Source organism: Rhizobium sp. CCGE 510 (assembly GCF_000292525.1).
Classification (GTDB): Bacteria; Pseudomonadota; Alphaproteobacteria; order Rhizobiales; family Rhizobiaceae; genus Rhizobium.
In genome coordinates, this window is record NZ_AEYF01000004.1 from 1 (window position 1) to 55,327 (window position 55,327).

The 55,327-nt window shown below is 61.2% G+C and carries 55 protein-coding genes and 2 pseudogenes (1 of these 57 cut by a window edge); 34 read left to right on the forward strand and 23 right to left on the reverse strand.

Translation table 11 applies throughout. The features are described from left to right. Positions 1–431: 431 nt before the first annotated feature. Complete coding sequence (locus RCCGE510_RS03480; protein ID WP_007627193.1) at positions 432–1,340, reverse strand: DUF1499 domain-containing protein; 909 nt, start codon at positions 1,338–1,340, stop codon at positions 432–434. A gap of 344 nt (positions 1,341–1,684) precedes the next feature. On the opposite strand from RCCGE510_RS03480, the gene RCCGE510_RS03485 reads away from it, so the two are divergent. Next, complete coding sequence (locus RCCGE510_RS03485; RefSeq protein ID WP_007627196.1) at positions 1,685–2,074, forward strand: hypothetical protein; 390 nt, start codon at positions 1,685–1,687, stop codon at positions 2,072–2,074. Positions 2,075–2,102: 28 nt separating this feature from the next. Here RCCGE510_RS03485 and RCCGE510_RS03490 read toward each other — a convergent pair whose 3' ends face one another. Then, positions 2,103–2,348, reverse strand: coding sequence for a hypothetical protein (locus tag RCCGE510_RS03490; RefSeq protein WP_007627202.1), 246 nt, complete (start codon positions 2,346–2,348; stop codon positions 2,103–2,105). Between the two features lie 104 nt (positions 2,349–2,452). Here RCCGE510_RS03490 and RCCGE510_RS03495 point away from each other — a divergent pair, with 104 nt between their 5' ends. Together RCCGE510_RS03495 and RCCGE510_RS03500 are read left to right on the forward strand one after the other, a co-directional pair. Beyond that, positions 2,453–2,650 (forward strand): hypothetical protein, encoded by a 198-nt coding sequence (locus RCCGE510_RS03495; RefSeq protein WP_037077688.1) that lies wholly within the window; start codon positions 2,453–2,455, stop codon positions 2,648–2,650. Positions 2,651–2,889: 239 nt separating this feature from the next. Next, positions 2,890–3,165: a hypothetical protein gene (locus tag RCCGE510_RS03500; RefSeq protein ID WP_007627207.1), complete on the forward strand. Its 276-nt coding sequence runs from the start codon at positions 2,890–2,892 to the stop codon at positions 3,163–3,165. Positions 3,166–3,176: 11 nt separating this feature from the next. On the opposite strand, the gene ppdK is transcribed toward RCCGE510_RS03500, so the two are convergent. The 4 genes from ppdK to RCCGE510_RS03520 form a co-directional block, all read right to left on the reverse strand. Then, positions 3,177–5,840, reverse strand: coding sequence for a pyruvate, phosphate dikinase (gene ppdK, locus RCCGE510_RS03505; protein WP_007627209.1), 2,664 nt, complete (start codon positions 5,838–5,840; stop codon positions 3,177–3,179). Positions 5,841–6,444: 604 nt separating this feature from the next. Continuing rightward, on the reverse strand, positions 6,445–9,906 hold the full coding sequence (locus RCCGE510_RS03510; protein ID WP_007627210.1) for a chromosome segregation SMC family protein: 3,462 nt from the start codon (positions 9,904–9,906) through the stop codon (positions 6,445–6,447). Between the two features lie 309 nt (positions 9,907–10,215). Further along, positions 10,216–10,992 carry a DsbA family protein gene (locus tag RCCGE510_RS03515; RefSeq protein ID WP_007627211.1) on the reverse strand — a complete coding sequence of 259 codons (777 nt, stop codon included), beginning with the start codon at positions 10,990–10,992 and terminating at the stop codon, positions 10,216–10,218. A 229-nt stretch (positions 10,993–11,221) separates the two neighbouring features. Then, positions 11,222–11,446: a DUF6290 family protein gene (locus tag RCCGE510_RS03520; protein WP_007627212.1), complete on the reverse strand. Its 225-nt coding sequence runs from the start codon at positions 11,444–11,446 to the stop codon at positions 11,222–11,224. A gap of 487 nt (positions 11,447–11,933) precedes the next feature. On the opposite strand from RCCGE510_RS03520, the gene RCCGE510_RS03525 reads away from it, so the two are divergent. Beyond that, positions 11,934–12,293 carry a hypothetical protein gene (locus RCCGE510_RS03525; protein ID WP_007627213.1) on the forward strand — a complete coding sequence of 120 codons (360 nt, stop codon included), beginning with the start codon at positions 11,934–11,936 and terminating at the stop codon, positions 12,291–12,293. Between the two features lie 38 nt (positions 12,294–12,331). On the opposite strand, the gene RCCGE510_RS03530 is transcribed toward RCCGE510_RS03525, so the two are convergent. Beyond that, positions 12,332–12,847 (reverse strand): DUF721 domain-containing protein, encoded by a 516-nt coding sequence (locus RCCGE510_RS03530; protein ID WP_007627214.1) that lies wholly within the window; start codon positions 12,845–12,847, stop codon positions 12,332–12,334. Positions 12,848–12,955: 108 nt separating this feature from the next. Here RCCGE510_RS03530 and mutY point away from each other — a divergent pair, with 108 nt between their 5' ends. The 3 genes from mutY to RCCGE510_RS03545 are packed head-to-tail and all read left to right on the forward strand — an operon-like array spanning position 12,956 to position 15,047. After that, the gene (mutY, locus tag RCCGE510_RS03535) at positions 12,956–14,065 is read left to right on the forward strand and encodes an A/G-specific adenine glycosylase (protein WP_007627215.1); all 1,110 of its coding nucleotides are present in this window, start codon (positions 12,956–12,958) and stop codon (positions 14,063–14,065) included. After that, entirely contained in the window at positions 14,062–14,676 is a 615-nt protein-coding gene (locus RCCGE510_RS03540; protein WP_007627216.1) for an HAD family phosphatase, read from the forward strand. Before mutY ends, RCCGE510_RS03540 begins: the two co-directional genes overlap by 4 nt. Positions 14,677–14,681: 5 nt before the next feature. Beyond that, on the forward strand, positions 14,682–15,047 hold the full coding sequence (locus RCCGE510_RS03545; RefSeq protein ID WP_007627218.1) for a nuclear transport factor 2 family protein: 366 nt from the start codon (positions 14,682–14,684) through the stop codon (positions 15,045–15,047). Between the two features lie 114 nt (positions 15,048–15,161). On the opposite strand, the gene RCCGE510_RS03550 is transcribed toward RCCGE510_RS03545, so the two are convergent. The 6 genes and pseudogenes from RCCGE510_RS03550 to RCCGE510_RS03575 all read right to left on the reverse strand — a co-directional run bounded on the left by RCCGE510_RS03550 (position 15,162) and on the right by RCCGE510_RS03575 (position 19,103). Continuing rightward, a complete protein-coding gene (locus tag RCCGE510_RS03550) occupies positions 15,162–16,316 on the reverse strand; it encodes a site-specific DNA-methyltransferase (protein ID WP_007627220.1) in 1,155 nt (384 codons plus the stop codon). Between the two features lie 179 nt (positions 16,317–16,495). After that, positions 16,496–16,753, reverse strand: a complete 258-nt coding sequence (locus RCCGE510_RS03555; RefSeq protein ID WP_240539620.1) for a hypothetical protein — start codon at positions 16,751–16,753, stop codon at positions 16,496–16,498. Positions 16,754–16,977: 224 nt separating this feature from the next. Beyond that, the gene (locus RCCGE510_RS03560; RefSeq protein ID WP_157179865.1) at positions 16,978–17,601 is read right to left on the reverse strand and encodes a hypothetical protein; all 624 of its coding nucleotides are present in this window, start codon (positions 17,599–17,601) and stop codon (positions 16,978–16,980) included. A gap of 60 nt (positions 17,602–17,661) precedes the next feature. After that, positions 17,662–18,303, reverse strand: a complete 642-nt coding sequence (locus RCCGE510_RS03565; RefSeq protein WP_037077653.1) for a hypothetical protein — start codon at positions 18,301–18,303, stop codon at positions 17,662–17,664. Between the two features lie 121 nt (positions 18,304–18,424). After that, a complete protein-coding gene (locus RCCGE510_RS03570; RefSeq protein WP_007627228.1) occupies positions 18,425–18,778 on the reverse strand; it encodes an antibiotic biosynthesis monooxygenase in 354 nt (117 codons plus the stop codon). Continuing rightward, positions 18,775–19,103 (reverse strand): annotated as a pseudogene (locus tag RCCGE510_RS03575) (NIPSNAP family protein). Before RCCGE510_RS03575 ends, RCCGE510_RS03570 begins: the two are co-directional and overlap by 4 nt. Before the next feature lie 70 nt (positions 19,104–19,173). On the opposite strand from RCCGE510_RS03575, the gene RCCGE510_RS03580 reads away from it, so the two are divergent. Continuing rightward, complete coding sequence (locus tag RCCGE510_RS03580; RefSeq protein ID WP_007627233.1) at positions 19,174–19,860, forward strand: metalloregulator ArsR/SmtB family transcription factor; 687 nt, start codon at positions 19,174–19,176, stop codon at positions 19,858–19,860. Positions 19,861–19,912: 52 nt separating this feature from the next. On the opposite strand, the pseudogene RCCGE510_RS03585 reads toward RCCGE510_RS03580, so the two are convergent. Together RCCGE510_RS03585 and RCCGE510_RS03590 are read right to left on the reverse strand one after the other, a co-directional pair. Further along, a pseudogene (locus RCCGE510_RS03585) lies at positions 19,913–20,342 on the reverse strand (hypothetical protein). 266 nt (positions 20,343–20,608) lie between these two features. Further along, complete coding sequence (locus RCCGE510_RS03590) at positions 20,609–20,827, reverse strand: hypothetical protein (protein WP_007627236.1); 219 nt, start codon at positions 20,825–20,827, stop codon at positions 20,609–20,611. A gap of 361 nt (positions 20,828–21,188) precedes the next feature. Here RCCGE510_RS03590 and RCCGE510_RS03595 point away from each other — a divergent pair, with 361 nt between their 5' ends. The 4 genes from RCCGE510_RS03595 (at position 21,189) to RCCGE510_RS03610 (ending at position 24,837) form a co-directional block, all read left to right on the forward strand. Further along, positions 21,189–23,015, forward strand: a complete 1,827-nt coding sequence (locus RCCGE510_RS03595) for a methyl-accepting chemotaxis protein (RefSeq protein ID WP_007627238.1) — start codon at positions 21,189–21,191, stop codon at positions 23,013–23,015. Between the two features lie 243 nt (positions 23,016–23,258). Then, on the forward strand, positions 23,259–23,642 hold the full coding sequence (locus RCCGE510_RS03600) for a type II toxin-antitoxin system RelE/ParE family toxin (protein ID WP_240539622.1): 384 nt from the start codon (positions 23,259–23,261) through the stop codon (positions 23,640–23,642). Then, on the forward strand, positions 23,626–23,928 hold the full coding sequence (locus RCCGE510_RS03605) for a DNA-binding transcriptional regulator (RefSeq protein ID WP_007627242.1): 303 nt from the start codon (positions 23,626–23,628) through the stop codon (positions 23,926–23,928). Before RCCGE510_RS03600 ends, RCCGE510_RS03605 begins: the two co-directional genes overlap by 17 nt. 219 nt (positions 23,929–24,147) lie before the next feature. Continuing rightward, a complete protein-coding gene (locus RCCGE510_RS03610; RefSeq protein ID WP_007627244.1) occupies positions 24,148–24,837 on the forward strand; it encodes an HAD family hydrolase in 690 nt (229 codons plus the stop codon). Between the two features lie 322 nt (positions 24,838–25,159). Here RCCGE510_RS03610 and RCCGE510_RS03615 read toward each other — a convergent pair whose 3' ends face one another. Then, positions 25,160–25,807, reverse strand: coding sequence for a hypothetical protein (locus RCCGE510_RS03615; protein ID WP_192815273.1), 648 nt, complete (start codon positions 25,805–25,807; stop codon positions 25,160–25,162). A gap of 275 nt (positions 25,808–26,082) precedes the next feature. On the opposite strand from RCCGE510_RS03615, the gene thrC reads away from it, so the two are divergent. The 5 genes from thrC to RCCGE510_RS03640 all read left to right on the forward strand — a co-directional run bounded on the left by thrC (position 26,083) and on the right by RCCGE510_RS03640 (position 34,447). Beyond that, positions 26,083–27,507, forward strand: a complete 1,425-nt coding sequence (gene thrC / locus RCCGE510_RS03620) for a threonine synthase (protein WP_007627248.1) — start codon at positions 26,083–26,085, stop codon at positions 27,505–27,507. Positions 27,508–27,510: 3 nt separating this feature from the next. Beyond that, positions 27,511–28,809, forward strand: a complete 1,299-nt coding sequence (locus RCCGE510_RS03625) for a pitrilysin family protein (RefSeq protein WP_007627249.1) — start codon at positions 27,511–27,513, stop codon at positions 28,807–28,809. 29 nt (positions 28,810–28,838) lie between these two features. Beyond that, a complete protein-coding gene (locus RCCGE510_RS03630) occupies positions 28,839–29,453 on the forward strand; it encodes a GNAT family protein (RefSeq protein ID WP_007627250.1) in 615 nt (204 codons plus the stop codon). Continuing rightward, the gene (locus RCCGE510_RS03635; protein ID WP_007627251.1) at positions 29,450–32,362 is read left to right on the forward strand and encodes a sensor domain-containing phosphodiesterase; all 2,913 of its coding nucleotides are present in this window, start codon (positions 29,450–29,452) and stop codon (positions 32,360–32,362) included. Before RCCGE510_RS03630 ends, RCCGE510_RS03635 begins: the two co-directional genes overlap by 4 nt. Positions 32,363–32,797: 435 nt before the next feature. Continuing rightward, on the forward strand, positions 32,798–34,447 hold the full coding sequence (locus tag RCCGE510_RS03640) for a DUF262 domain-containing protein (RefSeq protein WP_240539623.1): 1,650 nt from the start codon (positions 32,798–32,800) through the stop codon (positions 34,445–34,447). Between the two features lie 364 nt (positions 34,448–34,811). Here RCCGE510_RS03640 and RCCGE510_RS03645 read toward each other — a convergent pair whose 3' ends face one another. Continuing rightward, positions 34,812–35,294 carry an Lrp/AsnC family transcriptional regulator gene (locus RCCGE510_RS03645; protein WP_037077657.1) on the reverse strand — a complete coding sequence of 161 codons (483 nt, stop codon included), beginning with the start codon at positions 35,292–35,294 and terminating at the stop codon, positions 34,812–34,814. Between the two features lie 105 nt (positions 35,295–35,399). Between RCCGE510_RS03645 and RCCGE510_RS03650 the strand changes: the two genes are divergently transcribed. The 5 genes from RCCGE510_RS03650 (at position 35,400) to RCCGE510_RS03670 (ending at position 40,228) form a co-directional block, all read left to right on the forward strand. After that, positions 35,400–36,608: a diaminopropionate ammonia-lyase gene (locus RCCGE510_RS03650; RefSeq protein ID WP_007627255.1), complete on the forward strand. Its 1,209-nt coding sequence runs from the start codon at positions 35,400–35,402 to the stop codon at positions 36,606–36,608. Further along, complete coding sequence (locus RCCGE510_RS03655; protein WP_007627256.1) at positions 36,605–37,849, forward strand: Zn-dependent hydrolase; 1,245 nt, start codon at positions 36,605–36,607, stop codon at positions 37,847–37,849. The genes RCCGE510_RS03650 and RCCGE510_RS03655 overlap by 4 nt, the downstream gene beginning before the upstream one ends. Continuing rightward, a complete protein-coding gene (locus RCCGE510_RS03660; protein ID WP_007627257.1) occupies positions 37,846–39,006 on the forward strand; it encodes a M20 aminoacylase family protein in 1,161 nt (386 codons plus the stop codon). Before RCCGE510_RS03655 ends, RCCGE510_RS03660 begins: the two co-directional genes overlap by 4 nt. Before the next feature lie 151 nt (positions 39,007–39,157). Next, positions 39,158–39,583 (forward strand): hypothetical protein, encoded by a 426-nt coding sequence (locus tag RCCGE510_RS03665; RefSeq protein WP_007627258.1) that lies wholly within the window; start codon positions 39,158–39,160, stop codon positions 39,581–39,583. Between the two features lie 336 nt (positions 39,584–39,919). Beyond that, positions 39,920–40,228 (forward strand): Dabb family protein, encoded by a 309-nt coding sequence (locus RCCGE510_RS03670; protein WP_007627260.1) that lies wholly within the window; start codon positions 39,920–39,922, stop codon positions 40,226–40,228. Here RCCGE510_RS03670 and RCCGE510_RS03675 read toward each other — a convergent pair. The 5 genes from RCCGE510_RS03675 to RCCGE510_RS35945 all read right to left on the reverse strand — a co-directional run bounded on the left by RCCGE510_RS03675 (position 40,218) and on the right by RCCGE510_RS35945 (position 43,544). After that, positions 40,218–40,718: a hypothetical protein gene (locus RCCGE510_RS03675; protein WP_007627262.1), complete on the reverse strand. Its 501-nt coding sequence runs from the start codon at positions 40,716–40,718 to the stop codon at positions 40,218–40,220. The genes RCCGE510_RS03670 and RCCGE510_RS03675 overlap by 11 nt on opposite strands. A 166-nt stretch (positions 40,719–40,884) precedes the next feature. After that, complete coding sequence (locus RCCGE510_RS03680) at positions 40,885–41,784, reverse strand: metal ABC transporter substrate-binding protein (RefSeq protein ID WP_007627263.1); 900 nt, start codon at positions 41,782–41,784, stop codon at positions 40,885–40,887. 16 nt (positions 41,785–41,800) lie between these two features. Further along, positions 41,801–42,673, reverse strand: coding sequence for a metal ABC transporter permease (locus RCCGE510_RS03685; protein ID WP_007627265.1), 873 nt, complete (start codon positions 42,671–42,673; stop codon positions 41,801–41,803). After that, on the reverse strand, positions 42,670–43,419 hold the full coding sequence (locus RCCGE510_RS03690; protein ID WP_007627266.1) for a metal ABC transporter ATP-binding protein: 750 nt from the start codon (positions 43,417–43,419) through the stop codon (positions 42,670–42,672). The genes RCCGE510_RS03685 and RCCGE510_RS03690 overlap by 4 nt, the downstream gene beginning before the upstream one ends. Next, on the reverse strand, positions 43,416–43,544 hold the full coding sequence (locus RCCGE510_RS35945; protein ID WP_007627267.1) for a hypothetical protein: 129 nt from the start codon (positions 43,542–43,544) through the stop codon (positions 43,416–43,418). Before RCCGE510_RS35945 ends, RCCGE510_RS03690 begins: the two co-directional genes overlap by 4 nt. Positions 43,545–44,381: 837 nt before the next feature. Between RCCGE510_RS35945 and RCCGE510_RS03695 the strand changes: the two genes are divergently transcribed. The 3 genes from RCCGE510_RS03695 (at position 44,382) to RCCGE510_RS03705 (ending at position 46,525) form a co-directional block, all read left to right on the forward strand. Next, the gene (locus RCCGE510_RS03695) at positions 44,382–45,719 is read left to right on the forward strand and encodes a nucleotide sugar dehydrogenase (protein WP_007627269.1); all 1,338 of its coding nucleotides are present in this window, start codon (positions 44,382–44,384) and stop codon (positions 45,717–45,719) included. A 123-nt stretch (positions 45,720–45,842) separates the two neighbouring features. Next, positions 45,843–45,959 (forward strand): hypothetical protein, encoded by a 117-nt coding sequence (locus RCCGE510_RS35460; RefSeq protein ID WP_240539621.1) that lies wholly within the window; start codon positions 45,843–45,845, stop codon positions 45,957–45,959. 191 nt (positions 45,960–46,150) lie between these two features. Next, on the forward strand, positions 46,151–46,525 hold the full coding sequence (locus RCCGE510_RS03705) for a tudor domain-containing protein (RefSeq protein WP_007627274.1): 375 nt from the start codon (positions 46,151–46,153) through the stop codon (positions 46,523–46,525). Positions 46,526–46,598: 73 nt separating this feature from the next. Here the strand turns inward: RCCGE510_RS03705 and RCCGE510_RS03710 are convergent, their stop codons facing one another. Next, positions 46,599–47,774: a DUF3095 domain-containing protein gene (locus RCCGE510_RS03710; RefSeq protein WP_007627276.1), complete on the reverse strand. Its 1,176-nt coding sequence runs from the start codon at positions 47,772–47,774 to the stop codon at positions 46,599–46,601. Between the two features lie 124 nt (positions 47,775–47,898). Between RCCGE510_RS03710 and RCCGE510_RS03715 the strand changes: the two genes are divergently transcribed. The 9 genes from RCCGE510_RS03715 to RCCGE510_RS03755 form a co-directional block, all read left to right on the forward strand. Then, complete coding sequence (locus RCCGE510_RS03715) at positions 47,899–48,378, forward strand: class I SAM-dependent methyltransferase (RefSeq protein ID WP_007627278.1); 480 nt, start codon at positions 47,899–47,901, stop codon at positions 48,376–48,378. Between the two features lie 274 nt (positions 48,379–48,652). After that, positions 48,653–49,099 carry a DUF805 domain-containing protein gene (locus RCCGE510_RS03720; RefSeq protein WP_007627280.1) on the forward strand — a complete coding sequence of 149 codons (447 nt, stop codon included), beginning with the start codon at positions 48,653–48,655 and terminating at the stop codon, positions 49,097–49,099. Positions 49,100–49,257: 158 nt separating this feature from the next. Continuing rightward, the gene (locus RCCGE510_RS03725) at positions 49,258–49,704 is read left to right on the forward strand and encodes a DUF805 domain-containing protein (RefSeq protein WP_007627282.1); all 447 of its coding nucleotides are present in this window, start codon (positions 49,258–49,260) and stop codon (positions 49,702–49,704) included. Positions 49,705–49,907: 203 nt separating this feature from the next. Continuing rightward, entirely contained in the window at positions 49,908–50,354 is a 447-nt protein-coding gene (locus tag RCCGE510_RS03730; RefSeq protein ID WP_007627283.1) for a DUF805 domain-containing protein, read from the forward strand. 3 nt (positions 50,355–50,357) lie between these two features. Continuing rightward, complete coding sequence (locus tag RCCGE510_RS03735) at positions 50,358–51,113, forward strand: hypothetical protein (RefSeq protein WP_037077661.1); 756 nt, start codon at positions 50,358–50,360, stop codon at positions 51,111–51,113. Then, positions 51,106–52,401, forward strand: coding sequence for a hypothetical protein (locus tag RCCGE510_RS03740; protein ID WP_007627285.1), 1,296 nt, complete (start codon positions 51,106–51,108; stop codon positions 52,399–52,401). The genes RCCGE510_RS03735 and RCCGE510_RS03740 overlap by 8 nt, the downstream gene beginning before the upstream one ends. Further along, on the forward strand, positions 52,388–53,344 hold the full coding sequence (locus RCCGE510_RS03745; protein ID WP_007627286.1) for a MoxR family ATPase: 957 nt from the start codon (positions 52,388–52,390) through the stop codon (positions 53,342–53,344). The genes RCCGE510_RS03740 and RCCGE510_RS03745 overlap by 14 nt, the downstream gene beginning before the upstream one ends. Then, a complete protein-coding gene (locus tag RCCGE510_RS03750) occupies positions 53,345–54,664 on the forward strand; it encodes a DUF58 domain-containing protein (RefSeq protein WP_007627287.1) in 1,320 nt (439 codons plus the stop codon). Then, a protein-coding gene (locus RCCGE510_RS03755; RefSeq protein WP_007627289.1) for a stage II sporulation protein M crosses the window boundary here: on the forward strand, positions 54,664–55,327 show its 5' portion. It continues 413 nt past the right edge of the window; the window shows 664 of its 1,077 coding nt (coding positions 1–664); it begins with the start codon at positions 54,664–54,666; the stop codon falls past the right edge of the window. Before RCCGE510_RS03750 ends, RCCGE510_RS03755 begins: the two co-directional genes overlap by 1 nt.

A 55,327-nucleotide genomic window follows, 5' to 3' on the forward strand; every position in this document is an offset into this window, starting at 1 on the left:
AACAACACGGTTGCTGAGGTGCGTAGCCCATAGGGCGAAGCCTCGAAGGACGGGGCTGGCCACCGCAGCCACCCGCCCTCGCCCTTCGAGGCCCCTTGCGGGGCGCCTCAGGATGAGGGCTGATCGTTGAGCAGGCCGCCCTCTCCTCCCTCATTCCTGTGCTCGTCACAGGAATCCAGCCACCGCGCGTCTGCGCGGTGAATGGCAAGGAAGTCTCCCGCGCCCAAGGACTTGGGCGCACTGGATTCCTGTGACGAGCACAGGAATGAGGGAAGTTGAGGTGGCGCTTGCACTAAAATTTTCGCTTGTGCGCGTTGATAACAGGCCCTGAGCCTGGCGCACCCTATCCCGGCCCTTCGCTTTGGGCTCAGGGCGTTCGCCGCTGCAATCGATTCACTGGATCGATTGCTGGCGCCTTGCGCCACCGTTGCTCACCCACCCGCAATTCCCAGCAATTCGGCATCCAGCGCCTTCAGATAATCGCCGGCGATGTCGGCGCTGAAGCCGAGGTCGTGTTGGCCGTAGCGGGAGGCGACGCGGATGTCGACGAAGGTGGTTTCGGCCTCCTCGCGCAGCCGGATGAGGATATCGAAGCGCAGGCCGAGGATCAGCGTGCGGTTGGTTGCCTGCAGCGTCACGCCATTGGCGCCGCGGATCATCCTGGCGACATCGTCGTCATAGGGGCGCGGCGTCGGCACCGGCACGATATCGGGCGCATCGGCGACGGCCGCGTCGTCGCCAGGCTCGGGCTTTGCCGGCTTGTCCTCCGGGTCGCGGTCGGGTTCGGTATCGCCGGTGCTCTTGACGATGGTATAGCCGCTGTGCTTGGCGACCTTGCGCACCGCCTCCAGCACGCGGTCGAGCGCGCCCTCATAACGCCGGCCGGTCAGCTCGGGATAGGCGGTCAGCTGCTTTTCACGATCCTCCGGCGTCACCGGATTGCGCTTCAGCCAGATCTGGTCGGATTTCGGCGGTGACAGCCAGTCCGGCACCGAGACCGGATCGGTGGAGACGTCGTAGATATCAGGCAGGGTCAGATAATGTTCGGTGGCAAAGGCGCCGAGCGCCAGGGGAAAGGCGGCGTAGATCAGCGCCGCGAGTGCCGCCAGCCCGCCTTCGGCGCCGGTCAGCCAGAGGCTGCGCAGCCCGATGGCGGCGAGCATCGCGGCCAGCAGCGCGCAGCCGGCGGCGCCGATCAACAGCAGCACCAGATAGGGGGTGGCGAGGCCGCCGAAGCGATGGGCGATCATCACCGCCAGCGCCAGCACCAGCGAAAACGCCCCAAGCAGCCGCGAAAAGCGGGCGGCGCTGGAAACGGGACGGTCGAAACGGATGGCCATCAAACTTACCGGTTGCTCGTCAGCGCCGCGCCTTCAACCACGCAAATCGCCATATCCCTGTTTAGAGCATGATGCCGAAAAGTGTGAAGCGGTTTTCGGTCGACATCATGCTCTATTTCTTTGATCCAGATCCGGATTCAGATTTTAGGCCAGCCCGACCTAAAATCATCCGGATCTGGTCAAGATTCGGCTGAATTGAAACTGTTGTGTTGGAATATCAGCTGGAATTCGCGAGCAGAGACCATGGCAAAAACGGGGCGATTCCATAAGCCCTTGCTGATATGGCAAAAAAGGGCCATTCTGCCGCGGTTTCATCTCCGAATTCAAAGGCAAGGAGAGACGGGATGATTTCAACCGAGATGGCCGCAAGGCCGCAGGCGTCTACGCTTGGCGGGATCGACCACACCGAGCCGATGCTGCCGATGGAGCTGCTCGAGCTCGAGCTTTCGCTCGAAGGTTATGCCGGCGGCGATGCCGGCTTCTGCGAGGCGGTGCGCCAGGCAGCGCAACGGTCGGGCGGCGAATTGCTGTTCGACCTGCCGGCCGCCGGCCTCGTCGAGGATTGCCGGCGCATCGCCGTGCTGCGCATTCCCGATGACGGCAGCGAGATGCGCGTCGTGCTGGCGCTGCTCGATTATGCCGGCACCGAAATCCGCATGCAGGCGCCGGATGAGGAAACCGCGCATCTGGTGCGCTTTGCCGAAGCTTTTATCGAGCTGCTGGAGCGGATCTAGAGCTTCAGAGGATGATCCCGGGTATGGGCTAGCGCCGCTCGGCCGCTGCTTCCGCAACACTGCGGAACGGGAACTTGCGGCCGCATTCGCACTTGATGACGAAATTCTCCTGGTGGTTGGACGGCCGTTGCACGCCGAAGCCGCGCGGCAGCCGATCGACCATGAAATCCGGGTGCTTGCGCTTCGGATCGTCGATCTCCGAAGCTTCGGCAAAGCCCTCATTGCCGCATTGCGGGCAGTTCAGTTTTTTCGAGAATCGATCGCGGATGGCCATGCTCGTTCCAGTGTTTGTCAGCTCCTCATACAGAGGAATCTGCGGCGACGAAAGTGGAACCATATGCCGGGGATGCCGTTCCTTTTTTTGAAAAGGAGGCGATCATGCCCAACAGAGACCCGATGCCGATCCCGAATGCCGACACCCCGCGCGGCCCGACGCCAACCCCCGGCATTCCCGACCCCACCCAGCAAAAGCCGCCGCTGACGCCGGTACAGGACCCGTCCGACACGAAGAACCCGCAGGACCCGCCGCTCAATCCGGCGCTGCTGCCGATCGGGGATCCAGCTGGGGCGGCGTGAGGATGTCGGTTGTGCCGTATGGCTGCCCCTCACCCTAGCCCTCTCCCCGTAAAGAACGGGGAGAGGGGACGTGGCCTGCGCGAGGTATGCGAGAGACGGAGAGGTCGCGACGTGTCTCCTTCGCCCCGCGCGCGGGGAGAAGGTGCCGGCAGGCGGATGAGGGGCTGGCCTCGCCAATCTCCTCGCTTGACGCCTGCACCCGATTGCCGCTTCCTCAGGGAAAAGCAAGGAATACACCGATGCGCATCCGCCTTCTCCTCACCATTGCCACCCTCGCCGCCGGGCTGTCCGCTTGTCAGACGATGACGCCGGAGGAGCGGCGGGCGGCGGATGAAGGGCGGTGTCAGAGCTATGGCTTCCGGCGCGGCACGGATGGCTTTGCCACCTGCCTGCAGCGCATCGATCTCGACCGGCGGGCCCAATCGCGGGCGCAAAGTGCCGAGATGATGCAGAGCATGGCCTGGGATCTCAACGGGCCGTATATCTACCGCGATCGCTGGCGGCACCATCATTGAGGCCGAGCTGACTACTTCCCTGATATGACCGCCTGCGCCGCCGCCAGTCTGGCGATCGGCACGCGGAACGGCGAACAGGAGACATAGTCCAGCCCGATGGTTTCGCAGAAGCGGATCGAGGCCGGGTCGCCGCCATGTTCGCCGCAGATGCCGAGCTTCATGTCGTTGCGGGTGCGCCGGCCGCGTTCGGCGGCGATGCTGATCAATTCGCCGACACCGTCGAAATCGAGCGAGATAAACGGATCGTGCTCGATGATGCCCTTGCGCTGATAGGTGGGGATGAAGGCCGAGGCGTCGTCGCGCGAGATGCCGAAGGTGGTCTGGGTCAGGTCGTTGGTGCCGAAGGAGAAGAATTCGGCGGCTTCGGCAATCACATGGGCGCGAAGGGCGGCGCGCGGCAGCTCGATCATCGTGCCGACGAGATAATCGATCTTCATGCCGGCCTCGGCCGTGACATCGCCCGCGACCTCGTCGATGCGCGCCTTGACGTAATCGAGCTCGGAACGCAGGCCGACGAGCGGCACCATGATTTCCGGCACCACGGCGGCCCCGGTCTCCTTGGCTGCGGCAACCGCCGCCTCGAAGATGGCGCGGGCCTGCATCTCGACGATTTCGGGATAGGAGATCGCCAGCCGGCAGCCGCGATGGCCGAGCATCGGATTGAACTCGTGCAGTGCATCGACACGCTGGCGCAGAGCCTGCGCCTCCATGCCCATGGCGAAGGCGACTTCGGCGACCTCATCGTCGGTCTTCGGCAGGAATTCGTGCAGCGGCGGGTCGAGCAGGCGGATCGTCACCGGCAGGCCATGCATGACGGTGAAGAGGCCGGTGAAATCCAGCCGCTGCATCGGCAACAGCTTGTCGAGCGCCAGCCGCCGGCCCTTCTCGTCGACGGCGAGGATCATCTCGCGCATGACATGGATGCGCTCGCCCTCGAAGAACATGTGCTCGGTGCGGCAAAGGCCGATGCCTTCGGCGCCGAAGGAGCGGGCGGCCATCGCATCGGCCGGCGTATCGGCATTGGTGCGCACCGTCATCCGCCGGGCGCGGTCGGCCCAGCCCATGATGCGGCCGAAATCGCCCGAAAGCTCCGGCTGGATCATCGGCACCTCGCCCTTCAGCACCTGGCCGGCCGAACCGTCGATGGTGATGATGTCGCCCTTCTTCAGGGTGACGCCGATGCCGAGCAGCCGCTCGTTGCGCTGATCGATGCGCATGGTGCCGGCGCCGACGACGCAAGGGATGCCCATGCCGCGGGCAACGACCGCCGCATGGCTGGTCATGCCGCCGCGCGTGGTCAGGATGCCTTCGGCGGCATGCATGCCGTGAATATCCTCGGGGCTGGTCTCGACCCTGAGCAGAATGACCTTGCGGCCCTCCGACTCGGCCTCGACGGCCTCTTCGGCGGTAAAGACGATAGCGCCGGTGGCCGCCCCCGGCGAAGCCGGAAGCCCGGTGCCGATCACCTGGCGGGTGACACGCGGATCGATCGTCGGATGCAGCAGCTGGTCGAGGCTCGACGGTTCGATGCGCAGCACCGCCTGCTCTTCGGTAATCACCTTCTCGTCGACCATGTCGACGGCGATCTTCATTGCCGCCCGGGTCGAGCGCTTGCCGGCGCGGGTCTGCAGCATCCACAGCTTGCCGCGCTCGATGGTGAACTCGATATCCTGCATGTCGCGGTAATGGATCTCGAGCTCGGTGCAGATGCGGCACAGTTCGCGGAACGCCTCCGGCATCAGCTTTTCCATCGAGGGTTTTTCCGAACCGGAGGAAATCCGGCCCTCCTCGGTGATGCTTTGCGGCGTGCGGATGCCGGCAACGACATCCTCGCCTTGCGCATTGACCAGGAATTCGCCGTAGAGCGCCTTTTCGCCGGTCGAGGGGTTGCGGGTAAAGGCAACGCCGGTGGCCGAGGCATTGCCGAGATTGCCGAAGACCATCGCCTGGATGTTGATCGCCGTGCCCCAGCCTTCCGGAATATTGTGGAGCTGGCGATAGGTGACGGCGCGCGCATTCATCCAGCTGGAAAACACCGCGCCGACCGCGCCCCAGAGCTGCACCTCCGGATCCTGCGGGAATTCCTGCTCCAGCTCCTCCTCGATCAGCCGCTTGTAGAGGAAGACGATATGCTGCCACTCGGAGGCGCTGAGTTCGGTATCGGTTTCATGGCCGAGCTTGGCCTTTTCGTCTTCGAGGATCTCCTCGAAGGCGTCGTTGCCGAGACCCATGACGACATCGGCATACATCTGGATGAAGCGGCGGTAGCTGTCCCAGGCAAAACGGGCGTCGCCGGCATCATGGCCAAGCGCCTGCACGGTCTCGTCGTTGAGGCCGAGATTGAGCACGGTGTCCATCATTCCCGGCATCGAGACACGGGCGCCGGAGCGCACCGAGAGCAGCAGCGGCTGGCTGCCGGCGCCGAAGCGGCGGCCGGTGATTGCCTCAATGCCAGCTATGCCGGCGCGCACCTCGGCCTTCACAGCGTTCTCAATCTGGCGGCCGTTCTTGTAATAGGTGTTGCAGGCATCGCTGACGATCGTCAGCCCCGGCGGAACGGGAAGTCCCAGGGCGCACATTTCCGCCAGATTGGCACCCTTGCCGCCCAGAATCTCGTGATCGCGCGCCCGGCCCTCAGCCTGCCCGTCGCCGAACGTATAGACCCACTTGGTCATCTTCCCCCCAACACCAAACCGGGATTAGCTTAATCCGTTGGTGTTGAAATGAAAATCGACAAATGCGGCGAAATGTTGCGTTGCACAATAAATCTGGAGTGCGCGCCACAGTCGAAACGATTAAAACCGTGAACGCCGGAAAAAAGGCACAAAAAAAGCTTTGCGGGACTGCAACAATGTCCCGCAAAGCCTTGTTTCCGTCCGGCCAGGAAAACCGGACGGGGGGTCCCACAACCCAGGAACGGTTCAGCTTTTTTGAAAAAGGAACCGCTCTGACCGTCATCTTACGCAACTCCGGGAAAAACGGATCTCTCCTCCCCTGAAATTGCTCTAACGGCTTCCGGTTCTTGCCCTTGCCCGGAAAACCGCACGCAAATTCGACAATACGCAACGCTTGATTGCCCGCTTTTCAGCTCAGTAATTAGGTTGCGTTGAAACAACTTCTAATGCAAGTCAGCGAAAAGAGCATCACCCAAATGGGGTACAGGCGGCAAGAGAGCCGACCTTTTTTGGTGTTTATTCCCAGTTTTCTGATTTCACGCAATTTCTGGGCGCAAAACCGCGTCGCAGCTTTGCTGAAATTGCGCTGGTCTGCTGGAGCCGGTCAGGCGATCTCGCGCAGGCGTTCGGCTGTCTGCAGGTCGACGGAGACGAGGGTGGAGACGCCCTGCTCGGCCATGGTGACGCCGAAGAGGCGGTTCATGCGGGCCATGGTGATCGGATTGTGGGTGATGATGACGAAGCGGGTTTCGGTGGAAGCCGCCATTTCGTCCATCAGGTTGCAATAGCGCTCGACATTATGGTCGTCGAGCGGCGCGTCGACTTCGTCGAGCACGCAGATCGGCGCCGGATTGGTGAGGAAGACGGCAAAAATCAGCGCCATCGCCGTCAGCGCCTGCTCGCCGCCGGACAGCAGCGTCATCGTCTGCGGCTTCTTGCCCGGCGGCCGCGCCAGGATTTCGAGGCCGGCCTCCAGCGGATCGTCGGATTCGATCAGCTGCAGCTCGGCGGTGCCGCCGCCAAACAGATGGGTGAACAGCCGCTGGAACTGGGCGTTGACGATGTCGAAGGCGGCGATCAGCCGTTCGCGGCCCTCGCGGTTGAGGCTCTGGATGGCGCCGCGCAGCTTGCGGATCGCATCGATGACGTCGTCGCGTTCCCGGATCAGCGCTTCGAGCTTGTCGCTCAGCTCCTTCTGTTCCTCGTCGGCGCGCAGGTTGACGGCGCCGAGCCGTTCGCGCTCGATCCTGAGACGCTCCAGCTCGCGCTCAACCTCGCGCGGATCGGGTAGAGCCTGCATGGCCGGGCGCCCGGTCAGCTGCAGCGCTTCGTGCGGGGCAACGTTCAGCACTTCACGGATGCGGCTTTCGTTTTCCCCGCGCTTCTCTCGGGCCGAGACCAGGCGCTCCTCGGCGCGGCCGCGGCGTTCACGGCATTCGGCAAGTTCCGACAGTGCGGTCGTCGCCTTGTGGTCGGCCTCGCGCTGGATGCGTTCGGCCTCGGCCAGCAGATCGCCGGCATTGCGGCGCGCTTCTTCGGCCTTCTGCAATTCGCTCATCAAAGCCCGGCGTTTGTCGTCGAATTCATCCGGCGCCAATTCGAGCTCGGCTGCCTCTTCGCGCGCCTCTTCCTCGCGCTCGCGCAGCGTGGCGACATGATCTTCACCGCTTGCCGCCCGCTGGCGCCAGGTCTCACGCTCCTGGCCGATTGCCAGGATGCGGCGCTGGCGGGCCTCGTTTTCCCGCGCCAGACTTTCATGGCGGGCGCGGCTTTCGGCCAGTGCGCCACGATCGGTCGCCACCTCCGCCTGCTGGAAGCGCAGCCGCTCGTCGATCGCAGTCAGATCAGGCGCGTCCTCCAGCTCGATGCGGGCATTCTCTTCCTGGATGGCGATCTCCTCCAGCTGCGAACCCAGCTGGCTGACGGCTTCGCTGACAACATCGCGGCGGCGGATCAGATCGCCGGAGGCGCGTTCGGCGGCGACCAATGCGTCGCGCGCCTCGGCGAGGTGGCGGGCCGACAGCCGGCTCATGTCGCGGGCATCAGTAAGCCGGCGCTCCTCGCCGCGGATCGCATCAGCGGCGGCGGCCTGCCGCTCCTCAGCTTCGGCAAGCACGTCGCGGGCAAGGGCCGCCTCGCCTTCGAGCTCAGTCAGACGGTTCTTCTGGGCAAGACGCAGGGCTGCAGCGCTCGGGGCGTCGGCGCCCGTCACGTGGCCGTCCCAGCGATAGACGGCGCCGTCTTTCGTCACCAGCCGCTGGCCGGGCTGCAGCGCTGCCATCAGCCGCTCGGCATCCCCCGCCCCGACCAGGCCGATCTGGCGCAGGCGGCGGGTGAGTGCGGCGGGCGCGCTGATATGGGCAAGCAGCGGCGTGACGCCTGTGGGAAGTGCGGGATCGCCGGCGCCATCGCCATTGTCAGACCAATGGGCCGGGGCCTCGGCAGCAAGCGGCGATTCCAGATCGTCGCCGAGGGCAGCACCCAGTGCTGTTTCGAAGCCGCGATCGACCTTCAGCTCATCGGCAACCGGCGGGAATTTGCCGGCGGCGGCACCCGCGGCGAGCATGCGGGAAATGGTGCGGGCCTCGGTTTCCAGCGCATTCAGGCTCGAGCGGGCCTGATCGACCGGCGCGCGCGCCAGCGCCTCGGTCTGGCGGGCGGCGGCAAGCGCCTGCTCGACGAGCTGAACGGCGGCTTCGGCGTCGGCGAGCGCGATTTCGCCGGCCTCGACGATGGCGCGTTTTTCATCCGGGTCGGGCAGGCCGGCGATCTTTTCGCCGATCACTGAGAATTCGCCGTTGGCCTCATCCATCTGGCGCTCGAGGCGCATGCGGCGATCGGTGAGATCGCGGATGGCGCGCTCCAGCTGGTTGCGGCCGGCGGCAGCCTCGGCGCGCTCGGCGGTCAGCTGGGTGAAAATGCGCTCGCTGTCTCCAAGTTTTGCCGCCGCTTCCTCGAAGGCCTCGCGGGTCTCCTCGGCGTAACGACCGGAATCGGCCAGCACCTCGGAAATCTCGGCCTCTTCGGCATCGAGCCTTGCCAGGATGACGGCATTGTCGGCGACCAGCCGCTCCTCGCGGCGGATATCCTCGCCAAGCTGGGCGAGACGGCGGGTCAGCTCATCGCGGCGGCGCAGGATGCGGCCGACATCCTCCTCCAGCTGGCTGCGGGCGATCTGCAACCGCTGCAGGGCGGCGGCGGCGCGGGCCTCGCCCTCGCGCAGTTCCGGCAGCTTCAGGCTGGCGATACCCTGGTTCTTCGCCGCCTCCATCTGGGCCTGCGCCTTTTCGGCAACGACTGATGTCGCCTGGTTCAGCGCGCTGTCGGCCTCGGCCTCGGCTTCCTTGGCCTGCACCCAGCGGATATGCAGCAGCATCGCCTCGCGGGCGCGGATATCGGCCGACAGCGTCTTGAAGCGGTTTGCCTGGCGGGCCTGCCGCTTCAGGCTCTCGATCTGGCTTTCGAGCTGCGAGGTGACATCGTCGAGACGCTCGAGATTGCCCTCGGCGGCGCGCAGCCGCAGCTCGGCCTCGTGGCGGCGGGAATGCAGACCTGAAATGCCGGCCGCCTCTTCCAAGAGCTGGCGGCGGGCCTGCGGCTTTGCCTGGATCAGCTCGCCGATTCGCCCCTGCCCGACCATCGACGGCGAACGGGCGCCGGTGGAGGCATCGGCAAACAGAAGCTGCACGTCCTTGGCGCGGCTTTCCTTGCCGTTGATGCGATAGAGCGAACCCTGTTCACGCTCGATGCGGCGGGTGACCTGGATCTCGTCGCTGTCGTTGAAAGCGGCAGGCGCGGTGCGCGTGGCATTGTCGAGATAGAGCGCCACTTCGGCAGTGTTGCGGGCCGGGCGGTTTCCCGAGCCGGAGAAGATCACGTCGTCCATGCCGGAGGCGCGCATGTTCTTGTAGGAATTCTCGCCCATCACCCAGCGCAGCGCCTCGACAAGGTTCGACTTGCCGCAGCCGTTCGGGCCGACAACGCCGGTCAGCCCGCGCTCGATGATGAATTCCGTCGGCTCGACGAAGGATTTGAAGCCGACCAGGCGCAGCTTGTTGAACTTCATGCAGAAGCTCCGCAGCGCCGGGTGGGCTTGGAACCCCCCTCTGCCCTGCCGGGCATCTCTCCCACAAGGGGGGAGATCGGCAAGTGGCTAGGCCTTCCCCAAACAACGAAGCGCCTGCGCGGAGCAGTCATGAAAGCCGAGACAGAGCGCCCAGCCGATCTCCCCACCTGTGGGGGTCCGAAGGACGGGTCGAGACCCGTGGCTCGACCCTGGGTCCGGCAGGACAGAGGGGGGTGCCCCTTGCCGCTACCCCACAAAAAAACGGGCGCACGGCTTTCACCGTCGCCCGTCGTCGTCAAACGGTTCGGTTCAGAGCAGACTGTCGATGAGCCCCGACAAGGTTTCAACCGGCATGTCTCCAGAGTAGCGCTTGCCATTGATGAGGAAAGTCGGCGTGGCGTTGACGCCGAAATCTTTGGAACCTCTTTCCCGCACGGCGTTCACTTCATCCAGAAGCTTCTGGTTCGTCAAGCATTTCGTGAAGCTATCCTCAGTAAATCCGGCGAGCTTCGACATCTGCAGCAGTGCGGAGCGGCCGTCATCGGCGGCGGCCCAGACCTGCTGCTGCTTGAACAGCATGGAGACCATCGGGAAATACTGCTCCGGCGTGCTCAACTGCTCCGGATTGGCGGGGCTGCAGCGGGCGAGCATGAAGGCGGCGGCGGCACGCGGGTCGAAGGGGAATTCGCGGATGATGAACTGCACCTTGCCGGCGTCGACATATTTCTGCTTGATCGCATCGAAGGTGGTGTTGTGGAAATGGGCGCAATGCGGGCAGGTCATCGACATGTATTCGACGATCTTGACCGGGGCGTCAGCCTTGCCCAGCGCCATCTCAGGCAACGGGCCGGGCTTCAGCACCGCGGCCATGTCGACATCGCCATCGGATTGCGGGGTTTCGGCCGCCGACGTGGCCGCCGTCTGGATGGTGTCGACATCGGTGCCGTCGGCCATGGTCTTGCCGGAAGACGAAGCATCGGCAGCGTCTTTGCTGTCGTTGCAGGCGACAAGCGCTGCGGCAGCTGCGGCGATGGCGATCCCACCCAGGAGGCGGCGTTTCGTCAGTTGCATTTCAGACATCTGCATGGGTTCCCCATAAGCAATGAGAGTGACGGCATGACTGTGCGATATAACGGCTGGCGGCCGCTCACAAGCCACGCTTCACCAACTTCCTTCAAAGAATTGTGACCGTGATGGGACCGCCAGACAAAATTGCGATCGGTCGGCTTGCGGATTCATCGATAGACATCGCGGCGGTTGCCAATCCGCACATGCCCAATCTTCCAAAGCTCATTGCTCGGCGGCTCGGTGAAACTCAATTCTCCACGCCATGACGCGTCACCAGTTCGGCCAGCGGCACGCTATCGCTCTCTTCCCGACGAAGCTCTTCGAGGCGTTTTTCGGCGAGATAGATATCCTCGAGATCGTCAAGGTGTTCGATGATGGCTTGACGTGCATAGAAGCTTTTGCTGCGGCCCGTGCGCTTAGCGAGTTCCTCAAGCCGCGCTTCGATATCAGGCGGCAACCGCAAGGCCAGCATGATCTTTCTCCTGTCTGCTATACAAGTATGGCATCCAAAGAGCCCGATCACCAGTAGCCTCTCGGATATGCATGCGTATTTCAGCGACGCGTTGAGTAACCATACCAGCAGGTGCTTGTGCATGGATGCTCGGGTCAAGCCCGAGCACGACGGAGGGCTGGGTCGGCTTCTCGAAATACAGCGACAGGTGAAGACATGGGCGGCACTGGCACCTCCAGCCTGTTGCGCTCCTCAATCTCCGTCATCCCAGGCCTTAAGCCTGGGAACCATCGCCCCGCTGGTGCATACCGCAGGATCGGAATTAGGAAGCTCTCTAGCGCCAATCCCCCGCTTTGCCCATCACCGCCGTGCCTTGTCGAAACTGGACGCCTGGTGCAGGTCGCAGTCAAAAGCGGAGGATGACTTTCAATGTCTAATAACAGGCGTTGACGGTATACAGCAGATCGAGTGTTGATTTTTCCGACGGCTTTTCAGCAGGATAATTTGAATGCATTCCTTAACCAAGTCTTTTCTCTATAACCTGCTCATTGCTGTTGCTTTAGCCATAAGCGTCACCAGCGCGCGCGCCGCCGAAGACAGCGGGAATATTATTTTTAATCAGATGCTTAAATGTTTGAAGCTACCTGCGGAAGCACCCAGCGTTTATAACTTCGCGGTTGTCGCGGTCATCAAGGATGGATCTGCTGATTTTTTGTCCATCAATTTTCTCTCCCCGCCATCAGAATGGGAGAAAACCGCGGCCCCATTGGTCGCTGACGCGATCACGCAATGCGAGCCCTATACGATCTCGGGCAGAGTCGAATTCCCCGTCACCCGCGAGCGTGTTGAAGCAGGATCAAAAAACTAAACGTCCGGAAGACGGTTTTGACTCGCCTGGTTTACTCATCAACGCCCACTCCCCCGCTTGCCCATCACCGCGGTCCCTAAGCGCTGGATCGCCTGGCGCAGTTTGTCGCCCTCGATGCCCTCCATCATGCCTTCGAGCTTGCGGGCGGCTTCGCCTTTCAGCGGTGGCGGGGTGCGGGAGCGGCGGGCGGGGTTCGAGACCGGCTTTTGGACGATGCGGATCTGGTGGACGGCGGCGAAGCCGAAGAAGCTGTTGATGCGCTGGATGAGCTCGCCCTGCGCATGGGTGAGGAAAAGCGCGCGCGCGCCTTCGCAGGCGATCGTCAGCACGCCGGGGCGGAAGCCGCCGGTCTCGTTGCCGCCGCGGGCCTCACTGCCGCCGCGGGCCCAGGCGATCTTTTCCGGCCGGGTGCAATCGGCGAAATCCTCGCCGGCGATCTCGCTCCACGAGCCGAGCAGGGCGGTGTTGATGCCGGCGCGGCGGGCAAGGACGGGATCGATCAGCCCGTTCGCCAGCTCGGAAATCTGCTTTGCACCTTTGCGTGGATAACTCATCGAAACCCTTGGACGCCCCTGCCAAACGCACAGGCAATTCGCATCACCGGCTTGATCGCGCGGCGTTGCTTCGCCAAGTATAGGCACTTCCCCCGATCCCGGCAAATCATGACGCTCACGACAATCGACACCCCCTCCGCAAAGCCCCTGCTCGACTGGTACGACCGTCACCACCGCGATCTGCCCTGGCGTATCTCGCCTGGCATGGCGGCGCGCGGCGTCAAGCCCGACCCCTATCGCGTCTGGCTTTCCGAGGTGATGCTGCAGCAGACGACGGTGCAGGCGGTCAAACCCTATTTCTCCAAGTTTCTGCAGCGCTGGCCTGCGGTCACCGATCTTGCCGCGGCCGAAAACGACGCGGTGATGGCCGCCTGGGCGGGGCTCGGCTATTACGCGCGGGCCCGCAACCTGAAGAAATGCGCCGAAGCGGTGGCAAACGACCATGGCGGCATCTTTCCCGATACCGAAGAGGGGCTCAAATCGCTGCCTGGGATCGGCGACTATACGGCAGCTGCTGTGGCGGCCATCGCCTTCAACCGGCAGGCGGCCGTGATGGACGGCAATGTCGAGCGGGTGATCTCCCGGCTCTATGCGATCGACACGCCGCTTCCGGCGGGAAAGCCGCTGATGAGGCAGAAGGTGGCGCTGCTGACGCCGGCGGGCCGGCCCGGCGATTTTGCCCAGGCGATGATGGATCTCGGCGCAACGATCTGCACGCCGAAGCGGCCGGCCTGCTCACTCTGTCCGTTCCGCGGCGCCTGCGAGGCGCTAAAACTTTCCGATCCCGAACTTTTTCCGGTCAAGGCGGCAAAGAAGGAAAAGCCGGTGCGCCAGGGTGCGGCCTTTGTCGCAGTCACCGGCGACGGCGAGATCCTGCTCAGGCGGCGCATCGACAGCGGCCTGCTCGGCGGGATGACCGAGGTGCCGACAACGGCCTGGACGGCGCGGCTCGACGGCGAAACCTCAGCCTCAGCCGCGCCCTTCGAGGCGGCTTGGCAAGCCTGCGGCACCGTCATCCATGTCTTCACCCATTTCGAGCTCCGGCTGTCGATCTGGCGGGCGGCGCTCGCTGGCAAGCCAAAAACGAAAGGCGGCTGGGATGACGAATGGTGGGAGCCGGTTACAAATCTTGAGGCGCAGGCCTTGCCGACCGTCATGAAAAAAGCGATCGCAGCGGCTATTCCTCTCGCGTTCAAAACATCCAAGGGACCACCATGACCACCGAGATAAAGCATATTGTTTTCGATATCGGCAAAGTCCTTATTCATTACGATCCGCATCTTGCCTTCAGCCGGCTCATTCCCGATGAGACCGAGCGCAACTGGTTCTTCGCCAATATCTGCACCCATGACTGGAACATCGAGCAGGACCGCGGCCGCACCTGGGCGGAGGCCGAAGCGCTGCTGATTAAAGAGCACCCTGCCCGCGAGGAACATATCCGGGCCTTCCGCAAATATTGGCACGAGATGGTGCCGCACGCCTATGAGGACAGCGTCGCGATCATGGAAGGGCTGATTGCCGAAGGGCGCGACGTGACGATGCTGACCAACTTCGCCTCGGACACTTTTCGCGAAGCACAGGCGCGTTTCCCCTTCCTCACCCTGCCGCGCGGCGTCACCGTTTCCGGCGATGTCGGCCTGATCAAGCCGGATCTCGCCATCTACGAGACCCATACGAACAGCTTCGGCCTCGATCCGGCGGCGACGATCTTCATCGACGACGCGCCGGTCAATGTCGAAGGCGCCAAGGCCTATGGCTGGAATGCGGTGCTGTTTTCGGGCGCCGACAAGCTGCGCAGCGATCTCGCCGCTCACGGATTGAAGGTCTGAGACCCATGGCTTTCGACCCAGCAGAGGAAATCGACCGTTTTCACGCCGCCATCAACGCGCTGGATTTCCCGGCGATCGAGGCCTATTTCGCCGAGGACGCCACCTATGTCTCGAACGGCGTCGGCAGTCTGGCCGGCTGCGGCGAGATCATGGCCGCCTTCCGGAAGTATTTCGACGACTATCCCGATCAGACCGCGGAAAATTCGCTGGTGGAGACACTGACGCCGCTGTCCGGCCGGGCCGTCTGGTCGCTGCGCGCCACCCACAGCCAGACCGGCAAGCCGCTGGTCCGCGAAGGCGAGGAGACGATCACCTTCAACGAAGAAGGCCGCATCACCCGCGTCGACGTCACCGATTATCAGGCGTTCTGACGATTGGATCGCCAAAAATAGAAGACGCCCGAGGTTCGAGCCCCGGGCGCCTTGGCCTTCTTCCGCAACTGGAGGAAACCGGAAGAAGGTATTTCGATCCGCCGAAGGTGCTGCTCACTCCACCTTTGCCAGATCACTGCGGATTACGGACCTGAGATCGTCGATCGGGCGCAGGGACTGCCCGTCTTCGAAATGCCAGAAGGTCCATCCATTGCATGCATCAAGACCCTGCACCTTGGCGCCGAGACGATGAATGGAGCCGGCATCGCCGCCTGAAGCCACGGTGCCGTCGGCGCGCACGATGGCGCTGTAGCGGCGCTTGGCATCGGTCAGCACCTGGCCGGGTTTGATCAGGCCGCTTTCCACAAGCACGTTGAAGGCGACGCGAACCTCGGCCTTCTTGCCGGTCATGACGGTCAGTTCCGCCTTCCCCAGCGGCTCGACGGCGGCGATGCGGGCCGATGCGGCATCGATATAATCCTGCTCGCGCTCGATGCCGACGAAGTGGCGGCCGAGGCGCTTGGCGACGGCGCCCGTCGTGCCCGAGCCGAAGAAGGGATCGAGGACGATATCGCCTGGTTTGGTCGAGGCCATGATGACGCGGGCAAGCAGCGCTTCCGGCTTCTGGGTCGGATGCACCTTCTTGCCGTCCTCGCCCTTCAACCGCTCGCCGCCGTTGCAGATCGGGAACAGCCAGTCCGAGCGCATCTGCACATCGTCATTGGCGGCCTTCATCGCATCGTAATTGAAGGTGTAGCCCTTGGCCTTGGCACTGGGGCTTGCCCAGATCATCGTCTCATGGGCGTTCTGGAAACGGCGGCCCTTGAAATTCGGCATCGGGTTGGTCTTGCGCCAGATGATGTCGTTGAGGATCCAGAAGTTCAGATCCTGCAGCGTGGCGCCGACGCGGAAAATATTGTGGTAGGAGCCGATCACCCAGATCGAGCCAGTCGGCTTCAGCACGCGCCGGCAGGCCAGCAGCCAGGCACGGGTGAAGGCGTCATAGGCCTCGAACGAAGCGAACTGATCCCATTCGTCATCGACGGCATCGACCAGCGACTGGTCGGGACGATGCAGCGTTCCGCCGAGCTGGAGGTTATACGGCGGGTCGGCAAAGATGATATCGACGGAGTGGGTGGGCAAAGCCTCGAGGGCACTGACGCAATCACCCTTGATGATCGTGTCGACCCAGGAATCCGACCTAGAATCCGGCCGGGAACCCGACCTGACGGAAGCCTTGAGGTCGGCAAGCGGAAAAACTGATGCCATTCTGATACTCACTCATACGCTTGACGCTTAACTCTCCGTTATGGTTACGCAACTTAGTTACCAAAGCCTGAAGCGGTGGCCGATTTCGGGAATTTATTCGGCGGCGGCGAGGCGAGCCGGCGGGGATGGTCGAAACCCATCGAGGGCTGAACTGCGGTTAAACGACGTCAACCATCTCTCTATTCAAGATTTTCGCGGGTATCGGCAATACTCGTTATCGAGTCAAACATCAGCGTATACTCCAACAGCACAGTGTCTGTTATTTTATTACCCTGCATTCTTCTCATTTCACAGCTAACTTGCTTCTCAAAATAGCTGCCTTTTATACTGCATTCTCCATCGATTTCATTTTTACTGCGGCCGGTTAAGCGCGCGGCATCCGAGACCGCTCGTTCCGGAAATGTCACCCCGATAAAATCAGGATTCTGAACGTACATGATAACGGTCGAAAGTGTGAGGAATGCTAAGACAATGAAGATAAAGGAAAATATAGCCGTCCAAGTAAATTTTATGATCCTTGAAGCCCACACGATTTGGCTTCCCCGTCTGGTTTGAGATTTAGGCTGTCGATAGCATTTCTTCCGCTTTTATATCAAATAATCCGTTGTCACGCGCATAGTTCAAATCGGTTGCGCCCGCTGCGGGAGACGGTCTGCGCCCATCAGGGACGCGGAGAAATGTGGTCTCTTTTCGGGCCGGGCAAAGGCAGACAGAAAGCATCGCGGGGCGCATGATCCATCATGGCAACATAAGACTCGAAAGTGGGAATAACCTTGAGCTGAATGGCGAGGCTGACGCAGGTTTCTTTATCATTGTGTGTTTTCAGACAGCTATCGACGCGTTGATAATTACCTTGAGTCTCAGCGTTCGCGAATATCTCTTGCGGATTTGAATCAAGGCTGAGACCATATTTGTCAAACTCCGCGCTCACCTCAGGGTCTTTCCAGTTGTAGAGCTTGAGCGCGATCATATGACTAATCAGATGGCTCTGGAGCGCGTTTTCGGTCAATGGGAAATAAGAAGGCGGAACAAGTGCCCTATAGGGAATGACGGCGAAAACGATATCGCTGAGTGTCTTCTGGTCTCTCTGTCTGGCAAGGCGCCACAGCTCTTTCCAAGCCTGAGCGCAATCGCCGCTATCCAGCAGCTTCACGATCTTTACCTCAAACGCCGTTGCCTTGGTATCTTTGGCGTTGACGACCGTCGGCAGCAAATGCGCAGTTAAGATTAGTGCTGCAATGAGCCAAGCCGGCTTCCGTGCTAATAGACTAATCTGGGTGAACACGTGCGACTCCAATCGAAACGCTCCCTCCGACTTCTAATTCCTAGCATTTCCGGTATCTCTCTATTGCGAACTCAAAGGCTTCATCTCGGACGCCTTCGTCGTCGGCCCCTCTGGCGGTGCCATGCAAAATGCCTCGCGGGGAGCGATATCCATCATTGAAACATAAACGTCGAAAGGCGGAATGATTTTCAATTTGATTGCAAGCTCGACACATTTCCCGGTGTTCTTATTGCTCTTTAAGCAAGCATCCACACGCCTGTAATCTTCAACTAATTTCTTATCCCCAAAATGCCTCGGAAACCTGTCTTTCAGCGTAATCCCATGAACTTTGAGACCCTCTGCGATTTCGGGGTTTCTCCAGGCATATAGGCTGAGTGCGGTAATCTGGTCTTCGAAATGCTGCACGAAATTTTCTGCAATCGGAAAATAGGATGGCGGCACAAGAATTCCAAAAGGCAGTAGCCGATCCGCAAGTGAGGCCAAAGCTTGTGAATTTCCCTGGCGCGCCTCATGCCAAACGATTTTCCATGCTTCTGCGCAATTGCCCTTGCGGATCAGATTAAACGCTTGCTTCTTAAGGGCCGGCTGCTCATCGCCCGTCTGTGCAAAAACTGGGATTGGAGCAAGAACAGCAGCCAAAGCAAATGCCATGAAGACCGCTTGAGAAAGAAAATAGCGGGAATAATTTTTTCTATCAGCCATTCCGGATGCAAGCCTAAAAATGCAATTTAAGGCTTACTTTTCGAAGATATTCGAAACCATTGCAAGTCATGGCGAGAAAAACGGAATTCAACCGAAAGCAGCCCGCGCCTCTACGGCCCCATCATCGCGCCGCATCATGCACGCTACGGCTATCGGCCGGCGCCTCGTCGCGTTCGAACATGCCGTAATCGCGCAGGACGCTGGCAATCCGCAGGCGGTAATCGGCGAAGATACCGCCGCGGCCGGCTTGCTGGGCGGCCCGGTGGGCTTCGAGGTTGCGCCATTCCTTGACCGCCGCCTCGTCACGGAAGAAGGAGAGCGACAGCAGCTTGCCGCGGTTTGTCAGGCTCTCGAACCGTTCGATCGAGAGGAAGCCGTCGATCTTTTCGAGTTCCTCTCGCAGCTCGCCGGCCAGATCCAGATATTTATGGCGTTCACCCATATAGGGCACCACTTCGAAGATGACGGCGATCATGGCAGCACCAGCTTGGCGTGAGGGGCGGAGACATTTTTGAGGAAGATGCGGTCTTCCTTCAGAATGAAGCGTTCGCGCCTGAAAATTCGTAATTCTCGCGGCCGCGCGGATCGGCGGCCAGCCTGGCGCGGTAGGCCTCGTAGGCGGCGAGGCTTTCGATGTTGTAGACGCCGTAAGCCGTCGTCGCCGAACCTTCGTGCGGGCCGAAATAGCCGATCAGGTCGGCGCCATTTTTCGGGATCGTCTGGCCCCAGTTGCGGGCATATTCGGCGAAGGCCTCTTTCTTGAAGGGGTCGATTTCGTAGCGGATGAAGCAGGTAATCATCGGTTTCTCCTTTTGCTCTCCACCCTTTTCGCACATTGCCTGACGGCAATGCTTCGGTTACGATCGAAGTATGAAGGAAGGTCCTGACATTGCGCAGATCGGCGCGCTCATCGGCGATCCCGCCCGCGCCAACATGCTCGCCGCACTCACCGGCGGCCGGGCGCTGACAGCGACCGAGCTTGCCGGCGTCGGCGGCATCACCGTGCAGACGGCGAGCACGCATCTTGCCAAGCTCGAGGCCGGCGGGCTGCTTGCCCAGCGCAAGCAGGGGCGCCATCGTTATTTCACATTGGCCGACGAGGCCGTCGCCCGGCTGATCGAAAGCATGATGGGTTTTGCCGCCGGGCGCGGCCATCTGCGCCACCAGCCGGGACCGAAAGAGCCGGCGTTGCGCAAGGCGCGCATCTGCTACGATCATCTGGCCGGCGATTACGGCGTGCGCATGCTCGACAGCCTGATTGCCTCAGGCTCGATCGACGCGGTCGGAGATGGGTTGGCGCTGACCGAAAAGGGCGAAAACGATCTGCAACGTATCGGCATCGATGTCGGCGACCTCCGATCGTCGCGCCGGCCGCTCTGCCGCTCCTGCCTCGACTGGAGCGAAAGACGCGCCCATCTCGCCGGCAGCCTCGGCAAGGCGTTGCTGTCAAACTTCCTCGACAAGGGCTGGGCGCGGCGCACGGCCGAAAGCCGCTCGATCCTCTTCACCCCGGAAGGCGACCGGCAGTTTCTGATGCTTTTCCCGATCGATGCATAGGTTTGCTGCGGATCTGCAAAAACTTGCCGGCGCCTTTCCGGTTGGTGCTGCCTTATGCGCCGGCCTTCTTCTCATCCTGCTGCCACATGCGCCCGCAGTGCCGCGAGAGTGAGCGCCAGTGCGGCGTGATTGCTTTCGGCTTCGCCCAGCACGTTTTCGCCGTCCTCGATCTCGCGCAGCTGCGCGCCGTAAAGCCAATCGTCCGACGTCTGGCGGCCGCGGGCCAGGTGCCAGACCGCATCCGGCCGGACTTCCCGGCAGAGATCGATGGCATGATTGACGTCGTGGGTGAACGGCCGCGCCATCAGGAAGCCGTGCTGCGACCTGATGCTGCTCGGCATGTAGTCGTGGGGACCGTCGAAATCGGTCGGCTCGGCGGGCCGGAGCTGCTTCAACAAAAACGCACAGGTGATGAAGGCGTCGATCCGGCCGTCGGGCATATCGGTCTTTTCCAGGGTTTCGATGATATCCTCGATCGTCATGCAGTCTTCCTTTTGGTCCGTTCTTTGGCATGCCGCCTCTCCTCTTCCCCATAGCGGCGGTGGCGTCCTCTTCCCCGAGCGCCATCTAGTGCATGAGAATGCCAAGGGTAGCCCCGGAGATGCAGCTGGCCGGCGTTCAAGCGGATTTCATCGATCTCGCACCCGCCTCGCTTGAGGCAACAGCCTGTCGCGCCCGTCCTGGTCGAATTGTCTGGGCGTCGTGGTTTTCGGATTGAGAGCGGCAGTCAGTTCTGAGCCGACAAGGCCTAAATGCAGCCCTTCTTCCTCATCTTCCTTTGGACCTTGGCCCTCTTTTCGGGCCCATCCCCGGCATGTTTTCCGCCGGTCAACCCATGATCCATCATCGCCTGCAGCTCTGCACAGCTTCTGTGGTGCTTGCCGCCCTTGGCGGTGACGTCGGTGGATGTGAAGGCAAAGAGCAGCGCTACGGCTGCCGTCGATCGAACAAGAACTGACAGCCTCATGGTCCCTCTCCTGTTGCCCTGCATGCTACGCCCATGCCCGTGAGCCCGCAACGAAGATGGTGTCGCATGTGCCCGGCGAGAAGCCGGTCGAGAATACCACCAATCAGAGATCATCCTGGCGCAACAGTGGGTTAGATGGGCTCGCCTCACCCGATCGAGGGCGAGCCTTTGCCTCGGCGCGCATGGCGCCGGTGCTTGAAGCGGTCCTCCTCCGCACGGTCCGCCAGAGCATTCAACTACTCATCGAATGAGACAACAAGTGCAACCTATTGTTTTTGCGCGGCTTACCAAACGTCTCGCTGAGAAATCATTAAGCATGTTCCGATATTCTCAGGTTCTACATTAACGTGAGAGCCCGGATATGGCGTCGATCCAGAATAAGATCATCATTGCAAGCGTTGCGATTTTCGCCTTGGCGGGCGGCGCCACGGAGGTCGGCATCTGGTCTGCCTCCACCCTCTCGGCAAACGGCGCCGATGTCGCCCAGTCAGCGCAAATTCTGCGCAATCACATGCAGGCCGACATGATGCATGACGCGCTGCGTGCCGATGTGCTCGCCTCCTTGCTGGCATCCAACCCGGCGGCAGGCCTCGACCCAGCCGCGGTAAAGGCGGATCTGGTGGAGCACGAGGCATCGTTCCGGGAGATGATTGACGCCAACAAGGCTCTTGTCTCCGATGGACAAACGAAAACGGTGCTTGCCGGCATCGAACGTCCGCTTCTTGTCTATGTTGAAAGCGCCACCAAGATGGTCGATCTTGCCAGCAAGGATCCGTCAGCGGCTTTGAAGGCGCTGCCCGAATTCATGCAGCAGTTCTCGACATTGGAAACGGCGATGGAACAGGCCGGGGACCAGATCACCGCTGTATCGGATGACATTTCCAAGCATAGCTCCGACATCAAAGCCTCGGTCGATATCGTTCTGAAGGCGCTGCTGGCCGCGGCCGCGCTGTTCGCCATTGGCCTCTATTTCCTTACCCGCAAGACCGTCACCAAACCGATCCTTTCGCTTTCCAGCGATATGCAGAGGCTCGCCGATGGTGACACGGCCATTGCCTGCACCGGCATTGGCCGCTCCGATGAAATCGGCACCATGGCCTCGGCTGTCGAAGTCTTCCGCCAGGCAGCAATTGCCAACAAGCAATTGGAGCAGGACGCCGCGGCAGCTCGGCTGGAGGGCGAAACCGAACGGGTCACGGCCCGCAAGCAGGCTGAGGAGGATGCGGCCGAACGGCTGCGGGCGGCGACAGCGGGCCTTGCCGCAGGTCTGAAGCGGCTTGCCTCAGGCGACCTCGCCTTCCAGATCGAAGAGCCGTTCGCGCCCGATTTCGAGGGCCTCCGGCATGATTTCAACATGTCGATCCGCCAGCTCGACCAAACCCTCGGCGCTATCGCTGCCGCCATTGCCGCGATCGACGAAGGTACAAGGGAAATCGCATCCGGGGCCAGCGATCTGTCAAAACGGACCGAACAACAGGCAGCCTCGCTCGAAGAAACCGCCGCAGCGCTCGACCAGATTACCGCCAATGTCTCGAACTCCAGCAAGCGGACCGACGAGGCGCGCACTGAAGCGACCGATGCAAACCGCAATGCCGCCAAATCTTCCGAGGTCGTGTCCCATGCCGAAGAAGCCATGCGCCGCATCGAAGCGTCGTCGCAGCAAATCTCCAGCATTATCGGCGTGATCGACGAGATCGCCTTCCAGACCAATCTGCTGGCACTGAATGCCGGCGTCGAAGCCGCACGCGCCGGAGAAGCGGGCAAGGGCTTTGCGGTGGTGGCCCAGGAAGTCCGCGAACTTGCCCAGCGCTCGGCGCAGGCGGCAAAGGAAATCAAAGGCCACATCCAGAAATCGTCGGTGGAAGTCGAAAGCGGCGTCAAACTGGTTCTCGACACCAGCCAAGTTCTGAGCGCCATCAGCGAACAGATCGCCCGCATCAATCAGCACATGGATGCCATCGCCGTATCGGCCAGAGAACAGTCGACCGGGCTTGCCGAAGTCAATACCGCCGTCAATTCGATGGATCAGGTGACCCAGCAGAACGCAGCGATGGTGGAAGAATCGACCGCCGCATCCGGTCATCTGGCTCAGGAAGCTGCCAAGCTGCGTGAACTGGTTTCCCGCTTCAAACTGCGTGCGACCGCTTCGACGCAGTCCGGACGACGCGGCGGGCAGCTGGCGGCCTGACGGCTTCTTTCCACTCGCCATCATTCTACGACATCCGCGACCTCAAACCGCCGCCTTTCGCTCCAGCCTCGATCCGAGCGAAAGGCGGGGCTATTTTGCCGGTGGCCTCGGCAAGCCCTGCCCTCCAGACCTCACCGAGAAGGGCTCAATGCGGCCTCAAAACCGCTCGATCCCCTGAATTCCGGCGGCCGCCAAACCTGCCGCGTCGACTTGATATCTATATTACGGAGTAATATATTGCCGGTGAGAATTCTGAAGGATTTGGAGTTCGATGACTGGGCCGGCGATTACGGCGTGACGGATATGATGTTGTGTATGGCCGCGAAGGAGATCGAAGCGGGATTGATCGACGCGAGATTGGGCGGCTTTCTTCTCAAGAAGCGAGTGGCGGCTCCTGGGCGTGGCAAACCTGGAAGCTACCGGACGATCATTGGCTATCGTCAGGCCGACAGGCTTATTTTCATACACGGCTTCGCCAAGAATGAGACTGACAATATCACCAGGAAAGAGAAGGAAGCGCTCCGAAAGCTATGTGATATCTACATGCGCGCCGACGACAGGAAACTTGCTGAGATGATCGAAAAGAAACAGATACTGGAGATCCAGTGCCATGAGCAGGATTCTTAAGAACGTTCATAAGTCTGCCGCGCGACTGCACGAAGCCGGCTTTGTCGACGATCTGACGATGAGGGAGTTCGACGCTCTTTGCCTTCCTCCTCTTCGTGACTACACGCCCGAGGAAATCAAGAGGATTCGAAATGCAAACAAGGTCAGTCAGGCCGTGTTTGCCGAGTTCATCAACGTCAAGAAGATCACCGTTGCCGCATGGGAACAAGGAACGAAGAAACCCAGCAGCACGGCCATTAAGATCCTTGATCTTGTCGAACGAAAAGGGCTGGAAGTGCTGCGATAGCAGCTTGCTGACCGGAAACGATCTGCCCATCCTGTGCGGGCATTTTTGACGGCTTATGGATGCAGCAGTAAGGCCGCCGGCGCGATCCGGCAGCGACCACGGAGCCGGTCGCTTGCCGCATCGCAGCCATGCTTGGGATCCGGTTGAGCTTTGGCTGGCCATCGTGTAAAGCCGCAGCATTCCCTGATAAGACCCGGACTTGCAGCAAGGCGTGAACATATGAACGGCTTCGACCTCATCATCTTCGATTGCGACGGCGTTCTCGTCGATTCCGAAATCATCGCCGCGGAGGTTGAATCGGCGCTGCTGACGGAGGCGGGATATCCGATCAGCGTCGAGGAAATGGGCGAACGCTTTGCCGGCATGACATGGCGCAACATCCTGCTGCAGATCGAGCGCGAGGCGAGCATCCCGTTTTCGGCCTCGCTGCTGGAAAAATCCGAGCAGCTGCTCGACACCAGGCTGGCGAATGACGTCGAGGCGATTGCGGGCGTCGAATTCGCCGTTTCCAGGCTGCCGATGAAGCGCTGCATCTGCTCGAATTCGAGCAGCAAGCGGCTCGACATGATGCTGAGCAAGGTGGGGCTGAAGCCGCTGTTTGCGCCCCATATCTTCTCCGCCAAGGATCTCGGCCCCGACCGCGCCAAGCCGAAGCCCGACATCTTCCTGCACGGCGCAAGCCAGATGGGCGTGTCGCCCGACAAGATCGTCGTCGTCGAGGATTCCGTGCATGGCGTCCATGCGGCGCGCGCCGCCGGCATGCGGGTCATCGGCTTTACCGGCGCTTCGCACAGCTATCCCGCCCATGCCGACAAACTGACGGATGCCGGCGCCGAAACGGCGATCTCCCGCATGAACGACCTGCCAGGCGTCGTCGCCGCGCTGGCGGCCTGGGACAACGTTCTCTGAGTTGAGACAAGTGCCGGCGCCCGCCTTTTGCTGGGAATTGCTCTCCAGCCTCCCCCGCTCCGTCCTCGTCGGGCTTGAGCCACCGCTGCCCGGTTCGTGCCGATAACTGCCCCTCACCCTAACCCTCTCCCCGTAAAAAACGGGGAGAGGGGACGTGCCCCGCGAGATGTTGGCGAAGGACGGAGAGCTTGCGGCATATCCCTTCGCCCCGTTTACGGGGAGAAGGTGGCGGCAGCCGGATGAGGGGCAGCCCTCGCCGATCTCCCAGGCCGGGATGTCACGATCCTAACGCTGCGGGCCAAGCCCACTTTTCGGAAGTAGCTTAGCTGTTCTTCTTGGTCTTTGCAGGCTGGGTGTCGAAGCCGACATTGACGCGCACCAGGGCGCCGGAGCCGACCGGCATCTTGATGCCGTCCTTGCGGAAGACCACCTGGGTGCCCGGCGCACCCGCCGGGATTTCGGTCGGGAATTTGGTGACCTCGGAATAGAGCACGGTCTCGCCGTCGAGGATGGTGATGCGGATCGGCAGGGTCACCGGGCCGGGGGCGCCGGCCGGGCCGGTGATCAGGCGCAGCTGGGCAACGACGGTCATCGTCAGGTTGGTGTCGCTCAGCGTGCACTGGCGGGTGTAATCGCCGAAGGAGGCCTGGAAAACGATCTGCTGCGGATCGTCCTTCTTGCCCTTGGCATAGGTGCGGAAGATCGCATCCTGGTCGCGCATGAAGATCTGTGGGCAGGCGCCCTGGACGACGGGAGCGACGGCGCCCTGTGCGGTCGTCGCCGTGCCGATCGAAGGATTGTTCGAGGATGGGTTGGCGGGTGCCAGCGGCATGATCTGGGCGGTGCCGTTCGGCTGCGTCGGCGGTGCCGATGACTTGGCATCACCACCGGTACCAAGCGTATCGCAGCCGGCGAGCAGGGCAAGAAGAGAAGCTGAGACGATGAGACGCGAGACCTTGCCGAGCACTATGTTCCACCCTTTGTACAAGCGTTTCTTGAAGCCTCATGTCTTTTCCGTGAGGCCTTTCACGACGGTTTGCGATGGTCTATATCAGCGGCGCAAACAAAAATCGATTGGGTCAGCACCGTTTTGATGCACTTTTCGCCGCCGGATGCGGGCAACTTCAACAAGATAACGGCGATGGTATGGCCTGAAGGCAGCCCCTTCTCGATTTCCGGGCCCGGTTTCCGGCAGTGCGGGCCACGGCCGAGCCCGACCGGATTTCTTCCAGCGATAGATCAAGGATGACGAACGTGGACTATATCTCGACCCGCGGCGAGGCCCCTGCCCTCGGCTTTTGCGACGCCCTGCTGACGGGACTGGCGCGCGACGGCGGGCTCTACGTTCCCCGTAAATTTCCGAGCTTCTCCAAAAAAGAGATCCGGGCGCTGCGCGGCAAGAGCTATCAGGAGATCGCCTTCACCATCCTTTCGCCCTTCACCAATGGCGAGATTCCCGAGGCGACGTTCCGGGCGATGATCGACGAGGCCTACGGCACCTTCCGCCATCCGGCGATCGCGCCGCTCGTCCAGACGGGGCCGAACAGCTTCGTCATGGAGCTGTTCCACGGCACGACGCTCGCCTTCAAGGACGTGGCGATGCAGCTGCTGGCGCGGCTGATGGATTATGCGCTTGAGAAGCGCGGCGAGCGGGCGACGATCGTCGGCGCCACCTCGGGCGATACCGGCGGTGCGGCGATCGACGCCTTTGCCGGCCGCGAGCGCACCGACATCTTCATCCTCTTCCCGCATGGCAAGGTCTCGCCGGTGCAGCAGCGGCAGATGACCACCTCGTCCTCCGCAAATGTCCATGCGCTTGCCGTCAAGGGCAATTTCGACGATTGCCAAAACCTGGTGAAGGCGATGTTCAACGACGCGGCGTTCCGCGACAAGGTCGGCCTCTCAGGCGTCAACTCGATCAACTGGGCGCGCATCATGGCCCAGATCGTCTATTATTTCACGGCCGCCGTGGCCTTGGGCGGGCCGGACCGGAAGATCTCGTTCACCGTGCCCACCGGCAATTTCGGCGATATCTTCGCCGGCTACTGCGCCAAACGCATGGGCCTGCCGATCGACCGGCTGGTGATCGCCACCAATGAGAACGACATCCTGGAGCGCATGCTGAAGACCGGCCGCTACGACATGAAGGCGGTCAAGGCGACAAGTTCGCCGTCGATGGACATCCAGATCTCCTCCAACTTCGAGCGGCTGCTGTTCGAAGCCTATGACCGCGACGCCTCGAAGGTGCGCGCGGCGATGGAAAGCCTCAAACAATCCAACGGCTTCGAGATCGGCGCGCAAGCGCTGAAGGCGATCCGCCGCGACTTCCGCGCCGGCCGCGCCAGCGAGAAACAGGTGACCGAGACGATCCGCAAGACCCATGCCGAGACCGGCTATCTGCTCGATCCGCATTCGGCAATCGGCGTCTTTGTCGCCAAGAAGAAGGAAAAGCCGAATACGCCGATGGTGACGCTTTCGACCGCGCATCCGGCGAAATTCCCCGCCGCCGTAAAATCGGCCTGCGGTATTGACCCGGCGCTTCCGACGTGGCTTGCTGATCTGATGCACAGGGAGGAGCGCTTCCAGATCATCGAACCGGAGCTCAAAGCCGTAGAAACCTTTATCGGCAAACACGCCCGCGACAAGACGACGGCAGGCGCAGAAAGATAGCCAATGACAGTTGAGTGCACCCGGCTGAAATCCGGGCTGACAGTAGTGACAGAAACCATGCCGCACCTTGAAAGCGCTGCGCTCGGAGTCTGGATCAAATCGGGATCGCGTAACGAGACGGCAGACGAGCACGGCATCGCCCACCTGCTTGAACACATGGCCTTCAAGGGCACGGGACGCCGCACGGCCCGGCAGATCGCCGAGGAAATCGAGGATGTCGGCGGCGAGGTCAACGCCGCGACGTCGACCGAGACGACCTCTTATTACGCCCGCGTGCTCAAGGACCACGTGCCGCTCGCCGTCGATATCCTCGCCGACATCCTGACGGAATCGGCCTTCGAGGAGGAGGAGCTGGAGCGCGAGAAGCAGGTCATCCTGCAAGAGATCAACGCCGCCAACGACACACCCGACGATGTGGTGTTCGACCGGTTCTCCGAAGTCGCCTATCGCGACCAGACGCTCGGCCGGGCCATCCTCGGTACGCCGGAGACCGTTATCTCCTTCACGCCGCAGCAGATCCGCGGCTATCTTGGCCGCAACTACACGACCGACCGCATGTTCATCGTCGCCACCGGCGCCGTCGAGCATGACGAGTTCGTGCGCATGGTCGAGGATCGTTTCGCCAGCCTGCCGAGCGAGCCTTCGGCACCGCCGGTGATGGAACCGGCGCGTTATATCGGTGGCAGCGTGCGCGAACCGCGCGACCTGATGGACGCGCAGATCCTGCTCGGCTTCGAGGGCAAACCCTACCACGCCCGCGATTTCTACTGCTCGCAGATCCTCGCCAACATTCTCGGCGGCGGCATGTCCTCCAGGCTGTTCCAGGAAGTGCGCGAGTTCCGCGGTCTCTGTTATTCGGTCTATGCCTTCCACTGGGGCTTTTCCGACACCGGCATCTTCGGCATTCATGCCGCAACCGGCGGCGAAAACCTGCCGGAACTGGTGCCCGTCATCATCGACGAGCTGCACAAATCCGCCGATCAGATCCACCAGAAGGAAATCGAGCGCGCCCGCGCCCAGATCCGCGCCCAGCTGCTGATGGGTCAGGAAAGCCCGGCGTCGCGCGCCGGCCAGATCGCCAGGCAGATGATGCTTTATGGCCGGCCGATCTCCAATCCGGAGATGATGGAACGGCTTGAGGGCATCACCATCGAGCGGCTGACGGATCTCGCCGGCCGGCTGTTCTACGACACGGTGCCGACGCTTTCGGCGATCGGGCCGCTGGAACAGCTCGCGCCGATGGAAGACATCACCGCGTCGCTTTCGGTCCCGGCACCGAAGACGATGCTCGTCGGCCGCTGAGCCGGCGTTCGTCCTGCCGGGAGTGATCGATGCCAAAATCGGTGTTTCGGTTTCTGTCGCGGCAGCCGGAAGCGGTGGAGCTGGAGAGCGACAGATATCTCCTGCGCCTGCCGCGCTATCAGGATTTCAACCAGTGGCACCGGCTGCGCGCCGAAAGCCGCAAGTTCCTGGAACCCTGGGAGCCGACCTGGCGGCGCGACGAGCTGACGGAGGGCGCCTACCGCGCCCGCGTCATCCGCGGCAAGCAGGAATATGCCTCGGGCCAGGCGGTGCCGCTGTTCATTTTCCTCAAGGAAGACCATACGCTCGTCGGCGGCGTCACCATCGGCTATATCAGGCGGGGTGCGGCACAAAGCTGCATGATCGGCTACTGGATGGGCGAACGCCATGCCGGCCAGGGGCATATGTTCGCGGCTCTGCAATTGGTTATTCCTTACATCTTCGCCGGGCTTGAGTTGCACCGTATCGAAGCAGCCTGTATTCCAGATAACGCGCGCAGCATCCGCCTGCTTGAAAAGGCCGGGTTTCAGCAGGAAGGTTATTTGCGCGGATATTTGAAGATCAACGGTCAGTGGCATGACCATGTGATGTTTTCACGTCTCGCCACCGATACGGATAAAGGCAGGAAAACCGACAGCCGATGACCAGAGACCGCATGCTGCCCAAGTCACCGTCCGGACGAATGATCGCGGTGATCGCAGCCCTTTTCCTGGCAGCCTTCGCCCTGGTGGCGGGCGCTGCCCAGGCGGCCGAACCGGTAAAGATTTCCCGTGACGACACCGCGCTCGACCTGACCGCGACGACCGAAATCTACGTCAACCAGGGCGAAGCTTTCCAGGTTTCGACCGCTGCCGGCGCCGACGGTATCCGCCGCCGCATCGAGGTCAGGGCAAGCTCGGAAAACCACCAGGGTGACTGGGCGGTGTTTGCGCTTGCCAATGTTTCGGAGGAGCAGCTCGAACGCGTCATCGTCGCGCCGCATTTCCGGCTGGTCAATTCCAAGCTGTTCTGGCCGGATCTCGGTTCGCAGCGCATCAGCGCCATCACGCCGAGCGAAGGTTTCGCGCTCGATCGGCAGCCGAGCGATGAGGCCGACGTCTTCCGCATCACGCTGAACCCCGGCGCCGTCATCACCTTCGTCGCCGAGCTGTCGACGCCGGAGCTGCCGCAGATCTATCTCTGGGAACCGAACGCCTACAAGGACACGATCAACGCCTTCACGCTCTATCGCGGCATCGTGCTCGGCATTGCCGGCCTGCTGGCGGTGTTCCTGACCATCCTGTTCGTCGTCAAGGGCACCTCGATGCTGCCGGCGACGGCGGCTCTGGCCTGGGCGGTGCTCGGCTATATCTGCGTCGACTTCGGTTTTCTCGGCAAGCTGATCAGCGTCGCCTCCGCCGACCAGCGAATATGGCGCGCCTGCGCGGAAGTGGCGCTGGCCTCCAGTTTCGTCATCTTCCTCTTTACCTATCTCAACCTCAACCGCTGGCATGCGCATCTCGGCTACGCGACGCTTGCCTGGGTGCTCGGCCTTGCCCTGCTCTTCGGCGTGGCGATTTACGATCCGTCGATTGCCGCCGGCATTGCCAGGCTTTCCTTCGCGCTGACGGCGGCGACCGGGCTGCTTTTGATCATCTATCTCGGCTTCAACCGCTACGACCGCGCCATCCTCTTGGTGCCGGCCTGGGCACTGACGCTCGTCTGGCTGTTCGGGGCATGGATGACGGTCACCGGCCGGCTCGACAACGACATCATCCAGCCGGCACTCGGCGGCGGCCTGGTGCTCATCGTGCTTCTGATCGGCTTCACCGTCATGCAGCATGCCTTTGCCGGCGGCGCCTTCCAGCAGGGGCTGTTTTCCGATCTCGAGCGGCAATCGCTGGCGCTGACCGGATCCGGCGACATGGTGTGGGATTGGGACGTGGCGCGCGACCGCGTCGTCACCATTCCCGACGTCTCGATCAAGCTCGGCCTATCGCCGGGCACCATGCATGGGGCGGCGCGCAACTGGCTGCCGCGGCTGCATCCGGATGACCGCGACCGCTTCCGCGCCACGCTCGACGTGCTGCTCGAACACCGGCGCGGGCGGCTGAACCACGAGTTCCGCATCCGCGCCGAGGACGGGCATTTCCACTGGCTGCTGATCCGCGCCCGGCCGGTGCTCGGCTCCAACGGCGAAATCATCCGTTGCGTCGGCACGATCGTCGACGTGACCGAGCAGAAGAACTCCGTCGAGCGGCTGCTGCACGATGCGCTGCACGACAATCTGACCGGCCTGCCGAACCGGCAGGTGTTCCTCGACCGGCTGCAATCGGTGCTGGCGCTGGCGCCGGGCGGCGACACGCTCAAGCCGACGGTGATGGTGATCGACATCGACCGCTACAAGCTGGTCAACGATGCGCTGGGCGTCGCTGCCGGCGACAATATCCTCATCGCGCTGACCCGGCGCCTGCGCCGGCTGCTGAAACCGCAGGACACGCTGGCGCGGCTGGCCGGCGACCAGTTCGGCCTGATCCTGGTTTCCGAGCACAATCCCACCAAGGTCGCCGATTTTGCCGATGCGGTCAGCAAGGCGATCATGGTGCCGATCAACTTCGCCAATCGCGAGATCATCCTGACGGCCTCGATCGGGCTGACCTCCTGGGTCGACCGGCAGGAGAGCGCCACCGGCCTGCTCAGCGACGCCGAGCTTGCCATGTACCGGGCAAAACGGGCCGGCGGCAACCGTGTCGAGCCGTTCCAGCCGGCCTTCCGCGACTTCGGTACCGACCGGCTGCAGCTCGAAACGGACCTGCGCCGCGCCATCGAGCGCAAGGAACTGTCGATGGTCTATCAGCCGATCGCCCGGCTTGAAGATGTCGAGGTCGCCGGTTTCGAGGCATTGATGCGCTGGGAACATCCCAAACGCGGCAATATCCCGCCATCCGAATTCATTCCGATTGCCGAAGCCTCGGATCTCATCGGCCCGCTCGGCATGTTCGCGCTGGAACAGGCGACCAACGATCTGATGAGCTGGCAGCAACTGACCGGCGAATTGCCGATCTTCGTGTCGATCAATCTGTCGAGCGTGCAGCTGCTTAACAACGAGCTCTATGATGACGTGCGTTCGGTTCTTGCCAAGACCCATTGCCAGCCCTCGCGCCTCAAGCTTGAACTGACTGAGTCCATGGTGATGGAAAATCCGGAACAGGCCCGGCTCGTGCTGCAGAAGCTGAAGGAGGCCGGCATCGGGCTGGCACTCGACGATTTCGGCACCGGCTATTCCTCGCTCGCCTACCTCACCCGTTTTCCCTTCGACATGATCAAGCTCGACAAGGCCCTGGTGCGCGACGGCAGCGACAAGAAGGCGACCGTGCTCAGATCGGTGATCGCAATGGCGCGCGAACTCGAGATGAAGGTGGTGGCTGAGGGGATCGAATCCAACGAGGATGCGATCGAGCTCGCCAAGATGGGTTGCAACTACGGGCAAAGCTATCTGTTCGGCCCGCCGATCGCCTCAGAATCGGTGCTGCGGCTGCTGCGGGAGCGGTTTCCGCTGACGAAGCGGGCGTGAGCGGAGCGGCCGGTTTCAACGGTTGTCGGCTCGGCGACAAAGGCCACCTTTGGCCACTATTGACAAAGTGATAGGCCCGGAGGGAGCACCCACCATCGCTTGGAAACCTTAGAAACAGGCTTTATTGGGTGGCGAGGGGGACACGTTGCCCCCTTGATGCCTCCTCCTGGCATAAGCGAGACGGTTTGACAATTGGGGCCGGCTCTCATGCCGAAGGATAAGCGAAGCGGGATATACTCTCTCGTCCTTAGTCCTGAATCGTAAATGCTGCGAAGGGCTTAAAACCACCTCTAGACGATGGCGTCAGCCGCTCTGCAACTTCTTTGTGGATCTTGCTTCTTCAGGCTTGGTCTTTTCTTTGAGTTGTGGCTGATACAACAAGAAGCTCAGGGGATCCTAATGCAACCAGTGCCGACGCCCGTAAACCTTAGTCCAATGCATCTGAAAATCAGCAGCCTACTAACTGGTCGGCTTTTTCGTATACCGGAGTACCAGCGGGCGTACGCATGGGGCACCAGACAGAGAGCGGATCTTTTCGCCGACATTTTGGGAGTCAAAGAGAGCGGAAGAGAGCATTTTATGGCTACGGTCGTTGCTCTCGGCAGAGAACGAAGGCTGATCGGCGCAGACGAATTCACAACCGTGGAGATCGTAGACGGACAACAGAGAATAACAACTCTCGTAATCCTCTTGAAGGCGATTGAAAAGGCTCTTGAGCTCGAGGATCGCACTGAGGCAAAGATCAAGCGCGAGATACAGGAACTACTAGTTAAAGATGATTCTCATTCACTGGTGTTGCTGCAAACCAATCACGATACGAGCAACGTCTTTCCAGCCTACATTAGGGACGGAGCGATAAGGGCTGATCAAGCGGAAACCGCAGCCGACAAGAACGTGATAAGCGCTGCTGCCGAATGTGAGGCTTTTGTAGCTCAGTGGAAGACGCATAGCCCCCTGGTGGAGCTAGTTGCAATAATTCGAAACCAGCTTTCATTGATTTATCACGAGATACCTGACGAGGCGACAGTCTACCGCGTGTTCGAGGTCCTAAACAGCCGTGGTCTGGATGTGAAATGGATCGATAAGCTGAAAAGTCAGCTCATGGCTTCGTTGTTTGAATACGTGGAACCGGGGACCAGGCGAGAAGCCTCACTCGAAATGCAAGGCTACTGGCGTGACATCTATCGGACGCTAGGTCAACGTGGAGATCTAGGCGACGAAGCGCTCCGCTTTACTGGCACATTCTACTTTGTCCACGAGCCACGACGCATTATGGGGCAGGAGGATGCGGTTGCGGATTTGGTGGCGTCAGCAGGACGCAAGGTCGCCACCATCGCGAAGGTGGGAGCGGACCTAAGAGCAGTTGTACAGGCAGTTGGGAAACTTAACTCAAACGCACGTTTGCGAGCAGTGACTAAGGTGTTGCATGCGCGCTTTGTTGCTACTGCCATCATGCTTCGCGGATTTGATACTGCTACAGAAGAAGCGCTGCTTAACGCATGGGAGCGTGTAACGTTTCGTATTTTCAGTTTGGGGGGTGCAGATGCAAGACACAAAGTTGGCGAGTACGTCGGCCTAGCCTACAGGATCTATTCCCAAAATATCCCTGCGAAAGATATCCTTGAAGATCTTAGGGCCATCGGAGCTGACTATAAGATCGATAAGATCCTCTATGGCCCCGAATACTGGGCCAACTGTTATGAGGGATGGGCAGAAGAGCTACGGTATTTGCTTTATAGGTATGATGAGCACCTGGCAAAGATTGCCGGTCAACCTCTAAGCGCCACTCAATGGAACAAGATATGGCTGGATGAGCCATCCCGGTCGATCGAACACATTACGCCGCAAAGTGCTGCGGCAAACTACACCCATGAACTCGGAAACTTGACGATGCTGCCGCCAAGGGTCAATTCGTCTTTGCAAGCCGACCCACCGATCTCTAAAGCAGAACCTTATCTGACGTCCGGCCTGCTCGGCACGATGGCTGTGGGGGTGTCTATTCAGCGGGATGGGGTGTGGGACGAGAATGCCGTTCGTGAACGCACGCTCCGCATCCATGACTTTGCTTTGCAGGAGTGGAAATGATTGTGAAGAGCACCGTTCATGTGGCCGGTGCTCTGTAATAAGCCTCAGAGTTTTACCTGGTATGAGACTTCCCGAAGCTCACACCGGTCAATATCTCACGGCCTGTTGACGACCAGTTTTCCGCCGCTCGCCGGGGGCGGTGTAATGGAAGTCTCTCTGATCAGATCGATGCTGTGTACAAGGTACAACGCGTTGTCTGGACTGCGAGCACGATGGACGTCTACTTCGTTGGCTGTGAGAAAGACATGGCTACCGGCCGAAGTGGTGCCCTTCACCTCGTACAGAGCCTCTACCGTCGCCGATTGGTCTGAAACTCCAGGAGCGCTTTCCGCTGCCCAAGCGGGCCTCACCGACGACGCCGGTGTCAACGTTCGACGGGAACGCTGAGACCGACCTTCACCCGATCCATCGCGACGAATGTTCGGAAGCGTTTGACGTTATTGTTGCCGAAAAACAGCCGCCGCGTCAGTGCCTCGTAGTCGGCCATTGCGGGGACGACGATGACCAGGATGAAATCCGCCTCGCCGGTGACGTAGTAGCACTGCTGGATTTCCGGCGCGGCGGCGAACTGGCTCTTTGCCTGTTCGATCTGTTTTGCCGTTTCGCTGATAACCTCCACTTCCACGAGGATGGTGATCGATTGGCCGAGCGCTGCGGGATCGAGAACGGCGACGTTTGCCTGGATGACCCCATCCCCCTCCATCCGCTTGATCCGGCGTTGGACGGCAGGCGCGGACAGGCCGACGGCTTCGCCGATGGTCCGTTGCGGCGTGGTATTGTCCCTTTGCAGGATAGCCAGGATCTTGTGATCGAACGCATCCAGGGGAGATTTCACCGGTCGGCTCAAAACGGGGCTCCAACGAAACAAAATTGCAAAACCAACCGCGAAATACAGCGCCTTTTTCGCTTCGCCTGCAATATGTTTCAGCCGAACAACCGAAGCGAGGCGCGCATGTTTCTGCTGAACAGCACTTCCGACTACCGTCAGCCGCTCGACCCGCGGGACGCCGAAACTCTCGGAATGGAAGCCGCAGATGCCGTCGAGCGTCATCTGGCGTTCCGGGAAAACCATGCGGAAACGCCGCTCGTTGCCCTGCCGGCGCTGGCGGCCGAGATCGGTGTCGCCGCAATCCACATCAAGGACGAAGGCCATCGGCTTGGCCTCGGAAGTTTCAAGGCGCTGGGCGGCGCCTATGCGGTGATCCGGCTCGTCCTTGAGGAAGCGGCAAACAGGCTGGGCCGCCCCGTCGATGTCTCGGAATTGCATTCCTCGGCTGTCCGAGAGGTGGCCGAAACGATGACCGTCGCCTGCGCCACCGACGGCAATCACGGCCGGTCGGTGGCCCAGGGTGCGCAGTTGGTCGGAGCCCGGGCGGCGATTTTCGTGCATGCCGGCGTCAGCGACGAACGGGTCGCCGCCATCGCCCGCTTCGGCGCGGAGATGATCCGTGTGGACGGAACCTATGACGATTCCGTTCGCGAAGCGGCGCGCATTGCCGAGCAAAAAGGGTGGACGATCGTGTCGGACACCTCATGGCCCGGTTATGAGCGCATTCCCGGGCTGGTGATGCAGGGCTACACCGCCCTTGTCCGGGAAGCGCTGAGAGAAATGCCGCAGCCGCCCACCCATGTGTTCATTCAGGCAGGCGTCGGCGGGATCGCTGCGGCTGTCGCCGGCCACATGGCCATCGCCTTCGGCGACAAACGCCCGACCTTCACAGTCGTCGATCCCGCCCGCGCCGCCTGCCTGTTCGAAACGGCGCGGGCGGGACATTTGGTGACCGTTGCCCATGGCGAGCCGACCGTCATGGCGATGCTCGAATGTTACCGGCCCTCGCTCGTCGCCTGGCGTATCCTCTCTCGCGTCGCCGACGCGTTCATGACCGTTGAAGAAGACGAGGCGATCTCGGTGATGAAGCGGCTCGCCAACCCGGCTGGCAACGATCCCGCGATGGTCGCCGGCGAAAGTGGCGGCGTCGGGCTTGCCGGGCTGATCAGTGCTGCCAGCGATCCCGTGATCAAGGCGGCATTGTCCATCGACGGCAATTCGCGCATCTTTCTCGTCAACACCGAAGGCGCGACCGACCCCGGCAAATATCAAGAGATGGTCGGCCGATCACCGGCCATGGTCGCCTGGGACAGGACTGGAGCTTCAGCATGAGCCATCGTTCGATCGATTCCGCGCGTCTGCTCGTACGCATCGCCGAGCTCGGCGAGATCGGCCGCGATGCCGAGGGAAGGCTTGTCCGCTTGGCGGCCTCCGATACCGAAAAGCTGGGGCGCGATCGGTTTGTCGCCTGGCTCGAGGACGCCGGGCTGGACATCGCCGTCGACCGCATCGGCAACATCTTCGGCATCTGGAATGCCGCCGGCGTCGGGGAAAAGCCGATCATGATCGGCTCGCACATCGACACGGTGATCAATGCCGGCATCTATGACGGATGTTATGGCGTGCTGTCGGGCCTCGAGGTGATCCAGACCCTCAAAAGCCAAGGGTTCGAACCGTCGCGGCCGATTGTCGTTGCCGCCTTCACCAATGAGGAAGGGGTGCGCTATGCACCCGACATGATGGGTTCGCTGGTCTATTCCGGCGGCCTCGATATCACCACGGCGCTGAAGACGATGGGCACGGATGGCACCGTGCTCGGCGACGAACTGGCGCGGATCGGCTATGCCGGCCCCCATGCGCCCGGCTTCATGACGCCGCACGCCTATGTCGAACTGCATATCGAGCAGGGTCCTGTTCTCGAGAGGGAGGGCGTATCGGTCGGCGCGGTCGAGAACCTGCAGGGTATTTCCTGGCAGAAGGTGACCATCGACGGGGATGCCAACCATGCCGGCACGACACCGATCTCGATGCGCCGGGACGCCGGCTACGCTGCTGCCCGCGTCATCACCTTCCTGCGGGACCGCGCGAAGGCATCGAACACCCCAACGGTGGCCACCGTCGGCTGCATCGCTTTTGAGCCGAACGCCATCAATGTCATTCCGTCACGCGCGACGTTCACGGTGGATCTGCGTGATCCGGACGAAGACCGCCTGAAGGAAGAGGAAACCGCGCTCGCCGCATTCCTCGACCTGCTTTCCTCAGACGAGAAGGTCAGCATATCCGTCGAACGACTGGCACGGTTCGAGCCGGTCAAGTTCGATCAAGCGATCGTTCGGCGGATCGAGGCTGCCGCCAGGGATCGCGGTCTCGCGTGCAAGCGCATGACATCGGGCGCCGGCCATGACGCCCAGATGATCGCCCGCATGGCGCCAAGCGCGATGATCTTCGTGCCGAGCCGCGGCGGCATCAGTCACAATCCGAAGGAGTTCACCGCTGACACGGATCTTGTCGCCGGGGCGAATATCCTCCTCGACGTCATCTGCGGACTTGCAACAGGGAAACGGCCCGAATGAGCATGGACAGCCAGCTGCTGCAACGGGAAATGACCGCCTGGAGGCGCGACCTTCACCGCCATCCCGAATTCGGCTTCGACGAGAAGCGGACGGCGGCCTTCGTCGCTCGGAAATTGCGAGAGTTCGGGCTCGACGAGGTTGTCGAAGGTGTCGGCGGCACAGGGGTTGTCGGAACGCTCGGGTGCGGCGGCGGCAACCGCTCCATCGCGCTGCGCGCCGACATGGATGCGCTCAGGATTACCGAACAGGGCGATCGGCCCTATCGCTCGCAGACCGAAGGCCTGATGCATGCCTGCGGCCATGACGGGCATACGGCGATACTGCTTGGCGCCGCCAGGATGCTGGCGGAGGACGGCAATTTCGACGGCACCGTCCGGTTCATCTTTCAGCCGGCCGAGGAATGGGGCAAGGGCGCCCTGGCGATGCTCGCCGATGGCCTGATGACGCGTTTTCCCTTCGACGAAATCTATGGCCTGCACAATATGCCGGGCCTTCCGGTCGGCGTTTTCCAGACCCGCGCCGGCGCGATCATGTCGGCGGAGGATAATTTCGAGATCGTGCTCAAGGGCGTTGGCGGACACGCCGCACGTCCGCACTCCGGCAACGAAGTCCTGGTCGCCGCCTGCGCATTGGTGACGAACCTGCAGACCATCGTTTCCCGTCGGCTCGATCCGACGGATATCGGCGTCGTCTCGGTGACCGAGCTTCTGACCGATGGCACCCGCAACGCCCTGCCTGGACTGGCGCGCATTCTAGGCGATGCCCGCAGCTTCCGCCCCGAGGTCAGCGCGCTGATCGAGAAGCAGATGCGCCTGATCGCAGAAGGGACGGCGCTCGCCCACACTATTTCGGCCGAGGTGAATTATACGCGAGAATTCATTCCCCTGCTCAATGATGCCGCCCTGGCCGAGGAAGCGTTTGCCGCGGCCAGCAGCATCTTTCCATCCGAAAACATCAAGGTCCGGCGCGAGCCGATGACCGGATCGGAAGACTTCGCGCGGTTTCTCGACCATGTCCCCGGCTGCTTCGTCTTCCTGGGCAATGGCGAAGACTCCGCGCCGCTTCACAATCCGCATTACGATTTCAACGACGACGGACTGATCCATGGCGCCAAATTCCACACGAGCATCGTCCGTCGACGGCTGAAGGCAAGCTGACATCCGGTCGGCGTGCCCCCGCCGCCTTCGACCCGTTTTCGCATAGCAGCGCATTGCGCGAATGGACGAAGGCATTTGCAACCGCCTTCGCCAAACCATTGACCAACGGCCTGCGATGTGCGCCTCTCATGGCTTGCACAAGGAAAATCCCATGCTCAAGTTTCTGCTCACCCTCTCCTTGGGTGTTTTTTGCGTCTCGCCGCTTCAGGCCGGCGAACTCACTTCCGCCACCAAGAACTGCCTGTCGGGAGAAAAACAGGGGCACTGCGAGCGCTGGGTCAAGGATTACAAGACGGCCATGGAGCTGGCGCAAAAAGGCGATCACGGCGCACAGGTAACCGTCGCCTTCTGCCTGTCCACCGGTTGCCATGGTGCCGTCACCATCGACAAGGTCGCTTCCTGCAGCTGGCACCTCGTCATCGCCAATTCGGGTGCCGCGACCGTGCTCGATGGTTCCAACCTCAGGAACACCTGCCGGCCGATGACGGCGCCGGAGAAAGACCAGGCCCGCACCTTGTCCCGCGATCTGGTCCAGAAGATCTACAAACGCCCGATGGTCACGACCGATCAAATGTAGTCTTCATCTCGCTGATTTTGATTGAATTTCCGGCCCTTAAACTTCTGTCCACGGACTGCTGATCGTGTCCGGACCGCAGTGATGATCGTCATCGCAGCTCGGCAATCTTGCCGCTGCCGATGACGATCCGCACGGCGCGCGGTGATGTTTCTGCGTCGGCAGCGATGAAGCTGGCGTGCTGATCAATGCATGTCGCCCAGACGTGTGCAGCGGTTCTGGGCGACATGCATAAACAAAGGAGCCAGCTTCACGCTCGACGCCGGCGTGAAAATAAATCCCATTGCCCTCCCGGCTTTCGCAGCTATTCTGCCGACACAGAAATCGGGAGGAGCACTGATGATCCTGCACTGCGTATTCCTGCGGCTGAAGACCGCGGTGACGAGCGACGACAAGCAGTCGCTGTTTGCGGCGATCGCCGCCCTCAAGCAGATCATTCCCGGCATCTTGGATATCAAATACGGGCCGAACGTTTCGCCCGAGGGGCTGCATGGTGGCTTCGTCGACGGTTTTGCCGTGACCTTTGAGAGTGCCGAGGCGCGCGACGCCTATCTCATCCATCCCGAGCATGTGACCGTCGGCGAGCGCATCGTCTCGTCGACGGATGGAGGCCTGGCCGGCATCCTGGTCTTCGACCTCAATCTTTAAAGCAGTCCGTTGCCTCGCCAAGCAAGACGTAGTTTCTCGCTCGAAACCCGATCTTGATAAAAGCTGCAGATTGACCGCTTGCGCAGTCCTGGGGAGCAAAACCCTTTGGCAACGTCTCCTCGACCGAGGACGAAACCTCATGCCTAGCCAAGACATCGAGCTCTTGAGAACGATTTAACGCTGCAATCTCGATTGCTTCCTTGCCGATCAGCACAAATGCAAAATGCCCTTCGTTTGGCACGTAGTTGTTCGCGGCCAGATATTCGTTCACCCTGGCGGCCAATGCATCGTTGGAAGGCAATCGATCCTGGTAGGGCTGGAGCAGGCAAACCGCCTGAGCATCAAAGGACGATATCTGAGAAAACTTCGTGGCCTTGCCAAGCGGGATGTTTCTGAAAGCGTCTTCGTCCAAGGAGCCGGCCTTGGCCAACGGCCCGTAGACAATCGGCGCCAACGTCACCAAAAACGCAATAGACCTGATGAAGCGCATTCTCGTCCCTATCTACCGCACAGAGACCGAATACAGCCCTGCGTTGCTTCCGGTGTCAACAAGGCATTTTCAAGCGATCACGGCTGTACGCACTCCCATTAAAGCGGCTTCGCACTTTTCTTGGGATTGCGTCGGGGGCCGCGACCGAAGCCGCGGCCCTTGCTCCTCAGCTCGATTTCGCCATGGCGGCGGCGAGCTGGTCGACATTGTAGCGGAACATCTTCTCATAGGTCGGCGCCGGTCCCTTGGCGTCGGACAGGGACTCGACATAAAGTTCGCCGCCTGGCTCGGCACCGGTTGCCTTGGCGACCTGTTTGACCAGGCGCGGATCGTTGGAATTTTCGAAGAAATAGGCCTTCACGTGTTCGCCCTTGATCTGTTCGATCAGCTTGGCGACGTCGGCAGCCGAGGCCTCGCTTTCGGTGGAGAGACCGAGCGGCGCCAGGAAAGTGACATTATATTCGCGGCCGAAATAGCCGAAGGCATCATGGCTGGTCAGCACCTTGCGGCGATCGTCGGCGATCCCGTCGAATTTCGTATGGGCGTAGGCGTTTAATTCGTCCAGCGTCTTGGTGTATTTCTCGGCATTGGCCTTGAAGGAAGCGGCATCGGCAGGATCGGCCGATGACAGCGCCTTTTCGATATTGGCGACCCAGATCTTGACGTTGACGGGGCTGTTCCAGACATGCGGATCGGTGATTTTTTCGCCGTCCTCTTCCATGGTGCGGGTGTCGATGCCTTCGGAGACCGTCACCGGCTTGCCCTTGTAGCCCGAGGCGGTGATCAGCCGGTCCATCCAGCCTTCCAGCCCTTCGCCGCTGACGAAGGTCACCTCAGCCGCATTCAAATGCTTGGCGTCGGCCGGCGATGGCTCGAATTCATGGGGATCGCCATTCGGCCCGACCAGGCTCTTCACATCGACGTGGTTGCCGCCGACCTCTTTGACGACATCGGCAAGCACGGTGAAGGAAGCAACCACCTTCAATGTTTCGGCAGAGGCGGGCATGGCCGACAGCGCCATCAAAGCCGGAATTGCTGCGGAGAGAAGCAGTCTGTGCGGTGTCATCGAAGTCTCCTTGGGATCAGCCCTTTAAATGCGGGCGGGGAAAGAAGCGCCTGGCAATGCCGGAGGGCGCGAAAAAGATTGAAAAGGCATAGAGGATTGCCGCCGTCATGATGATCGTCGGGCCGGAAGCAAGTTCCAGATGGTAGGAGGCGATCAGGCCGAGATAGCCGGAGGCGGCGGCACTGGCAGCTGATATCGCCATCATCACCGGCAGGTTGCGCGACCAGAGCTGGGCGACGGCCGCCGGCAGCATCATCAGGCCGACCGCCATCAGTGTGCCGAGCGCCTGGAAGCTGGCGACGAGGTTCAAGACCACGAGCAGCAGGAAAAGCACGTGATAGACCGGCCCACGCCCGCCGACGGCGCGCAGGAAGCCGGGATCGAAGCATTCGGCCACCAGCGGCCGGTAGATGACGGCAAGGATGACGAGGGTCAGCGAGGTGATCGCGCCGATCAGATAAAGGGCAGAAGCATCGATCGCCAGAATGGTGCCGAAAAGCACGTGCAGCAGATCGATATTCGAGCCGCGCAGCGAGACGATCAGCACGCCGAGCGCCAGCGACGCGAGATAGAAGCTGGCAAAGCTCGCATCCTCCTGCAGCACCGTCATCCGGCTGACGGCGCCGGAAAGCAGTGCCACCGACAGGCCGGCGACTAGGCCGCCGATGCCCATCGCCGTCAGCGACAGCGAGCCGGCGACGAGATAGCCGATCGCCGCCCCCGGCAGCACGGCATGGCTCATGGCGTCGCCCATCAGGCTCATGCGCCTGAGCATCAGGAAGACGCCGATCGGCCCGGAGCCGAGCCCGAGGCAGAGGCAGGCGACAAGGGCGCGGCGCATGAAACCGAAATCGGCAAACGGCGCGAAGAAGAGATCGTAGACCGTCATGCCGCCGGCGCCTGTTCGGGGCCGCAAGCCTCGGCATCCTCATCCCAGCGCTCGGCCATGGCGCGGGCCTTCAGCAGATTGGTTGACGACATGACCTCGGCGGTCGGTCCCCAGCCGACAAGTTCGCGGGCAAGCAGCAGGGTCTCGGGAAAATGCGCGCGCACGAGTTCGAAATCATGCAGCACGGCGATCACCGTGCGGCCCTCGCCATGCCAGCGGGTGACGATATCGATGAGGTCCCGGGTGGTGCGGGAATCGATGGCCGTAAACGGCTCGTCGAGCAGGATGATGCCGGCATCCTGCAGCAGCAGGCGGGCAAAGAGCACACGCTGGAACTGGCCGGCCGACAGCGATCCGACATGGCGCCGACCGAAGCCTTCAAGCCCGACGGCGGACAGCGCCTCGCCTGCCCTCTTCATATCAGCGGGCGCGATGCGGCCGAAGGCTCCGGCCGTCTTCCAGGCGCCGAGCATGACAGTGTCGATGACCGAGATCGGAAAACGCCGGTCGATCTCAGCCGCCTGCGGGAGGTAACCAAATTCCGCCCGCCCCAGCCGGTGCTCCACCCTGCCCTCGACTGGGCGAAGCTCACCCATGATCGCCTTCAACAGCGTCGACTTGCCAGCCCCGTTCGGCCCGGCAATCGCCGTCAGGCTGCCCGGCGCGAAGGCGCCGGAGACATGATGGATAGCGGGATGCCGGTTATAGGCGACCGTCAGATTGTCGATACGGATCACCGGCATCATGGCAGCAGAACCGCCCAGTGAATCGCCAGCCAGAGCACGGCGACAACCAGCGAGATGCCGATCACCCTTGAAAAAGCCGACTGTCCCAGCAGGCTGACGAAGGGGCGGTCGGGGCTCGGGGGCATAGCTGATCCTACAATGTAATAACATTACGGTTATGTTATAACGATTGCGGCGAGATTGAGGCGAGGTTTGTTTGCGAACTTGTTATTGCGGGATAGGGAGGTGCGGCGAATTGACCGGCAAATGCTTCAGGGCGGGATAGCGCATGTAAGGGTCTTCGGAGAGCCTGAACCCGTCGATGCGGTGTCGATCAGCAGCGGACGCCTGAGCGGAATGGGAGCCAAAGAGAGCTATCGATGGGAGGCACAATGCGCGCATATCCGGCCAAACGCCGCTGCCTTTCTCCAAAAGCACCCCCACCCTCCGTCCTCCTCGGGCTCGAGGATCCACTTTGCCCTCGATTGCACCGGGCGTGGATCCCAGGCTCGGAGGCCTGGGATGACGGAGTTTGGGGAAAACCATGAGCAGGAGGCGCGGCGACGCTGCCATTCCGTCACCCATCGCTGGATTTGCCACAAAGCTCACCCCACTCTTCGTCCTCCTCGGGCTTGACCCGAGGATCCACTCTGCCCTCGATCGGCACCGGGCGTGGGCCTGGCATGACGGAGATTGGGGGTGCATTTCCGCTAAACTCGCCGTCGGCGTGCCCCTCATCCGGCTGCCGCCACCTTCTCCCCGCGCGCGGGGCGAAGGGGGATATGCGGCAACCTCTCCGTCCCGCACCAGCGCCTTGCGGGGCACGTCCCCTCTCCCCGTTTTTTCGGGGAGAGGGTTAGGGTGAGGGGCAATCTTCGGGCCTGAACCGGACAGCAACAGATGAACATCCATGCCCGGGTTTAATTTGCCCGGATCATGCATTAGATCAGCCTTCTGAATTTCCCCGTTTGAAAGATCCCGCCTTGGCCCTTTCCACCTTCGATACGCTTTTGCAGAAGATCGAAACCCGCAACGCCCGTGCCGGCATCATCGGGCTCGGTTATGTCGGCCTGCCGCTGGCGATGGCGGTGGCGCGCAGCGGTTTTGCGGTCACCGGCTTCGATATCGATCCCGGGAAGATGGTGGCGCTCGATGCTCGCCGCTCCTATATCGACGCCGTCAGCGATGCAGCACTTGCCGCCGAGATCGAGGCCGGGCGTTTCCAGGCGACGACCGATTTCGCCGGGCTTGCCGCCTGCGACGTCATCATCATCTGCGTGCCGACGCCGCTGACCAAACACCGCGATCCCGACCTTTCCTTCGTCGAGGCGACATCGCGCTCGATCGCCCAGCATCTGCGCCCCGGTCAGCTCGTCGTACTGGAATCGACAACCTATCCCGGCACGACCGACGACATCGTCAAGGTCATCCTCGAAGGCACCGGGCTGAAATCCGGCGCGGATTTCTTCGTCGGCTTCTCGCCGGAGCGCGAGGATCCCGGCAATCAGCATTATCATACTGCCAGCATCCCGAAGGTCGTTGCCGGCGATGGCACTGAAGCGCTGGCGCTGATGAAGGCCTTCTACGGCGCGGCGGTATCGACTGTCGTGCCGGTCTCCTCGAACGCGACGGCCGAGGCGGTGAAGCTGACCGAAAACATCTTCCGTTCGGTCAACATCGCGCTCGTCAACGAGCTGAAGACCGTCTATGCGGCGATGGGCATCGACGTCTGGGAAGTGATCGACGCGGCCAAGACCAAGCCCTTCGGCTACATGCCCTTCTATCCCGGCCCCGGCCTCGGCGGCCATTGCATCCCGATCGATCCCTTCTACCTTACCTGGAAATCGCGTGAATACGAGCTGCCCACCCGCTTCATCGAGCTGGCCGGCGAGATCAATTCGGCGATGCCGCGTTATGTCGTCGGCAAGCTTGCCGAAGCGCTCGACATTCGCGCCGGCAAGGCGCTGAGCCGCAGCAAGGTGCTGGTGCTCGGGCTCGCCTACAAGAAGAACGTTGCCGATATAAGAGAGAGCCCGTCGCTGCGGCTGATCGAGATCATCGAGGAACGTGGCGGACGGGCCGACTATCACGACCCCTTCGTCGCCGAAATCCCGCCGACACGTGAATATCAAGCGCTGAAGGGGCGCAAATCGGTGGCGCTGACGCCCGAGGCGATTGCCCGCTACGATGCAGTGCTGGTGGCGACCGACCATGACAGCGTGGATTATGCGGCGCTGGCAAAAGGCGCTACGCTGATCATCGACACGCGCAACGTTTTCAACCGGCTCGGCCTTTCGGCCGATCACGTCATCAAGGCGTGACGGCCATAGCTAAGAAGGGATGCTCGATGGCGCGCGTTCGTTTGACCGAGTTCCGGCAGAACATCGCATCCTATTTCGATCAGGTCCTGTCCTCTGATCGTGACCCGTCGAGGGTCGGAAGCAATGGTCTTAGTTGCCGAAGGCGAATACGAAAGTATGCGGGAGACGCTGCACCTGCTCTCGACATCTGCCAATTTTGTCCGGCTGCGCGAAAGTATCGCACAGCTTCGTCAGGGGTAGATGCTCGAGAACCATCCAACTCTCTGACCTGAAGCGATGCAGTTCAAAGTGCTGCAGCGCCCTTGCGCGTCTTATATTCATCCGCGCCGGTTTCTTTTGTTAAGCCAGATTTCATCCCTGCAGTTTAAGCATGCTGAGTGCGCCACAACCATTTCGGGGGCGGATTGGATTAGTTCCGAGGGAGGAATATCTTGAAGAGTTTTGTTGCTGCGGCTGTCGCAATCGGTGTTGTCTGCTCCTGCGCTTCTGTCGCGTCCGCGCAGACGAAGGGTGACTGGGTTCTCGGAAACTACAAGGGCGCCGGTTATTGGTTCCCCGGCGTTATCGACACGGTCGCAGGCGGGAAGGTCACGATCCGCTATGATGACGGCGATAAGGAGACCGTTCCTGTGAGCGACGTGCGTCCTTACGATTGGGTCATCAGCAAGAAGGTGGAATGCAACTACAAGGGCGCTGGCGATTGGTATGCCGGCAAAATCACCTCGCTTGGCGGCGAGAAGATCGGCATTGCCTATGATGACGGCGACAAGGAAACCACCCGCACCGGCCGTTGCCGTTCCAAATAAGTCCGTCCCTAAACTAGGGTAAGATCAGCCCGTCGCCTCAAAGCGGCGGGTTTTGCTTTCTTCGGTGGGCGTCTCAAATGACGGGCGGCGCTGCAGAAAGCGATTTTCCGGTCATCCGGCTGGCGGCCACTGCATAACCGCCTGATGCACCGTCGATGAAATGCATGTGGTCGCGCGAAATCGGCGTCGGCACGAAGCAGGTCATCAGCGCCGAGGCCTGCCGATGCAGGCCGTAGCGGGCAATGCCCCTGGCCCGCGCCGCTTCCAGCAGGGTCTCGATCCGTTTCAGATGTTCGGCATCGACGTCGACCGTCATCTTCAGCCCGTCGTCGAATTTGCGGAAATCGGAATTGCCGGCGACGTCGCGCTTGTAGCGGCGCGCATCGAAGCGGCCGAGCGGAATGCCGAGCCTGTAGAACAGCACGGTCACCGCGAGTTGCAGGAAGATGAAGAGCTTCTGCCGCAACCGCCGGCCGGCCGGCGCGGTGGCCTTGGCCTCGCGGTTGATGCCGTGCAGCGAGAAGGCGAAGTTTGGGCCGCCGGCCGGCACCGGATGGCTGTCGCGGTTCTGCTCGGTGGTGATGGCGACGATGCCGTTGACGAGGTCGCGGAATTCTTCGCCCGGCCGGCCTTCGCCGGGAACCGCGATGATCGAGACGATCTCGCCGTTTTGCGCATCGATCGGGCTCCAGCGGCACGAGAGGCCGGTCAGATCCGGACGTGTTCCGGACGCCCCGCGCTCGACGGCGTAATGGCCGAGCTTCATCTGCCGTTCGGCCCAGCTGGTGCCGCCGCCCCAAAACATCGCATAGGTGACATGCGGGCTTGCCGAGTAACGCGCGACGCGGACGTCCAAGCCCTCTGCGCGCGTGTCCGTGACCGGAACGATGGCGATGCGCAGCATCAGGCCGAGATCTTCCTCGACCCAGACCTGCACGGCGGCAAGGGCATCACGCGCCGCCTGCTCCAACGAGCCCGGAAGCGCGATCAGGGCGCCGTCGCCACCGAAGACGAAAGGATAATCGCCCTTGCCGACAGCGTTGAGGACAGCCGAAATGACGCTGGCGCCCGCCATGTTGACGTCCTTGTACCGGCCGCCGGCAATCGCCTGCGTCGAGCCGACGATATCGGCAAGCGCCAGCACCCACCTCTCCGGCAGCGGCCGGTAATTGGCGGCATCGGTCACGCCCTCGAAGGCGCTGAACAACGGCACGGCGGCAAAGAATTCTTCGTCGGTCACGGTTTTCATGTCATCCAGCTTAGCACAGACCCATGTTGCCACTGCAACGCCATTTCCCATTTACGGCAATCGACTTGGCAAGGTTTCATGTGTTAGCACGCGCTCACGATTTTTCATGACGGATATGGATTAGATGAGCCGCCTCGACAGCTTCATTCGCCGGTTGACGGCCCAACGCGACATTTTGAACGCGATCATCGATCTGGTCGGCGAAATCGACGGCCCGGTGCTGGAATTCGGCCTCGGCAACGGCCGCACCTATGACCACCTGCGCGAAAATTTCCCCGGCCGCCGCATCGTCGCCTTCGACTGGGAGGTCCGCTCCTATTCGGCCTCGACGCCGGCGGCGGAGGATATGGTAACCGGCAATATCCGCGACTCCGGCCAGGCCTTCCTCGGCATCGGCGCGGCGCTCGCCCATGCCGATATCGGCACCGGCCATGACGAGATCGACGCGGTGACGCTCACCTGGCTGCCGCAACTGATGGCCGGCGTCCTCGCCCCAAACGGCATCGCCGTCAGCGGCCTGCCGCTGGAGCATGCCGAACTGCTGGCGCTGCCGCTGCCGGAGGGGATCAAGGACGGGCGGTATTTTCTGTATCGGAGGACATGAGCAGGCGGATGAGCCGACTACGCGGCACGGGGAGGCGTGCAAAGCACCACATTGTATGAGCGAATCCCCCGGCACGTCGCGAACCAAGCCCATCTCGTGGCCATCGAAGTTAAAAGCCTCCCCGCCCAAGCGTCGCTTTTGAACGCCGACGCGGTGGAACTGCCTCATTGCAATTTATGCGTTTGAATTGTAGCTGTTTTTTGGTCGGCCTACGGGTCCGAGCCGATAGGTGAGGATCACCAAGGTCGCAGCTGGCAGAGATGGAGCATTTAAAGTGGGGTTTACTGAAGCTGCCGGTACGGTTCTGGTGCAGAAGTATGCAACGTTCTCCGGCAGGGCCTCCCGCTCGGAATATTGGTGGTATGTTTTATTCTATATTTTAGTGCTGATTGCGATGGGCGTCTTGTGCAATGTGGTCGCCGGCTTTTCCGATTTCCGGGACGGAGTTCCCCCACCACTCGCCCTCCTCTTCTTCCTCTGCGGATTGATTTGGCTCGCAATGTTTTTGCCAGCGATAGCAGTTCAAGTTCGCCGCTTTCATGATCGCAACATTTCCGGTTGGTGGTATCTCGGGCTGTGCATTGCTAATTTCGTTCCCTACATCGGTCTGATTGCAGTTATTGCGATCCTGGTGATCAACGTGCTTCCGGGCACCGAAGGTCCGAACAAGTTCGGGCCCGATCCGTTGCGTCCTCAAGCGCGCGCGGAGGTCTTTGCCTAAGAGCTGGGTATCCTCAACTTTGTGCTAGCGCCTGTTTGAAACAACCGACTTATTGCAATTTCTGCGTTTGACTTGCAGCTGGTTTTCATCTGATATTTCGGTAATTCCAAGGCGATGGTCAGTGATCGCCGCGCCAGTAAGCAGAAATGAGCATTTCAATGGGGTTTACTAAAGCCGTTCGGACGGTTTTCAAGGAGAAATATGCGACCTTCTCTGGCAGGGCTTCCCGCTCGGAGTATTGGTGGTCTTATCTTCTCTATATGCTGGGGTTGATTGCATTTGTGATTGCAATTAGTGGAACTCTCGTCGCCGCTCTTAGTGACATTGCATCTTTGTCACTAATGATTGCCCTCCCAGTCATCGGCGGATTGCTTGTCCTTGCAGCTTTGTTGCCAGCGATAGCCGTTCAGGTCCGCCGCTTCCACGATCGCAACATTTCAGGTTGGTGGTATCTCGCGCTGTTCATCGGCAGCTTAGTTCCTTACGTCGGTATCATTGCAGGGATCGCGATCCTCGTGATCAGCGTACTCAAAGGCACAGAGGGCCCAAACAAGTTTGGGCCGGATCCGCTGCGTCCCGAGGCGAGAGCAGAGGTTTTTGCGTAAAGAGCAAGTCTTGGCTGCCGACGGCGTTGTTCCTTCCACCTTGACTCAGTTTTCGCGTCACCTGGCGCCAGTTTTTGAAGCAACCGGCTTATTGCAATTTTTACGTTTGAATTGTAGCTGTTTTCTCCTGCGAATTATTATCGCAGCAAGACGCTGGAGAACCCGCCGGCTACCGCGCTTGCAAGCAGAAATGGGAAATTAATATGGGGTTTACTCAAGCTGTTCGGACAGTTTTGACGCAGAAATATGCAACTTTCTCCGGTAGGGCCTCCCGTTCCGAATATTGGTGGTTTCAGCTGTTCTATGGATTGTTGGCTCTCGCAATAGTAGTTTTGGCCTTCGCTGCAGGCGCGTTTTCCGGCCAGCAGGGCGGAACATCTTCACTGGTGGTCGTCCTTATGATTATTGGCGGATTGTTGGCGCTCGGCCTCGTTTCGCCGATCCTAGCCCTTCAGGTTCGCCGCTTTCATGATCGCAACATGTCCGGTTGGTGGTATCTTGCGGTGATCATCTTGGGCATGGTTCCCGTTATCGGTCGCGTTAGCGGCCTCGCGATTACCATTATTTCCGCGATGAAGGGCACCGAAGGTCCGAACAAGTTTGGTCCGGATCCGCTGCGTCCCGACGCGCGGGCAGAGGTCTTTGCCTAGAAGATGACAATGCGCAACGCCGGCCTGCTGGTGGCTTTGTTCCTGGCCACCTCGGCTCCCTTTCCGCCTGCGCAAGCGCAGGACAGCAGCAGTCAGCAGGTTGAGGGCGGTGATCCTCAAAGGAGCGCCGCTGGGGCGGAATATGCCTCGCAGTGCCAGCAGAACGGCCTGCGCTGTACGCTGGTCTATGGCGACGCCTCTGCAAAAGACGCACCGGCATCGAATACGACAACATCGTCACCGCAACGCAAGCCATTGTTTATCCCGCGTGAGCCGGTCGTCAGCGGTCCTCTGGCGGTTGCCGTGGTGCTTGTCGGTCTCATCGTTGTCATCGGCTTATGGATCCGCTTCGGAAATGGCGGTGTCTTGCTCTCGTCTGCTCCTCGCGAAATGAAGCGGCAGGGGGAGGCGCCGGAAAGCTGGCGCACATCGGCCGCGGAGGCTGAGGAAAAGCCGAGCGATTTTCTGCAGCGCATTGCGGCCATGGCGGATCGGCGGCAGGCGCTTGTCCTGCTGCTCAGGCATTGCCTGCTGCACGCGGCGGATATTACTGGAACACGTTTATTCCGCGCCGATACGGAACGCGCCGTTTTCGCCCGGCTGCCGAAAAATATGCCCGACCGCGAGCGGCTTGCAAATTTCCTGACTGCGGTGGAACTCGTCCATTACGGCGGCCGCAGCGTTGCGGAAAACCATTTCAGCACCCTGCTCGCCGCGGCGCGCGACCTTCTGTCGATCGGCCGATTGACCCATGCGTAAGTCGGCCCCCGTTTTGATCCTGATTCTGGTGCTTGGGCTTGCAGCACTGGCGCTCTTCTGGCTGCCTCGGGATAACGATTATGACCATTCGCCTCTCGGCAGCAAAGGCTTGCAGCTGTGGCTGGAGGCTAAAGGCATACCCGTTGTCCGATCCAATGCGCATGTCACCAAAGCACGCTCGCAGATCTCATTGCGCATTCTTTCCCTGCCGATCTCGAAGGATGAGGTCGTCGCCCGCAAAGGCGAGGTTGGCGCCCCTCGGGCAGACGAGGAAACGGGCGAGGCGGGTCTGGAAAACTGGTCCTATGAGGCGATCAACCACGAGCTGCCGACGCTGATAATAATGCCAAAATGGCGCGGCAGCGTGTTGAAGGATGGTATTGCTAGGCAATCGGATCTGGTTGCTCTCACCGACATCCAAGAAGAACTCGACAAGATCGATCCTTCGGATTTTCGTCTCGATCGATACGGCCCGAGTTTTGAGCAGGCGCAACCACACCTAGAGCCGGGCCAGCCGGTCAAGATCGCCTTGTATGAGGCACAGACCTTCGAGCGGGAGAGCCTGCCAAGCCGCTGCCACGAGCTCGCGGGTATGCCGTCAGGTGCGCTGATCGTCCAGTGCGAGGACAACCCGTTTGTCTATCTGCTGTCGGATCCCGACCTGTTGAACAATCACGGGATGGCCCTGGCCGATAACGCCTCCTTCGCCGTGTCGCTCGTCACGCTGCTGCGCGGCGCCAGCGAGACGCGGCCAATCTATCTGGATACATCAGGCCAATCTCTGGACAGCGAAAAACCGGCTGACGAGGGCAAGTCCTATGAGCGCTCTGCCTCCGATCTCAAGCGGTTTTTCGCCTATCCGCTGTCGCTCATCTGGGGAACGCTGCTCGTCGTCGCAACAATCTGCTTCTGGCGGGGCGCCTATCGCTTCGGGCCGCCTTTGCGTGAGACATCCGCAAACATCGAGCTGTCGAAGACTGCCGCGATCGACGCCACGGCGCGGCTCTTGCGCCTATCGGGCAATGACGGCCGGATGGCCGGTCAGTTCGTGCTGCATCTGCTTGCCGACAAGGCGCAGCTGCTCTTCGGTTCCGGAGCTGGCAATCAGGCAGGGATAGCGCGGCTGTTTCAACGTCTGGCGCGCCGCGACAAGGCGGGAGCGCAGGCCTTGCATGCCGCAGCCGAGGCGCTGATCGAACGCGGACATGTGATGACGCGGGCGGATCTGCACCGCCATCTCGAGATATTCAGAAAATTGCTAGGGAGCATTGAGCTTGGATCTAGGTGAATTTCGCAATCTGATCGCCACCGTTCGCGGCGAAATCGGCAAAGTGGTGCAGGGGCAGGATGCGATCATCGATCTCGTCCTGATCTCGATCTTTGCCGGCGGCCACTGCCTCGTCGAAGGCCCTCCCGGCACGGCCAAAACCCTGCTTGCCCGTTCGGTTTCCGCCGCCATGGCACTAATCTATCGTCGCATCCAGTTCACGCCCGATCTGATGCCCGGCGATGTCCTGGGTGTTAATCTCTTCAACTTCCAGATCAATCAGTTCCACCTGACCAAGGGTCCGATCTTTACCGACATTCTTCTCGCCGACGAGATCAATCGCGCTCCGCCGAAGACGCAATCCGCGCTGCTGCAAGCGATGAACGAGCGGATGGTCACGCTCGACGGAACCGATTATTCCCTGGGACCGGATTTCTTCGTGCTTGCCACGCAAAACCCGATCGAGCAACAGGGCACCTATCCCCTGCCCGAAGCCCAGCTCGACCGCTTCCTGTTCAAGCTCGTCGTCGATTTTCCCGACCGCGATACGGAAATTGCCATTCTCTCCAAACACGCCAAGCAGGCGCTGCAATCGGATATGCGCAATGCCGGCATCCGCCCGCTCGTCACCAGTGCGACGCTCGCCGAGGGGCGGGCGCTGATCGATGCGATCCATCTGGACAGCACGATCCTGACCTATGTCGTCGACCTGGTGCGCGCGACGCGCTCTGATGCCGATATTCTCTACGGCGCATCGACGCGCGCCGCCGACGCTCTGGCCTCGGCCGTTCGTGTGCGTGCGGCATTCGAGGGCCGGGATTACGGCTTGCCGGATGATGTTCAGGCATTGCTGGTGCCGGCGCTTCGCCACCGCATCATTCTCTCGCCTTCGGCCGAAATCGACGGCCGCACGCCGGACGAGGTGCTCCGCAACATCATGAACCGCGTGGATGCGCCCCGTTAAATGCGCCCATCCCGGTATCTGATCGCGGTTGTTCTGATTTTGGCGGCGGTGACGGTTTTCGTCAGCGTGTGGTGGCACGATATGGGCTACCTGTTACTTGGCCTGTGGGTCGCGCTTGCGGCACTGACGGCAGGCGATCTGGTCATGTCGGCCTTGTCGGGCCGGATGACGGTGGAATTCGATCTGCCGCCGCAAGGTTTTGTCGGCCACACCGTCGCGTTCACCGCCACCATCCGGCCGCAGAAGGGCGCAGTGCCTGACAATATCGAGATCCGGCTCGATTGCGCTCCCGAGCTTGTCGTCGGCGAAAGCAGATCGGCAAGCGCCATGCCAGTCTCTGGAGAGAAATCTGCCGGGGCCTCTTTGGATCTTCACCTGACGCGACGGGGACGATACGCCGTCCATGAGCTGTGGCTGAAGTGGCCGTCGCGGCTGAAGCTGCTCGAGATGATCGCGCGAATGCCGGTGGGAAAAGAGATCGCCGTCCTGCCCGACATATCGCCGGTGCTGTCAGGGGCGATAAGGACGCAGATCCTGCCGCTGGAAGCCGGCCAGAAAGATCTGCGGCTGCGTGGCGAAGGATCGGAGTTCCATCAGCTGCGTGAATTTGTAAGCGGTATGGATCCGCGCAGCATCGATTGGAAGCGGTCCGCCCGGATGCGCAATCTGGTGGTGCGCGAGATGCGGGCCGAACGAAACCACCAGATCATCCTGTGCATCGATTCCGGACGGCTCATGGCCGAACAGCTCGGCGGCTTCACCAAGCTCGATCGCGCCATCAACGCGGCATTGGCAATGTGCTGGGCCGGTGGCCTTGCCGGCGATCTCGTGGGTTTCTACAGTTTCGACAGCCGCCCGCGCCTGTTCGTGCCGGCCTTGCCTGGAAGAGCAGCCTTTCCGCGGCTGCAGACGATGTGCGCCGAGCTGCGGTATGAAACCCAGGAGAGCAATCATACGCTGGGACTGACGCATCTGTCGGGGCGCCTGAAACGACGTTCGCTGATCGTGATATTCTCCGATTTCGTCGACAGCATCACGGCGGAGCTGATGATCGAGAACATTCAGGTGCTCGCCCGGCATCATTTCATTGTCTACGTCGCCTTGCGCGATCCGATGCTGGCAAAGCTGGTGGAACCCGAGGAGGTGACGCTGGACGCTATCGCCCGCTCCGTCGCAGCGCGCCAGATCCTTCAGGAGAGGCGCACGGTGATGGAAAAGCTGGCGCGTCTCGGCGTACTCTGCCTCGACAGCACACCGGAGGCACTGACCTCGGATCTTATTGCGCGTTACATCGAAATCAAATCCCGTGAGATGATATGATGGATATCGGTATCAGCGACAGGAGAGATACGGGCGGGACGGTGAACGTCGGCGCTGTCCAGACCGATATGCTTCGCTCGGCGCGCTTCCGGGTGGAGCGCGAAATGCACTGGCGTCAGTTGGACGACCTCGTGACGCGGGCCGAGAAAGGTGGCGCGGCCACCCTCGGCTATGATGAGGTCCGCAATCTCACCGCCGGCTACAGGCAGGCGATGAACTCGCTGAGCGTGGCCCGCGACATTTCCCTCGATCGTGCGCTGATCGCCTATCTGGAGAGCCTCTGCGCCCGGGCCTATCTGGTCGTCTATGCGCCGCAGGAAAGCCTCGGCGGCCTGTTCACCCGCCTGCTGGTGCAGGGCATTCCGCAGGCGGTGCGCCGATCGGCTTTGCCTCTGTTCATCGGTTTCCTGGCGCTCGTTCTGGGGGCGCTTGCGGGCTACAAGCTTTGCACCAGCGATCCGAGCTGGTTCTACACCTTGGTGCCGCCGGGGCTAGCCGACCAGCGCACCCCGGATGCATCGGCCGATTATCTCCGCTCGACGATCTATGGCGGTGAAGGGCATGACAGCGACCGGCTCTCCGCCTTTTCCGCATTTCTCTTTTCCCACAACACCACGATCGTCGTGCTGATTTTCACACTCGGCATTTTCGTGTCGGTGCCGA

Bases quoted from the DNA above. Each gene is read 5' to 3' on its own strand.
- RCCGE510_RS03480 (WP_007627193.1), bottom strand. From the start codon at position 1,340: ATGGCCATCCGTTTCGACCGTCCCGTTTCCAGCGCCGCCCGCTTTTCG.
- RCCGE510_RS03485 (WP_007627196.1), top strand. From the start codon at position 1,685: ATGATTTCAACCGAGATGGCCGCAAGGCCGCAGGCGTCTACGCTTGGC.
- RCCGE510_RS03490 (WP_007627202.1), bottom strand. From the start codon at position 2,348: ATGGCCATCCGCGATCGATTCTCGAAAAAACTGAACTGCCCGCAATGC.
- RCCGE510_RS03495 (WP_037077688.1), top strand. From the start codon at position 2,453: ATGCCCAACAGAGACCCGATGCCGATCCCGAATGCCGACACCCCGCGC.
- RCCGE510_RS03500 (WP_007627207.1), top strand. From the start codon at position 2,890: ATGCGCATCCGCCTTCTCCTCACCATTGCCACCCTCGCCGCCGGGCTG.
- ppdK (WP_007627209.1), bottom strand. From the start codon at position 5,840: ATGACCAAGTGGGTCTATACGTTCGGCGACGGGCAGGCTGAGGGCCGG.
- RCCGE510_RS03510 (WP_007627210.1), bottom strand. From the start codon at position 9,906: ATGAAGTTCAACAAGCTGCGCCTGGTCGGCTTCAAATCCTTCGTCGAG.
- RCCGE510_RS03515 (WP_007627211.1), bottom strand. From the start codon at position 10,992: ATGCAGATGTCTGAAATGCAACTGACGAAACGCCGCCTCCTGGGTGGG.
- RCCGE510_RS03520 (WP_007627212.1), bottom strand. From the start codon at position 11,446: ATGCTGGCCTTGCGGTTGCCGCCTGATATCGAAGCGCGGCTTGAGGAA.
- RCCGE510_RS03525 (WP_007627213.1), top strand. From the start codon at position 11,934: ATGCATTCCTTAACCAAGTCTTTTCTCTATAACCTGCTCATTGCTGTT.
- RCCGE510_RS03530 (WP_007627214.1), bottom strand. From the start codon at position 12,847: ATGAGTTATCCACGCAAAGGTGCAAAGCAGATTTCCGAGCTGGCGAAC.
- mutY (WP_007627215.1), top strand. From the start codon at position 12,956: ATGACGCTCACGACAATCGACACCCCCTCCGCAAAGCCCCTGCTCGAC.
- RCCGE510_RS03540 (WP_007627216.1), top strand. From the start codon at position 14,062: ATGACCACCGAGATAAAGCATATTGTTTTCGATATCGGCAAAGTCCTT.
- RCCGE510_RS03545 (WP_007627218.1), top strand. From the start codon at position 14,682: ATGGCTTTCGACCCAGCAGAGGAAATCGACCGTTTTCACGCCGCCATC.
- RCCGE510_RS03550 (WP_007627220.1), bottom strand. From the start codon at position 16,316: ATGGCATCAGTTTTTCCGCTTGCCGACCTCAAGGCTTCCGTCAGGTCG.
- RCCGE510_RS03555 (WP_240539620.1), bottom strand. From the start codon at position 16,753: ATGTACGTTCAGAATCCTGATTTTATCGGGGTGACATTTCCGGAACGA.
- RCCGE510_RS03565 (WP_037077653.1), bottom strand. From the start codon at position 18,303: ATGGCTGATAGAAAAAATTATTCCCGCTATTTTCTTTCTCAAGCGGTC.
- RCCGE510_RS03570 (WP_007627228.1), bottom strand. From the start codon at position 18,778: ATGATCGCCGTCATCTTCGAAGTGGTGCCCTATATGGGTGAACGCCAT.
- RCCGE510_RS03580 (WP_007627233.1), top strand. From the start codon at position 19,174: ATGAAGGAAGGTCCTGACATTGCGCAGATCGGCGCGCTCATCGGCGAT.
- RCCGE510_RS03590 (WP_007627236.1), bottom strand. From the start codon at position 20,827: ATGAGGCTGTCAGTTCTTGTTCGATCGACGGCAGCCGTAGCGCTGCTC.
- RCCGE510_RS03595 (WP_007627238.1), top strand. From the start codon at position 21,189: ATGGCGTCGATCCAGAATAAGATCATCATTGCAAGCGTTGCGATTTTC.
- RCCGE510_RS03605 (WP_007627242.1), top strand. From the start codon at position 23,626: ATGAGCAGGATTCTTAAGAACGTTCATAAGTCTGCCGCGCGACTGCAC.
- RCCGE510_RS03610 (WP_007627244.1), top strand. From the start codon at position 24,148: ATGAACGGCTTCGACCTCATCATCTTCGATTGCGACGGCGTTCTCGTC.
- thrC (WP_007627248.1), top strand. From the start codon at position 26,083: ATGACGAACGTGGACTATATCTCGACCCGCGGCGAGGCCCCTGCCCTC.
- RCCGE510_RS03625 (WP_007627249.1), top strand. From the start codon at position 27,511: ATGACAGTTGAGTGCACCCGGCTGAAATCCGGGCTGACAGTAGTGACA.
- RCCGE510_RS03630 (WP_007627250.1), top strand. From the start codon at position 28,839: ATGCCAAAATCGGTGTTTCGGTTTCTGTCGCGGCAGCCGGAAGCGGTG.
- RCCGE510_RS03635 (WP_007627251.1), top strand. From the start codon at position 29,450: ATGACCAGAGACCGCATGCTGCCCAAGTCACCGTCCGGACGAATGATC.
- RCCGE510_RS03640 (WP_240539623.1), top strand. From the start codon at position 32,798: ATGCATCTGAAAATCAGCAGCCTACTAACTGGTCGGCTTTTTCGTATA.
- RCCGE510_RS03650 (WP_007627255.1), top strand. From the start codon at position 35,400: ATGTTTCTGCTGAACAGCACTTCCGACTACCGTCAGCCGCTCGACCCG.
- RCCGE510_RS03655 (WP_007627256.1), top strand. From the start codon at position 36,605: ATGAGCCATCGTTCGATCGATTCCGCGCGTCTGCTCGTACGCATCGCC.
- RCCGE510_RS03660 (WP_007627257.1), top strand. From the start codon at position 37,846: ATGAGCATGGACAGCCAGCTGCTGCAACGGGAAATGACCGCCTGGAGG.
- RCCGE510_RS03665 (WP_007627258.1), top strand. From the start codon at position 39,158: ATGCTCAAGTTTCTGCTCACCCTCTCCTTGGGTGTTTTTTGCGTCTCG.
- RCCGE510_RS03670 (WP_007627260.1), top strand. From the start codon at position 39,920: ATGATCCTGCACTGCGTATTCCTGCGGCTGAAGACCGCGGTGACGAGC.
- RCCGE510_RS03675 (WP_007627262.1), bottom strand. From the start codon at position 40,718: ATGCGCTTCATCAGGTCTATTGCGTTTTTGGTGACGTTGGCGCCGATT.
- RCCGE510_RS03680 (WP_007627263.1), bottom strand. From the start codon at position 41,784: ATGACACCGCACAGACTGCTTCTCTCCGCAGCAATTCCGGCTTTGATG.
- RCCGE510_RS03685 (WP_007627265.1), bottom strand. From the start codon at position 42,673: ATGACGGTCTACGATCTCTTCTTCGCGCCGTTTGCCGATTTCGGTTTC.
- RCCGE510_RS03690 (WP_007627266.1), bottom strand. From the start codon at position 43,419: ATGATGCCGGTGATCCGTATCGACAATCTGACGGTCGCCTATAACCGG.
- RCCGE510_RS35945 (WP_007627267.1), bottom strand. From the start codon at position 43,544: ATGCCCCCGAGCCCCGACCGCCCCTTCGTCAGCCTGCTGGGACAGTCG.
- RCCGE510_RS35460 (WP_240539621.1), top strand. From the start codon at position 45,843: ATGGTCTTAGTTGCCGAAGGCGAATACGAAAGTATGCGGGAGACGCTG.
- RCCGE510_RS03710 (WP_007627276.1), bottom strand. From the start codon at position 47,774: ATGAAAACCGTGACCGACGAAGAATTCTTTGCCGCCGTGCCGTTGTTC.
- RCCGE510_RS03715 (WP_007627278.1), top strand. From the start codon at position 47,899: ATGAGCCGCCTCGACAGCTTCATTCGCCGGTTGACGGCCCAACGCGAC.
- RCCGE510_RS03725 (WP_007627282.1), top strand. From the start codon at position 49,258: ATGGGGTTTACTAAAGCCGTTCGGACGGTTTTCAAGGAGAAATATGCG.
- RCCGE510_RS03730 (WP_007627283.1), top strand. From the start codon at position 49,908: ATGGGGTTTACTCAAGCTGTTCGGACAGTTTTGACGCAGAAATATGCA.
- RCCGE510_RS03735 (WP_037077661.1), top strand. From the start codon at position 50,358: ATGACAATGCGCAACGCCGGCCTGCTGGTGGCTTTGTTCCTGGCCACC.
- RCCGE510_RS03740 (WP_007627285.1), top strand. From the start codon at position 51,106: ATGCGTAAGTCGGCCCCCGTTTTGATCCTGATTCTGGTGCTTGGGCTT.
- RCCGE510_RS03750 (WP_007627287.1), top strand. From the start codon at position 53,345: ATGCGCCCATCCCGGTATCTGATCGCGGTTGTTCTGATTTTGGCGGCG.